Raw genomic sequence first — 55,869 nt, 5'->3', positions numbered from 1 at the left:
TGATCCCCTTCCGGCTGCTGAACGTGCCCGACCTGACCGCCGAGGGCGCCTTTCCGCTGGGCGGCTGCCTGGTCGCGGCGTTGATCACGGCGGGACTGCACCCGCTCCTCGGCACCCTGGCGGCGGCCGGCGCGGGCTTCCTGGCCGGCGCCGTCACCGCGCTGATCCACCTGAAATTCCGCGTCCATTCGCTGTTGGCCGGCATCCTGACCATCACCATGCTGTGGAGCGTCGACCTGCGTGTCATGGGCAAGCCCAACACCCCCCTGTTCGGGCTGCCGAACCTGTACGACTGGATAGACCCGGCCATCATGCAAAGCCTGGCGCTGCAGGGCGGACTGCTGCTGGCGGCGCTGGTCGTGCTGGTGCTGCTGCTGTGGTGGGGCCTGCACACCGACGTCGGCCTGGCCCTGCGCGGCGTCGGCGCCAACAGCCAGCTCGCGCCGGCGCTCGCGGTCGACTCCACGCGCTACATCGTGTTCGGCCTGGGGCTGGCCAACGCCATCACCGCCGCGGCGGGCGCGCTGCTGGCCCAGAGCCAGGGCTACGGCGACGTCAACATGGGCTTCGGCATGCTGATCAACGGCCTGGCCGCGCTCATCATCGGCGAGGCCATCATCGGCCGCCGCACGCTGCTGCGCCAGCTGTGCGCGCCGGTGGTCGGCTCGCTGCTGTACTACCAGCTCAGTTCGCTGGTGCTGTCCTTCGGACTGATGCCGTCCGACCTCAAGCTGGTCACCGGCCTCTTCGTCCTCGCCACCATAGGCTGGCCCATCCTCAGGGGCCGCGCCCGCGCCGGCTCCATCGCCGGATGAGCCCTCCGTCCACCCCACACAGGAGCCACCCATGACGGAAATGCTGCAACAGCCCTATACCGGCCCCAGCGCCTGGACCCGCCCCCAGATGGAGGCCGACAAGAGCTGGATCTACACGCTGTCGCCGGCCGAGGTCGACGAGATCCGCGGCGCGGTCGCCGCCGCCCGGGCCACGGGCAAGCCGCTGGAATCCATCTCGCGCGCGGACTTCCCGCTGGCCGGCCTGTCGGACCGGCTGGCGGCGCTGGGCGAGGAACTGGAGAACGGTCGCGGCTTCGAGATGTGGCGCGGCCTGCCGGTGGAAGACTGGAGCCTGGAGGAGCGCAGCATCGCCTACTGGGGGTTGGGACAATACCTGGGCGACGCGGTGGTGCAGAACGCGCGCGGCGAGCTGTTCGGCCACGTGCGCGACACCACGGCCGGCGCCGACCCGCAGACCAATGCCAACACGCGCTTCTACCACACCAACCGCGCGGCCCCGTTCCACGTGGACGGCGCCGACATCGTCGGCCTGATGTGCGTGCGCACCGCCAAGGCCGGCGGCGCCAGCCTGGTGGTCAGTTCCACCAGCATCTACAACGCGCTGCTGCGCGACCACCCCGACATGATTCCGCTGCTGTACGAGCCACTGTGGTTCGACCACCGGGGCGAGCGCAACCGGTCACCGGCCAGCCCTACTGGGTCACGTCCATCTGCGGCTGGACCAACGGCAAGCTGTCCATGATGTACCTGCGCAACTTCATCGAATCGGCGCAGCGCTACGAGGGCGCGCCGCCGCTGACCGAGCGCCACCGCAAGCTGCTGGAGCTGATCGATCACTACGCGGAATCACCCGAACTGTGCCTGTCCATGGAGTTCCTGCCCGGCGACATACAGTGGCTGAACAATCACATGACGCTGCACTCGCGCACCGAATTCCTGGACTGGGAAGAGGACGAACGCAAGCGCTGGCTGATGCGCCTGTGGCTGAACCGGCGCGAGCGCAACCGCTACACCGACACCTACGGCTACTACGGCATCGCGCCCGACGCGAAATGAGCGCCGGGGTGCCCGAGCCTCAGCGCTCGCGCCCCGCCGGCTCCAGCGCGGCGCCGCAGTGCTTGCAATAGTTCGCATCATGGTCGAGGCCCGGCGTCAGGCATGCCTGGCAGGTACGGGCCGCCGCCCGGCGCCGCGCGCTTTCGGCCAGCGTCATCTCCATGGTCACGATACCGGTCGGCACGGCCAGGATGCCCCAGCCCAGCAGCATCATGACCGAGGCGATGAACCGCCCCAGCGCCGTATGCGGCGTGATGTCGCCGAACCCCACCGTGGCGATGGTGGAGATCGCCCAGTAGACGCCCACGGGAATGCTGGTGAAGCCGTACCGCGGACCTTCCACCACGTACATGATCGTACCCATGACCAGCACGATCAGCAGCACCACCGACAGGAAGACCATGATCTTGCGGGACGAGGCGCGCAGCGCCCGGCCCATCATCAGGTACTCCTCGGTGAAGAGGCGCAGCTTGAACACCCGGAAGATGCGCAATAGGCGCAGCACGCGTATGCCGATCAGGAAAGCCAGGTTGGGGGCCAGCAGCGCCGCGTAGGTGGGCAGGAAGGCCAGCAGGTCCACCACGCCGTAGAAGCTGGTCGCATAGCGCAAGGGGCGCCGCACGCACAGCAGCCGCAGCACGTACTCGATCGTGAACAGGACGGTGAAGGCCCATTCGAGGGGGCCGAACAGCCCGCCCAGGCGCTGCGACAGGAAGGCCACGCTGTCGGCCATGATCACGGCCAGGCTGGCCAGGATGGCCACGAACAGCAACTGGTCGAATCGCTTGCCGGCGGCCGTGCCGGTTTCGAACATCACCGCATACAGCGACCGCCTCCATCCCTTGTCCGGCCTGCCGAAGGCTTCGGCGATGTCGTGCTCGCGCTTCGTCGATGGAGTGTCCTGGACCACGCCCGCTCCCGCGCCAGGCGCGGTCCGGCGGCCCGCACGCTCTGGCATGGGGAATCATAGGATAAGCGCCGGGCACCCGCCAAGGCGCCCGGGGCCGCCGGCTCAGGCCGCCATGCGCTCGCAGGCATCGGCGCAGCTACGGCAGTCGGCCGCGCACTGGTCCATGCCGTCCAGGCCGTCGCAGCTGTCGGCGCACTGCCGGCAGATCGAGGCGCAGTCGGCGCACACGTGGCGATGCTGCGGAACGCCGATCAACATGAAATGAGCGGCGATGCGGCATATCTCGGCGCACGCCATCATCAGGCGGAAATGGGGCGGCGCGACGTGCGCCCCGCCCCGCTCCAGGCAATGGTTCATGGCGGAACCCAGGCAGGACTGGTAGCAGCGCAGGCAGGCGTCCACGCACACCTGCATTTCCTTGGGTACGGCATTCATCGTTCACCTCCGGATAACGTCCATGGGCAGCCCTGCCCGGCAGCACGTTCCGTTCCCGGAGCCGATCTCAGCCCCTGCGCGACTCCAGCAGCTTCACCAGGCTGTGGAGCATGCGGTTGGCCGGCGTGGGCACCCGCAGCTGGCCGCCCTTGCGGACGATGTAGCCGTTCAGGTGATCGATCTCGCTCGGCTTGCCGCGCGCGAGGTCCTGCGCGGTGGACGACAGTTGCGTAGGCATCGTGCGGCTGATGCGCAGCACCGCCTCCCAGGTATCCCCCGGCACCGCCACGCCGGCGGCGGCCGCCACCGCCAGGCACTCGTCCACCACGTCGCGCATGGCGTCCAGCACCCCTTCGCCCTCCACCAGCCGGCCATAGGGCAATTGCGTCGCGGCCGACAAGGCGTTGTAGGCGCAGTTCAGGATGAGCTTGGCCCAGAGCTCGCCCATGGCATTGCCTGACACCGTGGCCGGGATGCCGGCGGCGCTCAGGACACCGGCCGCCTCGTCGCTGCGGGGCGACGGCCCCAACACGAGTTCGCCGCGCCCGTGATGGCGCACGTGCCCCGCGCCCGCCATCTCCACCGCCACGTAGACCACGGCCGGAACCACCGGCTGCGGCAGCAGGGCCTGCAGGCGCTCGGCGTTGTCGACCCCGTTCTGCAGGCTGAGCACGACGGCGTCGGCATCCAGGTGCGGGGCGACCTGCCGGCCCGCGTCCTCGGTGTCGGTGGACTTCACGCAGAACAGCAAGAGTTTCGCGCCGGCGACGTCCGCGGGATCTTCGCTGGCCCGCGCCGGCACGTGCCCTTGAAAGGACTTCGTCTCCAGCAAGAGGCCTTGCCGCCGGACCGCCTCCACGTGCGCGGCGCGGCCCACCAGCACCACGTCGTGGCCGGCGCGGGCCAGTATCGCGCCGTAGTAGCTGCCGACCGCGCCGGCTCCCATCACTGCTATCTTCATGTCCACCTCTGCAACTGGAGTCATTCGTTCCGGCAGGCCATGCCGCAGCACAAGTGTATGCCGGCGGCCACATTCGCCCGCCTGCGCCATTGCCCCGCCCGGGCACGGGCTGCTAGACTTTATGTTCGGCTTTTTGCCATCACTTTCACAACCCATCCAGGAGACGCAAAATGATCAATACGCGCATCGTCGTCTCCGGACCGGCTCCCCGGCACCTCTAGGTTGCCCCCGCGGGCGGTTTTCCTGCCTGCAATCACTCCCGGACGGTTTCCTGCCCTGCGCACGCCACAAGCGCGCGATGGCCCGTCCGTTTCCTGTTCCGACTTTGGAGACCCCGCTCCACCGCGAGCCGGGGCTGTCGCAAATGGCATCGAAGAAACTCGACTTCCGCGGACAGTCCTACAAGGACGTCCTTGGCTTCACTTTTCGCCACTGGGCCGAACAGCCCTGGCGCATCCTGACCATCATCGTCGCGGTCCTGCTGTCCACGCTGGCCAGTGTCGTGACGCCGCTGTACGCCGGCCGCCTGGTCGATGCCGTGGCCTCCGGCGCAGCCAGCGACACGGCGGCCTGGCAGGCCGCCATCACCGCATTCTGGATACTGGCCGCGCTGGGCGTGGGCGCCACGCTGCTGCGCCAGGTGGTATTCCTGAGCCTGACCTTCCTCACGCTCAAGATGATGAGCAAGATCGCGGGCAACGCCTTCCATCGCGTGCAGCGCTTCTCGACCGACTGGCATGCCAACAGCTTCGCCGGCTCCACCGTGCGCAAGATCACGCGCGGCATGTGGGCGCTCGACCTCCTGAACGACACGCTGCTGGTCGCCCTGCTGCCGTCCCTGGTCATGCTGGCGGGAGCGACCGTCCTGCTGGGCGCCACCTGGCCGCTGATGGGCGCGGTCATCGGCCTGGGATCGCTGCTGTACGTGGCATTGACGGTCATGTTGTCGCTCGGCTTCGTCGCGCCCGCCGCGCGCCTGGCCAACGCCTGGGACACACGCATGGGCGGCGCGCTGGCCGACTCCATCACCTGCAACGCGGTGGTCAAGGCCTTCGGCGCCGAGGACCGCGAGGAAACCCGCCTGGCGCGGGTGATCCGCAAGTGGCGCATGCGTACCCGGCGCACCTGGGTGCGCGGCACGATCAACGGCGGCGTCCAGGGCGCGATGCTCGTGCTGATGCAGGCCGCCATCCTGGGCACGGCGCTGCTGCTGTGGTCGCGCGGGCAGGCCAGCGTGGGCGACATCACCTTCGCGCTGACGACCTTCTTCATGTTGCAAGGCTACCTGCGCGACGTGGGCATGGACATCCGCAACCTCCAACGCTCCATCAACGACATGGAAGAGCTGGTCGCGCTGGAACGCCAGCCGCTGGGCATCGAGGACCGCCCGGGGGCGCCGGACATCGCCATCGGCCCCGGAGAGATCCGCTTCGAGCACGTGGACTTCCGCTACGGCACCCACGACACGCCGCTCTACCGCGACTTCTCGATACGGATCGCGCCGGGCCAGCGGGTTGGCCTGGTCGGCCACTCCGGTTCGGGCAAGACGACGTTCATCAAGCTGATCCAGCGCCTGTACGACGTCAGCGGCGGCCGCATCACCATCGACGGCCAGGATATCTCCGCCGTGCGCCAGGCCTCGCTGCGCCAGCAGATCGCCATCGTGCAGCAGGAACCCATCCTGTTCCACCGCTCGCTGGCCGAGAACATCGCCTATGCCCGGCCTGACGCCACGCGCGCTCAAATCGAGCGCGCCGCGCGACTGGCCAGCGCCCATGACTTCATCATGGCCCTGCCCCACGGCTACGAGACCCTGGTGGGCGAGCGCGGCGTCAAGCTGTCCGGCGGCGAGCGCCAGCGCGTCGCGCTGGCTCGCGCCTTCCTGGCCGATGCGCCCATCCTGATCCTGGACGAGGCCACCTCCAGCCTGGACAGCGAAAGCGAGGTGCTGATCCAGCAGGCCATGGAACGCCTGATGGAAGGCCGCACCACGCTGGTCGTGGCGCACCGGCTGTCCACCGTCCGCGCGCTCGACCGCCTGCTGGTGATGGACAAGGGCCGCGTCGTCGAGGAAGGCACGCACGAGGCGCTGATCCGCATCGAGGACGGCGTCTATCGCCGGCTGTTCGAGAAGCAGGCCCTGGAACTGACCAAGGGCCTCTTGCTGGACGGCAATGCGTTGCGCCGCGCCGACGACGAGGACTGGCTGGCCGATCCGGACTCGCTGGTCGAGGATCCGGCCGATGCGCCGATGCCTCCGGGCAGGTAGTCCTTCCGCCGGGGCTGCCCGCTAGCGGCGTGCCTCGGTGGCCATGCGCACGGCCAGCCCCGCCAGCACCGTGCCCATCAGCCACCGTTGCACCACCAGCCACAGCGGGCGGCGCGCCAGGAAGGTGGCGATCGAGCCAGCCATGATGGCCACCGTGGCGTTGATGCTGATGCTGATCGCGATCTGCGTGGCGCCGAAGGCGAAGGACTGCGCCAGCACGCTGCCCTGCTCGGGCCGGATGAACTGTGGCAGCAGCGACAGATACATCACCGCGATCTTCGGGTTCAGCAGATTGGTCAGGAAACCCATCGCGAACAGCTTGCCGGGGCCGTCGCGTGGCAGCTCGCGCACCTGGAACGGCGAACGCCCGCCCGGCCTGACCGCCTGCCATGCCAGGTAGAGCAGGTAGATCGCGCCGCCCGCGCGCAACGTATCGTAGGCATAGGGCACCGCCATGACCAGGGCGGTGATGCCCAGTGCCGCGCACAGCATGTAGAACACGAAGCCCAGGGCCACGCCGCCCAGCGAAACCAGCCCGGCGCGCGGCCCCTGCGAGAGCGAACCCCGGCGCGCCGCAAAACTCAACGCCGCCTGAAAAAATCTCGCTGGCCGGCGCCGGGCACCGCGGGCCAGAATGCGCAACGGGGATCCGTCCCGCGATCCCGGCACGAAGAAGCACGATGGAGAACAGCCTTTTGCTCGGCCTGGTCAGCTACGTCTGCGTGATGTCCATCACGCCGGGGCCCAACAACGTGATGCTGATGTCCTCGGGCCTCCTGTTCGGCTTTCGCCGCACCTGTCCGCACATGCTGGGTATCCCGCTGGGCATGATCGCGCAACTGTGGCTGGTGGCAGCCGGGCTGGGCGTGCTGTTCGCAATGGAGCCCGGGTTGCAGCTGGCGCTGAAGGCAGCAGGCAGCCTTTACCTGCTGTGGCTGGCCGCCAGATTGTGGCGCGCCGCCGAAATGGAGGAGGCCCGCGCGAGCCGGCCCATCACGCTGCTCCAGGCCGTGGTCTTCCAGTTCGTCAATCCCAAGGCCTGGCTGGCCGCGGCCACCGCCATAGCGGCATTCACGCCGCCGGGCGGCGGCTACCTGTCCCACCTGCTGGTGATCTGCCTCGTGTTCGTCGCGGTCGGCCTGCCCTGCATCGCGATCTGGGTCGGCTTCGGCGCCGCGCTCAAACCCTGGCTGCGCCGCCCCGGCGTGGCGCTGCGGATCAACCGCGCCATGGCCGCCCTGACCGGGCTCACCATCATCCTGTTCTGGATATAGCAGACATGACCACCTTGTCCCGCAGCCAATTGCAAGCCCACGCGCACGCCTGGATCTCGGCCTGGAACCGGGCCGACGTGGATGCCGTCCTGGCCACCTTCGCCGAGGATGCGGAGTTCACCAGCGCCCTCGCCCTGCCTTACGCCGGCACGAGCCGGGTGCGAGGCAAGGCCGCGCTGCGCCGCTACTGGGAAGCGGCCTTGGCCGACCGCCCCGGGTTGAGGTTCGAACTCGTGGCCGCCATCTGCGACGAGACGGCCCAGGTCCTGGTGGTGCACTACGTGGCGCTCCAGGGCGGCAGGCGGACGCGCGCCTGCGAAATCATGCAGTTCCAGGACGGCGTCCAGGTGCGCGGCGAGGCCCTGTACGGCGCTCCCGATTCCACCTGACTCATCTGCCCGCGCAGGCCAGGCTGTCGTCCGTCTCGCCTTCCCCCGACGGCTCTGCCCGCATGGCCGCCGCCTGGGCGTGCAGCCACCGACTCAGGTTCCCCAATCTGCGGTCTTCCCGCAGTGCCGGCGGATAGACCAGATGGAAGCCCATGCCCACGGGCATGCGGTGCCCGAACACCGATTCCAGCCGCCCCGCGCGCACGCCGGCATCGGCCAGTTCCGCCACCGCGATCGCCACGCCCGCGCCATCGGCCGCCGCCTGCAGGGTCAATCCGCCCGAGTCCACCAGCGTGACGCATGCGGGTTCGAAGCGGCCGGCCGGCAAGCTGTCCGTCCAGTCCCGCCAGCCAGGGCAATGCCGCGACACGAACAGATTGGATGCGCGCAGCGCCCGCAGCCTTTCGCGCGGCGTTCCCCCGACATGGCCGGGCCGGGCGTACAAATCCACCGATGCCTGGAACAACCGCTCGGCCACCAGCCCCGGCCACTGCCCCGCCCCCAGCCAGATACCGGCGTCGGCCTCCCCGGCGGCAAGGTCCACGCCTTCCTGGGTGGTCGATATCTGCAAGGAAAAGCCATGGCGCTCGAAGGGATAGCGCGCCAGGCGGGGCGACAGCCATTGCGTGGCGAACGAGGGCAGCATGTCCACTCGCAACGGTCCTTCCCGCCGCTCGCTGCGTACCGCGGCGACCGCTTGCGCGATGTGATCGAACCCCTGGCTCAGCCCTGGCCCCAGCCTGCGGCCGGCCTCGGTCGGCTCCAGCCGCGCACCGATCCGCTTCAACAGTTGCACCCCCAGCAGTTCCTCCAGCGCCCGAAGCTGGTGGCTGACGGCCGACGGCGTCACGCCCAGCTCCGCCGCGGCCTCCTTGATCGAGCGGTGGCGGACCGCGGCCTCGAAGGCTCGCAAGGCGTTGAGCGGAACGGGGATTCTCATGGGCGATGCTCCTTGGCGCGGCCGGCGCAAGCGGCCCCCATGCCGCGACGGAAGTTGTGCTAAGACAACAACCCCGCCTGATCCTCGGGCGCGAAGTCAGGTCCCGTGGCGCGGCGCGGGCGTTTCCGGCTATCTTAAACCGCGTGTCCGACCCCGACCGGCTGGCCTCCCGCACCGGCCGTCCCGCCCCGCCATGTCATCCGCTCCCCATCGCCATCCTCTCCTGCGCCACCGCGACGGGCACCATGCCCGCGTCACCTTCGAAGAATTGTTCTTCGACCTGATCTACGTCTTCGCCGTCACGCAGATCAGCCATCAACTCCTGCACCACCTGACGCTCACCGGCGTGATCGAGTCGCTGATCCTCTGGCTGGCCGTGTGGCTGGGCTGGCAGTACACCTGCTGGGTGACGAACTGGTTCGACCCGGAAACGCCGCGCATCCGCGGCCTGCTCTTCGCCACGATGCTGCTGGCGCTGTGCATGGCGGCCAGCCTGCCCGAGGCCTTCGGCGACCGGGCGCTGCTGTTCGCCGGGTCCTATGCCGCGATGCAGGTGGGCCGGACCGCGTTCATCGTCTGCCAGTTGCCCGCCGGCCATCCGCTGGCCGCCAACTACCGGCGCATGCTGGGGTGGCTGGTCATCGCCGCAGTCTTCTGGATCGCCGGGGCGATGGCCGAAGGGCATGAGCTGCGCGCGCTGCTGTGGCTGGTCGCGGTGCTGTGCGAATACGGCTCGCCCATGTTCGGCTTCGCCCTGCCGGGCATGGGCCGCTCCCATACCCGCGACTGGACCATCGAGGGCGGCCACCTGGCCGAACGCTGCCAGTTGTTCGTGATCGTGGCGCTGGGCGAGACGCTGCTCGCCACCGGCGTCATGCTGGCGAACACCGAAGCCTGGAACGCGGCCATCGTCTCCGGCGTCCTGGCCACCTTCCTCGGCACCCTGGCGATGTGGTGGCTGTATTTCGGCACCTCCAGCAAGGATGCCACCGAGGCCATCACGAGCTCGGACGACCCCGGCCGCATCGGCGCCTATTTCCACTACATCCACGCCATCCTCGTGGCCGGCATCATCGTCACCGCCGTCGGCAACGATCTCGTCATGGCCCATCCGCATGAAGCCCTCGGGACGGCACAGGTCGTCGTGCTGGTGGCCGGTCCGGCCATCTACCTGCTGGGCAGCGCCATCTACAAGAAAGTCGTCTACGGTTCCATCCCGGGGTCGCACCTGGCCGGCGCGGTGGCGCTGCTCGTGCTGGTGCCCGTGGGCTATGCCGCGACGTTGCTGGCCATGGGCTGGCTGACCACCGCGGTCCTGACGGCCGTGGGCCTGTGGGAGACGCGCAGGCTCAAGCAGAGGCGCGCCCGGCAACCCGCGCCGCAGGCCCACTGAGCAGGCCGAGCCACTCCACCCAAGGAATCACGTGTCCGAAGAGAGCTTGACCGCCAGGCTGGAGCAACCGGTGGACGACAGCCGGGACCACGTCCTCGGCCCTGCCGATGCCGCCATCACCCTGGTCGAATATGGCAGCTACGCCTGCCCGTACTGCCGGGCCGCCAACGAACGCATCGCCGAAATCCGGCACCAGTTGGGCGACCGGCTGCGCTACGTATTCCGCCACTATCCGCTGCCGGGCAGCGACATCGCGCGCCGCGCCGCGGAACTGGCCGAACACGCGCGCGACGCCCGCCAGTTCTGGGACGCCCACGTCACGCTGATGACGCATTCGCGCACGCTCTCCGAGGAAGACCTGTCCCTGGTCGCGGGCCAGCTCGGCATTCCGCCCGCCGGCGCGCGGCAAACGGCCGACGACGAGGCGGCCCGGGCCCGGGTCGATGCCGACGTCGCCGGCGCCCGGGCCAGCCGGGTCATGGTCACGCCCACCTTCTTCATCAACGGCCGCCGCTACGACGGCCCCTGGGACGAAAGCTCGTTCACCGACGCCATGCTGCGCACGCCGGGCCATCGCCTGCGCAGCGTGGCGCAGGACTTCGCCGGCTGGGCGCCCTCGGCCGGCGTGCTGCTCCTGCTGGCGGCCGCGCTGGCGGTCCTGCTGACGAATTCCGGCCTGGGCGAGTCCTTCGCCGCGCTGTGGGAAACTCCCCTGGCGATCTCGTTCGGGCAGGCCGGCTTCGGCATGTCGCTGCTGCACTGGATCAACGACGGCCTGCTGACGATCTTCTTCCTGGTCGTGGGGCTGGAGATCAAGCGCGAGTTCACCGTCGGCCACCTGGCCAACCTGCACTCGGCCGCGCTGCCGGTGGCGGCGGCCCTGGGCGGCATGCTCGTGCCGGCGCTGGTCTACAGCCTGATCGTTCCCGCCGGGCCGTGGTCGCACGGCTGGGGCGTGCCCATGGCCACCGACACGGCCTTCGCCATCGCCCTGATCGCGATGATGGGCAGCCGCGTCCCCACCGCGCTGCGGGTGTTCCTGACCGCAGCGGCCATCGTCGACGACATCGGCTCCATCGTCGTGGTCGCGCTGTTCTATTCCGGTTCGCTGAACCTGGGCTACCTGGCCGCCGCCGCGGCCCTGGTGGGCGTGCTGGCCCTGCTCAACAAGGCCCACATCTACCGCGTCGCGCCCTATGCGCTGACCGGCATCCTGCTGTGGGCCTGCGTCCATGCCAGCGGCCTGCACGCCACCATGGCCGGGGTGCTGCTGGCCATGTTCATCCCGACGCGGCCGCCTCCCAACCTGCCCACGCTGGTGGCGCAGGCCGATGCCATCCTGACGGCCGAGGCACGCCGCAGCGGAGAAGTTCTGCGGCAGGGACCGTCGCTGCCCGCGCTGGCCGCGTTCGATGCCATCCATGACCGCCTGGAATCGCCCGCCGACCGGCTGCTGCGCACGACCGGCGCGCGCTCCAGCTATGTCGTGCTGCCGCTGTTCGCCCTGGCCAATGCCGGCGTGGCGCTGGCGCCCGACGTGCTGTCCAGCCATGGCCAGCTGTCGCTGGCCATCATTGCCGGGCTGGTCCTCGGCAAGCCGCTGGGGCTGGTGTCGGCCTCGGTCATCGCCGTCCGGCTGGGCATCGCGCGCAAGCCCGCCGATTATTCCTGGCGCCAGTTGGTGGGCGCCGGGGCGCTGGCCGGCATAGGCTTCACCATGTCCCTGTTCATTTCCGGGCAGGCCTTCCCGGTGGAAACCGACTTCGCCGCGGCCAAGGTCGCGGTCTTCATCGGCTCCATCCTGTCCTCGCTGATCGGCGTGGCCGTTCTATGGGGCGCCGGCCGATCGTCGTCCGAAGGCTGACGCGCGGCTAACGCAGCGCGGGCAGGTGCCGCGGCCGCATATCGGCCGGCGGCGTGTAGGCGGCGCGCGTCGAACGCCGGGCGCCGTCCGCCGGCGCGGCCCGCAGGATGCCCTGCAGATCGTTGGCATGGTGCAGCGTCGCCGCCGCCACCGCCCGGCTGTTCAACGCCAGCGCGGCCGGGTCCAGGTTCGACAGGTCATCGCAGGCGGCGTGGTAGCAGGGATCGAACGTGATGCCGGCGGTGCCGCCCCACAGCGCCACATCCGCCTCGGTCTTGATCTCGTCCACGCCCGAGGAAACGCCGCCCGCGGGGATGCCCAGCGCGATGAACGGGCCGTAGTCCGAACGGCCGTCGAACGGCGTTCCCTTGAAGGGCGTGTTCTGCATCGCGTAGAAGCGCTCGAAGGTCCGCTCGATCACCTCGGAGCCGGCCGGTCCCGGCCCGTCGCTGCGGCCATCGGAGTTGTCGCCGTCATAGATGAAATACCCCGGGTTGGGCGATCCGATCATGTCGAAATTCAGGTACATGGCGATCTTCGCCAGCGCCTCGGGCGCCAGCTTGCCGACGTAGTCGGCCGAACCCAGCACGCCGTCCTCTTCGGCGCCCCACAGGGCGAAGCGCAACCGGTACCGGGTCGGCGTGCGCGCAGTTGTACCGCGGTCTCGAGCACGGCCGCCGATCCGCTGCCGTTGTCGTTGATGCCCGGGCCTGTCGATACCGAATCCAGGTGCGCGCCCACCATGACCACGTGGTTCTCGTCGCCGCCGCGGCCCTCGGCGATCAGGTTGAAGGTGGTCCCGGGCTCGCGCCGGGTCGAGGCCGCCACCCGCAGCACCAGGCCGGGCGTGGCGATCAGTTGCCGGCCCAGCGCCTGGGTCGTCTCAAGCACCGGGACCTCGATGCCCAGGCTCTGTCCCAACGCGCCGTGGACCATGCCTTCGGCATTGTTGTAGACCACGACGCCCGCGGCCCCCGCCGCCACGGCAAGGCCGATCTTCTGGTCGAAGCTGCAATCGCCCCGTTCGATCAGGGCGATACCGCCCGCCGGGAATCCGGCATAGTCCCGGGCGGCACAGCCACGGCTGCCCACGGCGTGCGCGCCGGCCGAGACGTCGCCCGATCCGGAATAGGTCATGACCCCGTGCTCGATATCCATCGCCGGTAGCGGCCCCACCTGGCGCAGCAGGCTCCCGCCGAGGTCCCCGTACCGGACGAAATCGAAGGGCTCGCGCGTGACCGCATAGCCGGCGCCGCGCAGCACTTGCTCGGCATAGGCCGCCGAGGCATCGTACCCGGGCGATCCCGAGGCGCGGTGTCCCGCGTTCGCCTCTGCGATGCGCGCGAACTCCCGCAGATGGGCCATGACGCCGTCGAGCGTCATGCAGGCCAGCAGCTTGTCTTCCGTGTCGTTGACCTGGCGCGCACAGGCGGTCTCGGGCGCGACGGCGCCGTCGCCGCCGCAGCTGGCAAGCGCCAGCACCGCGGTCGCCAGCGCCGCCAGCCGGGCCAGGCGCGGTTTCATGATCAGCAAAGCCAATGGAGCGTCCTTGAAGAAACGACGGCGATCGTAACAGAAGGTATCCGGACGACATAACGGCCGTGAATTACGATGTCTGCTTCCGGAAGAAGACGAGACGCCCGCTGATGGAACAAGTCGATTGCATCGTCATCGGGGCCGGCGTGGTGGGCCTTGCCATCGCCCGCGCGCTGGCCGCCCGGGGCCTGGAAACCATCGTCCTGGAGAAGGAGCTGGGGATAGGCACCGGCACCAGCTCACGCAACAGCGAGGTCATCCATGCCGGCATCTACTACCCCCCGGGCTCGCTCAAGGCCGGGTGGTGCGTGCGCGGCAAGCACCTGCTCTACGAATACTGTGCCCGGCGAAGCATCCCGCACCGGCGCTGCGGCAAGTTCATCGTGGCCACCTCGGCCGGCCAGGTCGAGGTGTTGGAGCAGTTGCGCGCGACCGGTCGCGCCAACGGCGTCGCCGAACTCGAGATGATGGCCGCCGGCGCGGCGCGCCGGGCCGAGCCCCAGCTGCACTGCGTGGCCGCGCTGGACAGCCGCAGCACGGGCATCGTCGATAGCCATGCCCTCATGCTGTCATTCCAGGCCGACTGCGAAGCGGCCGGCGGCATGCTGGCCTTCGGCTCGCCCGTGGCCGGCGGGCAGTGCGGCGCCGACGGCATCACGCTGCAGGTCGGCGGCCCGCAGCCCATGGAAGTGCGCGCTGGCATCGTGGTGAACGCCGCCGGCCTGCATGCCCAGGAAATCGCCGCGGCCCTGCATGGACCCCACGCTTCGCGCATCCCGTCCGCGCATCTGGCCAAGGGCAACTACTACAGCCTGGCCGGACGCTCCCCTTTTTCGCGCCTGATCTATCCCGTGCCCGAACCGGGCGGGCTGGGCGTGCACCTGACCCTGGACCTGGGTGGGCAGGCCCGTTTCGGCCCCGACGTCGAATGGGTGGACCGGGTGGACTACCGGGTCGATCCGCGCCGCGCCGATGCGTTCTATGCCTCGATCCGCCAATATTGGCCGGCCTTGCCCGACGGCGCGCTGCAACCAGGCTACGCCGGCATACGGCCCAAGCTGTCGGGCCCCGGCTCGCCCGCGGCGGACTTCATGGTCCAGGGACCGGCCGACCATGGCGTGCCCGGCCTGGTCAATCTGTACGGCATCGAATCGCCGGGATTGACCGCGTCGCTGGCCATCGCCGAGGCAGTCCTGGCGCGCCTCTGATCGCGGACCGCGGATTGACGCGATCGGATTTCCTGCCCATACTCCCGGCGTTTCGCAGGCCATCCGGCCTGTCCGCCCGGGCGTCGGGCACCAGCCTTCACTCAAGCATGCATCGGCCATCCCTCCGATTCTCCAGGCAGGACCGCCATCGCGGCATCGCGATGCTGGTGCTGCTCGCGCTGCTCTGGGGAATGCTGGCGCCGGCCATCGCCAAGACGCTGGCTCGTCCCGCCGATACCTGGGTCGAGCTTTGCAGCGTCTACGGCCCGAAACTGGTCAAGCTGTCGGACGACGGCTCCAGTCCGTCGCGGGACGATTCGGCCACGACGTCCGCCGACTGCCCCTATTGCCGGCTCCATGCCGCCGTCGCGCTGCCGACCCCCAGCGGGGGGCCCGTCCTGGCAGGCCTCGTCGTCGCGGCCGAGGCACCGGCGCTTCCCCCCGCTCCGCTCCTGGGCACGGCGCCGATCTCGCGCCCGCCTCCCTCTCGCGCTCCACCCTTCACGTCCGCTTCCTGAACCCGCCCGGCCTGCCCGCGTGGCAGTGCCGTTTCGTCCTGCCGCGTCCCGCGCGGCCGACCAGGAGTCGTTCGTGTTCCCTCCCGTTTCCCCGATGCGCCCGGATGCGCATCGCGCCGCCACGCGTCCATCCCTGCCCGGTTCCTTGTGCGCCGGCCTGCTCGCCACCTGGCAGACGTTTGCCGTCCCCGTCCACGCCCAGGCGGTTCCTGAACATGCCCTGCCCACGATCGAAGTCAGCGACGACGCCGACACGCCCAACGGCAAGCTCAACCTCGACACGCCGGCCGCGGCCGCCAGCAATCTCGGCCTGACCGCCCGCGAGACCCCCGCCTCGATCACCGTGGTCGATCGTGCCACGATCGAGGCGCGCGGCGCGCAGAACACCCAGGAGATCCTGCGCGCCATCCCCGGCGTGACCGCCCACGACGCCCCCGGCAACGTGGGCGTGAGCTACCGCGGCTTCGGCACCGGTTCCATCAGCCAGTTGTTCAACGGCATCAACGTCCAGTACTCGATCGCCGCCCGCCCGGTGGACAGCTGGATCTATGAACGCGTCGAAGCCATCGGCGGACCATCCAGCTTCCTGTTCGGCGCAGGCGCGGTGGGCGGATCGATCAACTATGTGACCAAGCTCGCCAGGCGCGAAGACATCACGCAAGGCCAGTTGCGGCTGGGCGGCAACGGGCTCAAGGAAGCCTCGGCCGGACTGAACCGGCGCATCGCCGGCGACGCCGACGGCCCCGGGCACTACCTGCGCCTGGACCTCAACCATCGCGGCGGCGACAGCTGGGTGGACGGCACGGGCACGCGCGCCACGCAGCTCGCGGCATCGGTGCTGTCCGACTTCGGCAACGGCTTCACCCACACCCTGGCCTACGAGTACCAGCACGAACACGTCGACCGCCCCTACTGGGGCACGCCCCTGCTGAACCCGATCGCCGGCACCGCGCGCATCGACGACGGCACCCGCTTCAAGAACTACAACAGCGCCGACGGGGTATACATCCAGCGCGTGCAGTGGCTGCGCTCCATCGCCGAGTGGCGGGCCAGCGACAAACTGCAATGGCGGAACACCTTCTACGTGTACGACGCCCTGCGCGACTATCGCAACGTCGAGAACTATCGCTTCAACGCCGACAACTCGCAGGTGATACGGTCGAGCGCGCTGCTGCAGCGCCACGACCAGCACCTGGTGGGCAACCGCGTCGACGGCATCTACCGCGGCGGGATCGCCGGCCTGAAAAGCGACTGGGCCTTCGGGATGGATGTCAGCGTGAATCGCCAGACGCGTTTCCCGAACAGCCTGTCCGGCACCATCGGCACGGTCGACCCATACGGCTTCGGCACCGAGCGTTTCTTCGACATACCCGGCATGTCGCCGGGCTTCCGGCCCGACCGCGACAACAAGGTCCGCACTCTGGCCATCTATGCCGAAAACCGAACCGCTCTGCGTCCCGGCCTGCACCTGGTCACGGCGCTGCGCCACGAACGCATCGAGCTCGACCTGACCAACCGGCGAGAGGTCAACGCCGCCAATCCGGCCGGGTTCCGCCGCAGCTATCACCCGACCACGGGCCGCGTCGGTCTGGTCTGGGACGTCACGCAGGACGCGGCGCTCTACGTCCAGTACGCCACGGCGGCGGATCCGCCCTCGGGCGTGCTGTCCACCGCATCGTTCGCGGACGTCCGCAACAACAGCGAACTGACCTCCGGCCGCCAGGCCGAGGTCGGCGGCAAGCTGGACTTCTGGGAAGGCAAGGGAACCGCCACGCTGGCCGCCTATCGCATCTCGCGCCGAAACATCGCCAGCCAGGACCCGAACGACAGCAGCCTGACCGTGCTCGTGGGCGAGCAGTCTTCCCGGGGGCTGGAACTGGCCGTGGGACTGCAGCCCGACCGGCGCTGGTCCATCCAGGGCAACGTCGCCTACGTCGACGCGCGCTACGATGACTACACCCAGGGCGGCGTGTCGCTGGCGGGCAAGCGTCCGACCAACACACCGGCCACGGTCGCCAACCTGTGGGTGTCCTACGCCGTCACGCCCGCGCTGAAGGCCACCGTCGGGCTGCGCCGTGTCGGCCGCGTGTACGCCGATGCGGCCAATACGGTGTCCTGGCCAGCCTATCTGCTGGTGGACCTTGGGATGAGCTACCGCATCGATCGCCGCACCGCGATCGTGGCGCGCATCCGCAACCTGACCGACAAGGTCTATGCCGCCAGCATGACGCCGACCATGGCCTACCTGGGCGCCCCGCGCACCGCAGACGTCAGCCTGCGGATCGCGTTCTAGGAGACGGCCATGCGTTCACGCCTCAAGCGCTGGCTCTATCTGCTGCACCGGTGGCTGGGCATCCTGGTGTGCGCGTTCTTCGTGATGTGGTTCGCCTCGGGCGTGGTCATGATGTATGTCGGCTACCCCAAGCTCACCGCGGCCGAGCGCCTGCGCCACCTACCCGCGCTGGATCCCGCGGCGCCCTTGCTCGGTCCCGCCCAGGCCCTCGCGGCGGCGGGCATCGCCTCGATGCCGAAAGACTTGCGGTTGTCGGCGGCCAGCGCTGGCCGGCCGGTCTACCTGGCCACGCTGTCGGATGGCTCCCGGGCCGGCACGCCCGTGGCCATCGACGCCGCGACCGGGACGATGCTGCGGCCAATCGATGCGGCGCATGCCGTGGCCAGCGCCGCCGCCTACGCCGGCGGTACCGTCCAGGCCCACTATGCCGGCCAGGTGGACGAGGATGCGCATACGCACTCGCGCGCCCTGGACCCGCACCGGCCGCTTCACCGTGTGCAACTGGACGACGACGCGGGCACGCTGTTGTACGTGTCCAGCCGCACCGGCGAAGTGGTGCGCGACGCGACGCGCACCGAGCGCGTCTGGAACTACGCGGGCGCGTGGATCCATTGGCTCTATCCTTTCCGCGGCAATCTTTTCGACCGCCACTGGGCCGCCATCGTCGACGGCCTGTCCATCGCGGGCATCGCCGTCGCGCTCACCGGCACCGCCGTCGGACTGCTGCGCTGGCGCTTCTCGCGCCCCTACCGCAGCGGTTCGCGTTCCCCTTACCGGGCCGGCATGATGCGCTGGCACCACCTGGCGGGACTGGCGTTCGCGCTGACCACGCTTACCTGGATCTTCAGCGGCTTGATGTCCATGAATCCATGGGGCCTGTTCAGCAGCGGCCGCGGCGGCCCCTCCGTGGCCGCGGTATACGGCGACACGGGTACGATGCCCGCCGGCACGGCCTCCGTGCAGGCGCTGCTGGCCGGCGGCGACATCCGCGAGTTGCGCTGGGTCCACCGCCTGGGGCGCGAAGTCGTCCTGGCCTATGGCCCGGCCGGCTGCCCCGCGCTGCTCGACCCCCGGACCGCGCAGGCCGTGCGCCTGGACGCCGCGGAACTGCGCCATGCGGCGGCGGGACTCATGGCAGCTCCCCTGGCCCGCATCCAGGTGCTCGACCGCTACGACCTCCACTACTACGACCGCGCCCCGCACACCATGACGGGCGGCGGTGACAAGCCGCTGCCGGTCTGGCGCATCGAGTTCGACGATCCCGAGGCGACCTGGGTGCACCTGGACCCGTACACGGGCTCCGTCCTGAACAGCACCGACCGCTCGCGCCGCGCCTCGCGCTGGCTGTTCGCCATGCTGCACAGCTGGGACTGGCTACCCCTGCTCGAGCGCCGCCCGCTATGGGACGCGATGATGATCCTGTTCAGCCTGGGCGGTCTCGCGTTGAGCGCCACGGGCCTCGTCATCGGCTGGCGCCGGCTGCGCGTGTCCTGGCATAGCTCGAAAGCTTGACAACAAGGCCCGACCGCCCGATCGTTCTTCTACAACCCGAACATCAGCGAGCGGTGGGCCGCGGCGCCCGCCATCGCGCCATCGCCCACCGCCGCCGCCACCGAGCCGGCGGGCCTGCCCGTGTCGCCGCACGCGAACACGCCGGGCACGCTGGTGGCCTTGGTGCCATCGGTCTTGATCGTGCTGCCCCACGGCCCCTCTTCCATCACGCAGCCCAGTTGCTCGGCCAGCTCCGACGACCGGACCCGGGCCGCGATGAACAGGCCGTTCAGCGCATGGACCACGCCGTCCTCCATGGCCACCGCCACGCCTTCGCCTTCCAGCCGCGCCACCCGTCCCCGCACGATGGCCACGCCGCGCCCGGCCAGCAGCGCCAGCTGCTGCGCATCGGGCTCGAAGGCCTCGTTCAGGAACAGCGTGGTCGCGCCCCAATCCGGCAGCATCATCGCCTGGTGCATCGACATCTCGGACAAGGCCAGCACGCCGACGCGGCCCTGCTGCAGTTCGTAGCCATGGCAGTACGGACAATGGAAAACATGGGTACCCCAACGCTGCGCGAGGCCCGGCAGGTCCGGCAGTTCGTCCTTCACGCCCGTCGCCAGCACGAGGCGCTGCGCCGTGCGTACCCGCTTCCCCACCGACACCTCGAACCCCGCGCCCGCCTGCGCCACCGCGTCCACGCGGGCATCCAGCCACTCCACGGTCTCGTACCTGAGCAACTGGTCCCTGGCGATGGCGGCGATGTCGGCGCCCGCCTCGCCGTCGCGCGTCAGGAAACCATGGGACAGCGGCGCATACCGGTTGCGGCGCTCGCCGGCATCGATCACGAGCACGCGGCGCCGGGCGCGGGCCAGTTGCAGGCCCGCCGAAAGCCCGGCGTAGCTTCCGCCGATGATGATCACGTCGTAGTCCATACCGCTCTCCTTGCTTCGTCCAATTCATGTACCTTTAAATGATACATAACAATTCGCCGCAAGGCCCCGATACCCCTTTGGCACTCGAGGCCATTCCCTACCGCTGCATGTTCAAGGCTGGAGGTGGTCCGCCAGGCCCCACGACGCCGTGCGGCAGATCTGCTCGAACTCCCTGGCCAGGTCCGCCAGCGTCACCGCTCCCAGGCGCCGGACGAGCAAGGCTTGCGCCTCGTCCAGTGCGTCGCCCAGCGCGGCGTTGACCACGCGCTCGACCGCGCAGTCGGGATGGGCATGGTCGGCGCCGATCGCAAAAATCCTGGGCCCGCCCACCGCGCGATGGATGTCCAGCAGCGTGACCTCGGCCAGGTCGCAATCCAGCCGCCAACCGCCATGGTGGCCCTTCTCGGACTGCACATAGCCCGCCTTGCGCAGGCCCGCCATGGTCCGGCGGACCACGGCGGCATTGGTGCCCAGCATCCGGGCGATCTGGGCGGACGTCACGGGCTGGTCGTCCCTGGCCATGTGCAGCAGCACGTGCAGCATTCGGGAAAGGCGGCTATCGGTTCTCACGCGGGGGCTTGTCGGGGCATGAATGGATCCACCCCGACGATAACGCATCTTCGCCGCCGCGCCCGCACGGCTAGGGCTTGGCCTGGCCCTCCGCGGCGATGCGGTCCAGCTCGGCGATCGCGTCGGCGGGCAGCGCCAGCGCGGCCGCCGCCAGGTTCTCGCGCAGATGCGCCAGCGACGACGTTCCCGGAATCAGCAACAGGTTGGGTGCGCGTGCCAGCAGCCAGGCCAGCGCCACCTGCATGGGGGTCGCCGCCAGCCGCGTCGCCACGCGGGTCAGGATCTCCGACTGCAGCGGCGAGAAGCCGCCCAGCGGAAAGAACGGCACGTAGGCGATGCCCTGGGCGCCCAGTTGCTCGATCAGCGCGTCATCGGCACGGTGCGCCAGGTTGTAGTGGTTCTGCACGCACACGATGGGGGCGATGCGCTGGGCCTGGACCACCTGCGCGGGCGTGGCGTTGCTCAGGCCGAGATGGCGGATGAGCCCCTGCCGCTGCAATTGCGCCAGCGCGGTGAACGGCGCCTCGATCGATCCCTCGGACGGCGCATGCACGTCACCCATGATGCGCAGGTTCACCACGTCCAGCACGTCCAGCCCCAGATTGCGCAGATTGTCGTGCACGGCCTGCGTCAGTTGTCCGGGACTCTGCGCCGGATTCCATGAGGCGTCCGGCCCGCGCACGGCTCCGACCTTGGTCACGATGGTCAGGCCCCGATAGGGATGCAGGGCCTCGCGGATCAACTGGTTGGTGACGTGGGGCCCGTAGAAATCGCTGGTATCGAGATGGTCGACGCCCGCCTCGACCGCGGCGCGCAGCACGGCAATCGCCGCGGCGCGATCCTTGGGCGGCCCGAACACGCCCGGCCCCGCCAGTTGCATCGCGCCGTAGCCCATGCGGCGCACGGTACGGTCTCCCAGGGCGAAAGTGCCCGCTGGCTGTAGATCGATCACGGTATTTCTCCGGAAAAACATGGATGGATCACACTATAGACATGGCCACTTCGATCAATAATCTGGTGTAATCGGCACAGGCTGTACGAAATTCTGCACAATGCAAGCACCGCTCCAAGACCTGTTCGCCTTTCTGGCCGTGGTTCGCGCCGGCGGTTTTCGCGAAGGCGCGCGCGCCAGCGGCACGTCGGCTTCCAGCCTGAGCGAGGCGGTACGCAGACTGGAGGGCCGGCTGGGCGTCCGGCTGCTCCATCGCACCACTCGCAGCGTGACACCGACCGAGGCCGGCGCGCGCCTGGTCGAACGGCTGGTGCCCGCGCTGGGCGAAGTGGAAACCGCACTCGACGTCGTCAACGGATTCCGCGATCGGCCCGCCGGCACCCTGCGGCTGAACGTTCCGCTCAGCGCCGCCCGGCTGGTGCTCGCGCCCCTGGTCACGCCCTTCCTGCAAGCCTATCCCGACATCAAGCTCGAAATCGTGGTCGAGGACGGCTTCGTCGATCTCCTGGCCGCCGGCTGCGACGCCGGCATCCGCTACGACGAACGGCTCGAACAGGACATGATCGCGATTCCCATCGGCCCGCGCTGGCAGCGCTTCGCCACCGCCGCCTCGCCTGCCTATCTTGCCGCGCACGGCCGCCCCGCGCATCCGCGTGACCTGCTCGGCCACGTCTGCCTGCGTGGCCAGTTCGCCAGCGGCGCCATGCCCGCCTGGGAATACGAGCGCAAGGGGGAAGTCCTGCGCGTGGACCCCGCCGGGCCGCTGCTGGTCAGCCTGGGCAGCGGCATCGAACTCGCGGTCCAGGCCGCCCGTGACGGACTGGGCATCATCCACCTGTTCGAGGACTGGCTGCAGCCCGACCTGGACAGCGGCGCGCTGGAACCCGTGCTCAAGTCCTGGTGGCGCCCATTCTCCGGCCCGTTCCTTTATTATTCCGGCCGCCGGCACCTGCCCTCGCCCCTGCGGGCCTTCATCGACTTCGTTCGCGCGCACGAAGGCGCCGCCAAGCCCTCCCGGAAACCCTTCTCACGTTGACCACCATGCCCACCGACGCGCCTCCGGCAGGACACGACGATACGCGCGAGGGCGCATGGCGGGTATTCCTGGTCTTCCTGCGGCTGGGACTGACGTCCTTCGGCGGGCCGATCGCGCACCTGGGCTACTTCCGTGCCGAGTTCGTGGAGCGCCGCCGCTGGCTGGACGATCGCAGCTACTCGGACCTCGTGGCCCTGTGCCAATTCCTGCCCGGGCCCGCCAGCAGCCAGGTCGGCATGGCGGTGGGATTGCGGCGCGCCGGCTGGCCCGGCCTGCTGGCCGCGTGGCTGGGCTTCACGTTGCCGTCGGCCCTGGTCCTGATCCTGTTCGCCTATGGCATGGCCGGATACCGCGACATGGCCGCCTCCGGCTGGGTACACGGCCTGAAGGTCGTGGCCGTGGCGGTGGTCGCGCAGGCGGTCTGGGGCATGGCCAGGTCGCTGTGTCCCGACCGGACACGCGCGGGACTGGCCATGCTGGCCGCGCTGGCGACACTGGCCGTCCCCTCGGCCTCGGGACAGGTCGCCGCGATCGTGGCCTGCGGACTGCTTGGCCGATGGCTGTTGGACCTGCCCGCCCCCGCTCCGGCACGCCCCCATCCCTACCCCATCTCCCGCCGGGCCGGCATCACGGCCCTGGCGCTGTTCGCCCTGCCGCTGGCGGCGCTGCCGGCCTGGGCCGCGGCCAGCGGCTCCTCGCTCGTTGCGTTCTTCGAGGGTATCTATCGCGCCGGCGCGCTGGTCTTCGGCGGCGGACACGTGGTGCTGCCACTCCTGCAGGCCACGGTCGTGCCCACGGGCCTCGTCGACAACGCGGACTTCCTGGCTGGCTATGGCGCGGCGCAGGCCGTGCCCGGGCCGCTGTTCACTTTCGCCGCCTACCTGGGCGCGGTGGCCCGCGGTCCGCTGCACGGCTGGGCCGGCGGCCTGGCCGCGCTGGCCATGATCTTCCTGCCCGCGCTGCTGGTATTGGCGGGCGCCTTGCCCTTCTGGGAACAATTGCGCCAGCGTCGCGGCATCCAGACCGCGCTGGCCGGCGTCAACGCCGGCGTGGTCGGCATCCTGCTGGCGGCGCTGTACGACCCGGTATGGACCAGCGCCATCCACGGCCGCGCCGACTTCGCGCTGGCGCTGGCCGCCTTCGGGTTGCTGGTCCTGGGCCGCGTGCCGCCCGTCATGGTCGTGGCGCTGGCGGCGCTGGGGGGCTGGCTGCTGGCGGGTTGAAGGCCGGGATCAGCCGGCCACGGCCCGCCCCTCTTCCATGGCCACTCGCACCGGCGGCGCCTCGCCCTGCTTGTCCTGCCCGAAATAGACCACCATGTGCGGGTAAGGCAACTCGATGCCGGCGGCGTTGAAGTGCTGCTTCACCAAGCGGTTGTAGGCGCGCTGCACCGCCCACTGCATGCCCGGCCGGGTCTTGATCAGCACGCGTATGGTCACGCCCTTCTCGTTGACGGCGGTGACGCCCGGGATGCTGATGTCCTCCAGGATCTCCGGCGCCAGCGCCTCGTCGGTCATCAGTTCCGCGAAGGCATTGCGCAGGTGTTGCATGGCATCGTCGACGCTTTCCCGGTGGGCGACCGTGTACTCGCCCAGATGGTAGGAAAAGTCCCGCATGTGGTTGGACACCACGTCCACCGACGAGAACGGCACCAGGTGGTAGCCGCCGTCCAGGGTCCGTATGCCCACCGAGCGGATGGTCATCTTCTCGACCGTGCCGAAAACGCCGGCCACCTGCACGACGTCGTTTTCGTTCATGCCGTTCTCGAGCTGGATGAAGACGCCGGTGATGATGTCCTGCACCAGCTTCTGCGCGCCGAAGCCCACGGCCAGGCCCACCACGCCCGCGCCCGCGATCAGGGGCGCCACGTCTATGCCTATCTGCGACAGCACCACCATGACCGTCATTGTCACGATCACGATCAGCGCCGCATTGCGGAACAGCGACAACAGGGTCTTCTCGCGCGCGGTGGGCATGCGTCCGCCCTCGCGCAGGTTCAGCCGGTGTTCGATGACGCTGGCCACCACCGTCCACGCCAACGCCGCCGCCAGCAGCACGATGGCCACGTTCACCGCCACGCCTATGGCCGCCGCGCCGGCGTCCGAGGCGATCCAGCGCGACAGGTTGAAAGCGCGCCACGCATCCAGCACCAGCAGCACCACGACGATGCGGACCGCCCATCCCACGAAACGGATGGTCGCGGGCACATAGGAGTTCAGTCGGCTCTCCAGCATGGGCAGGCGCGCGCGCAATTCGTCGGAGACGCGTATGGGCTTGGCCAGCAACGCGTTCAGCAACACGATGGCCAGGCTGCCCACGCCGGTCGCCAGCAGGGTCTGGAGCGTGGCGCCCACCATGAAAGGCAGCGCATTGGCCGGATCGATCTGGCTGACCACCAGCAGCACGGTGAAGTACCCGATGCCCAGCCAGTGCCAGACGCGCGCCAGCAGACGCGGCGAGGTGCCCAGGAAAGTCGTCCGGCGCGAACCGCTGTGCTCCAGCCGTTCGCGCACACGCAGGCGGTTGCGCCAGATCACGCCCACCGCGTACACGTAGACACCCAGCATGATCACCAGGGTGGCCAGCCGGCCCAGCGCGGGCGACAGCGCGGCCGCCAGAACCGGATCGACCAGCATCGTGCCGTAGCCCGCCGCCATGACCAGCACGATCAGCCACCGGTTCCAGTAGCGGGCCATCTCATTCGACATCGGCAGCAGGCGCAGGTGCGGATAGCGCGTCGAGAACACGGTGCGAACGAGCACCTTGGTGATCTCGACCGCCAGGAAGGCCTTCAGGAACACCGCCACCAGCGGGTCGACCGCCACACCGTCCGGTCCGCCGCGGACCCCGGCCGCGTATGCCGCGGCGGCGGCCAGCACCACCACCAGCGCATCGATGATGACCGCGCCGACGATCGCGCCCGCGCGCCGGTACAGGACCGGCATGCCGATGGGCGCATCGGCCGGCCACGACGCCGTGGCGTCCCAACCCAGCCTCGCCACCCAATCATCGATCCGCCGGTAGATCCACAGCGCCACCAGCCGCAACAGCACGAAGGCGACGATGGCCGTCGCGACCGAGATGGCCAGCGGTTGCAATGCCCGCGCCTCGTCGCTGTCCATGGAAGGACCGTCGCCTTCGGCCATCGCCCGCAGGTCCGCGGCGCCCTGCCCCAGGTCGGCCACCAGGCCGGACAGGAAACGCTGCGTGCCGTCTGCCAGCCGCTCACGCAGCGTGGGGGACGCCTGGTCGGGCGCAGCAGCCGAGGCAGCCGCCCCGGCTTGCTTCGCGCCGGTCCCCGGTTCATGCGCCCGCAACTGGTCGATCAGCGCCTGGCGGCTGTCGGGGTTCTCGAGCAGGTCCGCCAGCGCGGCTGGCGTGGGCGCCACGGCGGCTTGCGCAGCCATCGCGATACGGGCGGACCCCAGTGTCGCCAACAGCAGCAGGATCAGGAACGCGAAGTGGGCCAACCAGGGCTTGGACAGCCTGCGGCGACTCAACGAGACGTCGCGGAGGGATTGCAGGGGAAGTGTGCATGCTGTCGTCGCGAGTCGAACCACTAGGGGGTCTCCTGGAGGAAAAGGAAGGTGAAAGGCGGGGCCTGCGCCCGCTCATGACGCCACAGGGTAAAACACACGCGTGCCGCAGACAAATCGTGGCGTACGGTGCCGGCGACTACAATTGCCTGCACCAGGATCTCTACGGCGAACGGGGTGACGCGGTGGTGTTCGCCGTCAACCAGCGCCCCGCGCCGGGCCGGCGCGGCGGCGTGCGCAAGGTGGCGATGCGCCACGGCGTCAGCCGCGTCCACAGCGGCAGGCGGTACACCGTGGGCCTGATCTTCCACGACGCGCGCTAGCGCAGGACCATGCAGACATTCGATCTTTTCTCCGACGCCACCCCGGGCCAGCCCGAACCCATGGGACCGCGCGCCTTCCTGCTGCGCGGCTTCGCGCTGCCCCGCGTGGACGAGTTGCTGCCCGCCATCGCCCGCGTCACGGACGCCGCGCCGTTTCGCCACATGGTGACGCCCGGCGGCTTCACCATGTCGGTCGCGCTGACCAACTGCGGCACGCTGGGCTGGACGACCGACCGCCACGGCTACCGGTACTCGCGCACCGACCCCGCCACCGGCCTGCCCTGGCCCGCCATGCCGGAGGCCTTCGCCGCGCTTGCGCGGGAGGCGGCCGAGGCGGCCGGCTTTCCCCGCTTCGAACCCGATGCCTGCCTGATCAACCGCTACCTGCCCGGCGCGCGGATGTCGCTGCACCAGGACAAGAACGAACGCGACCTCGACGCCCCCATCGTGTCGGTATCCCTGGGCATGCCGGCGATCTTCCTGTTCGGCGGCCACCGTCGTTCGGACAAGCCGGCGCGGATCGGGCTCCACCACGGCGACATCGCCGTCTGGGGCGGCCCGGATCGCCTGCGCTACCACGGCGTGATGCCGCTGTCCGACGTCCCGCATCCGGTCCTGGGCAGCCAGCGCATCAACTTCACGTTCAGGAAGGCGGGATGATCCTGGCCTGGCTTCGCAAGAGAAGGATGCGTCCTGGTGGCGGGTTCCACGGCCAAGGGGCGGCGCGCGGCACGGATTCGAGCGCAAGAAACGGAGCGCTTGCGGCCGGACCATTCGCTATCCTGATGCCATGACCACGAACTCCCGGACATCCGCCATGGGTACCCGCCCACCGTCCGACTACGCCACCGATGACGCCCGCTGGCGGGCGGTGCAGGCGCGCGACGCCGATGCCGATGGCCATTTCGTCTACGCCGTGCGCACCACCGGCGTGTATTGCCGCCCCAGTTCGCCGACACGGCTGCCCCGGCGCGCCAACGTCGAATTCTTCGACTCGCCGCGCGAGGCCGAGGCGGCTGGCTATCGCGCCAGCCGGCGGCAGCAGGACGGGCCCGATGCCGCCCGGGAACGCACCGCGCTGATCGCCCGCGCCTGCCGCTTGATCGAAAGCGCCGAGACACCGCCCAGTCTTGCGGACCTGGCCATGCAGGCAGGCATGAGCCCCTTCCACTTCCATAGGGTATTCAAGGCCGAGACCGGCCTGACGCCCAAGGCCTATGCCTCGGCCCGGCGCGCCCGCCGGCTGCGCGAGGAATTGGGAACACCCGACGCCTCGGTCACCGATGCCATCTACGAGGCCGGATTCAACTCCAACAGCCGGTTCTACGAAGCCTCCGACCAGTTGCTGGGCATGCGTGCGCGCGACTACCGCGCGGGGGGCGCCGGCGCGGTCATCCGCTTCGCCGTGGGCCAGTGCTCGCTGGGCGCCATCCTGGTCGCGCAAAGCCAGCGCGGCATCTGCGCCATCCTGCTGGGCGACGATCCGGACGCGCTGGTGCGCGACCTGCAGGACCAGTTTCCCAGGGCCAGGCTGATCGGCGGCGACACCGGCTTCGAACGGCTGGTGGCCCAGGTGGTGGGCTTCGTCGAGGCCCCCTCGGTCGGGCTGAACTTGCCGCTGGACGTGCGCGGCACGGCCTTCCAGGAGCGCGTCTGGCAGGCCCTGCGCGAGATCCCGCCCGGCCGGACCGCCAGCTACGCCGAAATCGCGCAGCGCATAGGCGCGCCCCGGGCCGTGCGCGCCGTGGCCCAGGCCTGCGGCGCCAATCACATCGCCGTGGCCATCCCCTGCCATCGGGTCATCCGGCGCGACGGCGATCTGTCGGGCTATCGCTGGGGCGTCGAGCGCAAGCGCGCGCTGCTCGGGCGCGAGGCAGGCGGCTCTCGCGACCGCAAATGACGGCTCTAGCGCACCGGGAGGAAGGAAAACAGCATCAGGTTCTGCGCGTAGTTGATCCCCAGCCGGCGGGAGTTCTCGCCCAGCAGATTGGCGATCAGGTCCAGGCGCCCGATGATGGCGCCGAACTCGCGCTCGAAACTCAGGTTCACCTGCTTGTCCGTCCATTCGTTGGCCAGCAGCAGCGGCTCGCCGCGGGCATCGCGCCGGCTGCCCAGCAGCCAGGCGGCGGCCTCGACGTTGCGGGCCGCGTTGTAGACCCGGTCGCCGTCCAGCAGATCGAAGGCATAGAAACGCGTCTTGCCGTCGTGCGCCGCGACGATGGTATCGGCCATGCCGTAGATGAAGGCTGCGACGCGGTCGCCCTGGTAGGCGGGATCGAGCGACACGGCCAGGATCTCGACGTCGTGCAGGCCCTGGAGCCCGGCGGGCGGCGTACGGGCGTCGATGGACAGCCTGACCGTCTCGGCGGCGGCATCCATGGAGGGCTTGCCGGACTTGCGCCACTCGCGCGGATTGCGCTTGTAGAGCTTGGTCATCAGCGACATCAGGCTCGACAGGTTGTCGCGCATGGCGATGGTCAGGGTCCGATTGAAATCGGTCTGCATCATCTGGTCCGAGGACATGTCCTCGGTCCCCCGCGACTCGTAGCCTGGGCGCGGCAGCGCGGTGTACTGGGCGCAGCCGGCCAGGATGGAGCAAACCAGGGCCGCCGCGCCCGCCGTCCTCAACCTGATCATGCGGGATCCGTTCTTCGCGTTGCCGCGAGGATAACCCAATGCACGGCGATTTCCGCGCCGCCGTGAAACAGGTTTTCACAACAATGGTGAACGGATCTTGCAAGGCGGCCGGCTAGCGGGAACAGGCCCTAGGTAGCCGCCACCAGCAGTTCCTCCGCATTGGCCGGCGGCCGCAGGCCGTCCGCGCGGTCCGCGAAATACCGCCGCGCGAGCTCGTCGGCCGAGACATGCCGCGCTTGCTTGAATCCCTGCTCGCGCGCCAGCTGAAGGATCTGCGATGGCAGGAAGAAGCTCACGAACGGCGTCCCGCTGGCGCGCGCGCCCTTCTCGGCCATCTCCATGCCGGGACGCACCTCGGGATCCGCCATCTCCAGCGGCAGCAGGAACGACATCGCGAACGTGGATCCTGGCGCCAGCGTCGCCATCTGGCGCAGCGTGGCGGCGTTCGCCTCCTTGGTCAGGTACATGCTGACGCCGGTGGACACCACGACCGCCGGCTTGCGGCCATCGAACCCCGCTGCCAGCAGGCGGTCCCACCAGGACTCCCCGGCCTCGAAGTCGACCGGCACGAAACGCAGCCAATCGGGCATCCCCAAGCCCAGTTCGAGCAGCCGCCGCCGCTTCCACTCCTGCGGCCCCGGCCGATCGATTTCGAACACCCTCAGCCGCGACGCCACATCGGGCCGACGCTGCGCGAAGCTGTCCAGCCCGGCGCCCAGGATGACGTACTGCTCCAGGCCACGGCCGGCCTGCTCCACGACCAGGTCCTCGATGAAACGGGCCCGGCCCACGATGGACGCGCGAAACGGCCGGGTGAACCCCTGGTCCATGTCCCCGCGGCGCTGCCAGCCCGGCTCCGGCGCCAGCAGGCGCAGGCCGATCTCGTCCTCCAGCACGTGCGGCGGCGCATCGACCTCGACATGCAAGGCGCGCCACAAGGCCACCCGCGCCGCCGTGCTGTCGGGTGCCACATCCTGTTCATCAACCATGACCGTCGCTCACTTTCCAGCCTGGGCCGGCGCCTGCAACCGCCAGATGCGGCCATCGGGATCGCGGACCGTCATGTCCCGCGTGCCCCAGTGCGTGTCCTCGAACGGCGTGACCACCTCGACGATGGGCTCGGGCTGGAACGCGTCCGCATCGGGCAGCTTCAGCACGATCTGCGACTCGGGTTTCTCGCTTTCAGGGACCTCGGCGATGAACAGGTAAGGGCCGTCGCCATTGCGCAACTGGCCAGAGTTGTGGTCGGTCTCGAACTCCAGCGTGAAACCCAGTGCCTGGAAGAACCTGGCCGCCTTGCCCCAGTTGTGGGTAGTCAGGAACACGGCTTCGATCCGCTCGGACTTCATGTCACTTCTCCTTCTTGGTAGATCGGCGCCCGGGCCGCTGTGCGTCGAGATAGGCGCGCAGCGCCTCGGCCACCAGGGCCGAGAGCGAGGACTCCGATTCGATGGCGTGATGCTTGACCTGCCGGATCAGGCCGACCGGCAGATAGACGTTGAACTGCTTGACCTCTTCCTCGGCCATGGCGACCCTGATTGCTAGATTGCTAGCATTCTAGGAAAGCCGCCCGGGTGCGTCAACCCCGGCAATGGCTGGCAGACGATCCGGCATCGCGCAGCCTGGCGGTGATCGCCGCCCCCAGGGCCGCCGCCAAGCCGCCGACCAGGAAGACCTGGGCATGGCCGAAATGGTCGGCGATCCAACCAGCCAACGGGCCGGTCACGCCATAGGCAAGATCCTGGAAGGCGGCGAAACCGCCTATCGCGGTCCCGCGCAGGTGCGCCGGCACGCGCCGGACCGCCTCGAGCCCCATCGCCGGGAACACCATCGAGCATCCCATGCCCGTCAGCAGCGCGCCTGCCATGGCCACCTCCGGTCCGGGGGCCAGCCACAGCAGCGCCTGCCCCACGGCCTCCACCAGCAGCGACACCAGCGCCACCGGCACGCCGCCGACGCGATCGGGCAAGGAGCCGAACAGCACCCGCACCGCGACGAAACTCAGGCCGAAGCACGTCAGCCCATAACCTGCGCCGTCCCAGCCCCTGGCCAGGAAATACAGCGGGAAGAACGCGCCCAGCGCGGCGAAGCCTATGCCTTGCAGGCCGACCACGACCCCGGGCCCCCAGATGCGCCCCAGCACCTGCGCGAACGGTGGACGCCGGCCCGCCTGCGCCGGCACGGCGGGCGCGAGCGGCCACAGCATCAGCGCGCCCAGCAGCGGCAGCGCGACGCAGATCGCCATCAGGCCGGCGAACCCCAGGTCCTGCAACAGCCACAGGCCCAGTGGACCGCCCGCCGCGAACGCGCCGTACATGCCCATGCCGAACACGGCCATGACCAGGCCGGAGCGCGCCGGCCCCATCATTGCCATGCTCCACGCCAGCATGCCGACCAGGGCCAGGCTCTCGCCCAACCCCAGCATCAGCCGGCCCGCCAGCAGGACCGCATAGGACACGATGCCATGTCCCAGCACCGGCAGCGACGAGGCCAGGCACAGCAGCGAGGCCAGCCCGTACAGGGCCAGGCCACGGAACATGCCGGACTTGCCGCCTCGTTCGTCGGCCAGCCGGCCGGCCCAGCCGCGGCTCAGGATGGTGGAAAGAAACGCGATGCCCACGGCCAGGCCGGAGGCGACATTGCCCATGCCCAGCGTGCGCGAGACATGCACGGCCACGGCCGGCATCGCCATGGCCACCGCGAGATAGCTCAGGAACAGCGCCACGGTCATCCAGACCAGGCGGCGCAAGGGGGAATACTGCAGGACGTTCGACATCGACCGCCGCTCCTTGGGAGTCAGGGCGGCACGGTGCGGAGGGATGGAGGAGAACGATGGACCACGCGGCGCCAACGCACACCGCCAGCCGGCCACGGGTGCCGCTGGTGATGCGTTGGTTGACGTAAACGCTTACGGCCGCGTCCGGGAGAACACTGCGGGGAGAATTCTAGCACCCGAGGAAACGCGCGCTCATTATTGACTTTAATTCAAATGTATTTGGCTTATACCGCGCTTCATCCGCAAAGGTAAAGCCGGCAGAATGCCAGCCATACCCTCGCTATCCAGGAGACCTTCCATGAGCATTCCTTCTTTCGGCGCCGGCACCTTCCGCCTGACCGGCCAGACCGTCATCGACTCGGTCCGCAACGCCCTGGACGTGGGTTACCGCGCCATCGACACCGCGCAGATCTACGGCAACGAAGCCGAGGTCGGCCAGGCCGTGGCCCAGAGCGGCATCCAGCGCGGCGATCTCTTCCTGACCACCAAGATCTGGACGGACAACTACGCCAAGGACAAGCTGGTGCCCAGCCTGCGCGCCAGCCTGGACAAGCTGCGCACGGACTACGTCGACCTGACCCTGATCCACTGGCCGGCGCCGGGCAACGGCATCGCGTTGAGCGAGACGCTGGCGGCGCTGGCCGAGGCCAAGGCACTGGGCCTGACCCGCCAGATCGGCATCTCCAACTTCAACATCGCGCTGACCAGGCAAGCCATCGAGCTGCTCGGCAAGGGCGAGATCGCCACCAACCAGATCGAGCTCAGCCCCTACCTGCAGAACCGCAAGCTGGCCGCGTTCCTGAAGGAGCAAGGCATCACCGTGACCTCGTACATGACGCTGGCCTACGGCAAGGTGCTGAAGGATCCGGTGCTGGCCGCGATCGCCGCCAGGCACCAGGCCACCGTGGCGCAGGTCGCGCTGGCCTGGGCGCTGCAACTCGGCTATGCGGTGATCCCCTCTTCCACCAAGCGCGAGAACCTAGCCAGCAATCTGCTTGCCCGCGACCTGAAGCTCGATGCCGGCGACATGGCGCAGATCGCCGCGTTGGAGCGCAATGGCCGCGAGGTCGATCCGCAGGGCCTCGCGCCCGAGTGGGACTGACCGCAAGGCCCGCATGCGGGGGGCTTGCCGGCGCGATTGCGCGAACGTTCACATATACAATTGAGGCCATTTTCTTTCCCAGCCTCATGCAGAACGTCGCCACCCCGTCATCTCGACAACCGGGCACCCGGGACGTCCGCGTCCTGGCCCGCGGACTCACGATACTCTCCGCCTTCGAGCCGGAGAACGGCTGGTTGACCAATTCCGAACTGGCCGCGCTTACCGGCCTGCCCAAGCCCACCGTCTCGCGGCTGACCTCCAACCTGCTGGACGCAGGCTACCTGGAGTATTCGGCGCAGCGGGCCGCCTACCGCCTGGGAATGCCGGTGCTCGCGCTGGGCTTCGCCGCGGCCACTCACAGCGATTTCGTCGTGCTGGCAAGGCCGCTGATGCAGCAGTTCGCCGACGAGCACCGCGTCTCGGTGGTCCTGGCCTCGGCCAATGCCAGCAGCATGGTGTGCAACGAGGTCACCCATGGCCGGGAAATGCTGTTCACCTTGAGAGTGCGCGCGGGCTCGCGCCTGCGCATCGACCGTTCGGCGCTGGGCAGGGCGCTGGTAGGCGCCATGGGCGACGCCGAGCGTCTGGCCTTTCTCGAGAAGTTGAGGCTTGCCGATCCCCCGGCCTGGGAATCCCTGAGCCGGGAAGTGCCTCATGCCGTCGCCCAGATGGCCAGCCAGGGATATTGCGTGGCGGCGGGGACGCTGGAGGCGGGAACCAACGGCGTGGCGCTGGTGATCGACACCCCCGAGGGACCGCACACCTATGCGCTGGGCTGCGCCGCGCCCTCGAACGCGCTGGCCCTGCCGCGGCTGAAGCAGGAAGTCGCCCCAGGACTGCTGGCGCTCAAGGCCAGGCTCGAGGCCGAGCTCAGCGCCGGCCAGTCGGAGTAGGCATGGTCAGGACCCGCCAGCCGGCCCTCGAATCGCCGCAGACCGCCGACACCCAGGTCGATTCGCTCCGTCGGGGGCTGGAGATCCTCCGGCTGTTCGACGTCCGCCACCGCCGGCTGTCGCTGGACGATATCTCGAGCAGGCTCGGGCTGACGCGAACGACCACGGACAAGCTCGTCCAGACCCTGCTGAACCATCATTTCCTGCAATCGCTGGGCAACGACGTCTACCAGCCGCATATCGCCTGCCTGTCGCTGGGACGCGCGGTCAAGCGCCGCCTGCCCACCGCCCAGGCGGCGCGACCGCTCATGCTCGAGTTGTCCCAGCGGTACGGGGTCCACGTGACCCTGACCACGCGCGACCGGCTGCACATGCTGGTGGTCGAGCACTGCGTCCCCTCGGGCAAGGTCCGCCTGGGGCTGACGACCGGATCCCGTTTCTCCATGATCTCGTCCGCGTCCGGACGCGCTTACCTCTGGGGCCAGCCCGAGGAGCAACGCCGCATGCTGCTGGCCCAGATCGAGGACGAGGCCGGCCCGGCCGCGCAGCGGCAGATCGCCGACACTCGCACGGCCTTCCAGGAATTGGACAGGAACGGCTGGTGCTACCTGGCCTCGCCGGTCGCCAACCAGACCGCTTCCATCGCCACGCCGGTGCACGCCGGTACCGCCGTGGAGTTCGCCCTGGCGGCCATGGCGGTGGGCGCCAGCCTGACGGAAAAAGACCTGCGCCAGCAAGTGGCGCCCGAACTCTTCGCCGTCGCCCAGCGCATCGCGCTCACCAAGGACGCTGGCCGCTAGGGCCCCGTCCGGCGCCCCTCGTCCAGCGAACCCAGCGCGTCGCGTACCGCCTGGAGGTGTTCCTCGGAGACGTGGGCAATGGCCTGGAACGCGGCCACGACGTCCAGGTGGGTCGCCAGCGTATGCCGCTCCGCGTCGCGCAGCAGGCGCTTGTTCATGCGCATGGCCTGCGGCGGATGCCGGGCGATGCGGCGAGCCAGGCCGTCGGCCCGCGCGCGCAATTCGTCGTCGGGCACGACGTCGGACACCAGGCCGATGCGCAAGGCTTCATCGGCATCGATGGGATCGGCCGTGAATGCCAGCTCCATGGCCTTGGACCGGCCGACCAGGCGCGGCAGCATCCACGCCCCGCCATCCCCCGCGACGATGCCCAGCCGCGCGAAGCTGACCGAGAAGCGCGCGCTTCGCGCCGCGATGCGCACGTCGCAGAAGCAGGCCAGATCGCAGCCCGCGCCATAGGCCGGCCCGTTGACCGCGGCGATGACCGGGATCTCGGTCTCGCTCAGGGCCAGCGGCACCTGATGCACCGTGTCCCGGTAGCGCGCCTGTATCTGGGCCACGGAGCCGGCCGAGAACATTTCGCGCCGCGCCATCTGCCTGAGGTCCCCGCCCGCGCAGAATGCCCTGCCCTGCCCCGTGATGACGAGCACGCGCGCGGCCGGATCGGCCTGGGCACGACGAATCTGTCCGGCCAGCTCCAGGAACTGGTCCGTGCTGGAAAAACGGTTCAGCGTCTCGGGATGATTGAGCGTCAGCGTGACGATACCGTCCCGTTCCTCGCGCTGGACGAAGCTCTCGCCCGCGGCCATGGCTAGGCTCCGATCCAGCGCGGCGGGCGTTTCTCGGCGAAAGCGCGCGGGCCTTCGATGGCATCCGCGCTGGCATAGACCCGTTCGTGGAATTTGCAGGCCGCCTCGAAGCCCCGGTCGCACCCCAGGTCCATCGCCGCTCCCACGCTTTTCTTGGCGGCCCAGACGGTCAGCGGCGCGTTGTCGGCGATGGTGCGGGCCACCGCCTGTGCCCGCTCGCGCACCGCGGCGGGCGTCGCCTCTACATAGTTGACGAACCCCAATTGGTGGAAACGTTCGATGGGATGCATGTCGCCCGTCATCATCATCTCCAGCAGGAAGGGCTGAGGCAGCATCCACAGCATGGGCACGCCCCACGGCGAACCCCGCCCCACCTTGGCCTCGGAGATGCCTCCCCGCGTTCCCTGCAAGCCGACCCGGATGTCGCTGTTGGCCGCCAGCACCATGCCGCCCGCGGTGAAGTGGCCGGTCATGGCGGCGATGATGGGCTTGGACACCCGCCGCATGCGCTGGTGGAAGGGATCGCGCAGCAGCTCCAGCATGTCCTTGCCCGATTCCGCGCGCACCCTCGCCGCTTCTTTCAGGTCCATGCCGGCCGAGAACGTCCCGCAGTCGGCCGAGGTCAGCACGACCGCGCGGACGGACTCGTCGCGGTCGACCTCGTCCCAGAGATCCAGCAGCCGCTCGCACACCTCGATCGACAGCGCATTGCGCTGGCCGGGCCGATTGATGCGGATCGTGGCGATGCCTGAGGCCAGCGTGTACTGCACGGGGGCTTCGGTGGATGTCGTCATGTCAGGCCTCCTGGACACGAAAAGACGGCTCGAAAGAGTGCTGCCATACCCGCCGCTCACTCGGGCTGGATGTCGGCGGCCTTGGTTAGCCTGGCGTAGTGCCGGCTTTCCTTGGCGATGTACTTGCCGAACTCGGCCGGCGCCATCGGCGGCAGCAGTTCATAGCCCACGCCGTCCACCTGCTTGCGCAGTTCGGGTTGTTCGAGCACGGCGCGGATCTCGCGATTGAGCCGGTCGATGATCTCGGGCGAAGTCCCCGTGGGCGCGAACAGGCCGTTCCAGTTCCCGATCTCGAAACCCGGCAGCACCTCCTTCATGGCAGGCACGCCCGGCAGCTTGGCCGAGCGGTCCGGCGTGATGGCCAGCGCCTTGAGCTTGCCCGAGGTCATGTAGGAAAGACCGGTCGAGAAATCGATGAACATCATCTGCGTCTGCCCGCCCAGCAGCTCGGCGATGGCCTGGCCGTAGGCCTTGTACGGGATGGCCTCGATCTGCGTCTTCGTCATCACGCGAAAGGTGCTGCCGGTGATGCGCGTGGTGCTGTTGGCGTAGGGGAAGGACAGCTTGCCGGGATGCGCCTTGGCATATTCGATCAACTCGGCGACCGAGTTGACCGGTACCGACGGATTGACCACCAGCGCATGCGGCACGCCGCCCACGATGGCCACCGGCGCGAAATCCTTCAGGCCGTCATAGGACACCTTCTTGAAGAAATACTGGTTCGCCACCTGGGTCGTGTTGGTGCCGAACAGCAAGGTATAGCCGTCCGGTTGCGCGCGCGCGACGTACTCGCTGCCTATCATGCCGGTGGCGCCCGGCCGGTTCTGGACCACCATGGACTGCCCCAGGCGCTTGCCCAGGGCCTCGGCCACGACACGCGCCACGGCGTCGGTCGGGCTGCCCGCGGCGAACGGCACCACGATGGTGACCGGCTTGTCGGGATAGGCGGCGCGGGCCGCCGGCAGCCCTTGCGCGGCAAGGACCAGGACGCACAGGCCGATCGAAGGCAAGGTTTTCATCATTTGTCTCCCGCAAGGGTGGAATCGTTGGGCCGGGTCTTGACCATGCGCAGCGGCGAGTAGGTCAGCACGGTCTCGCCCCGTTGGTTGACCACGCGGTTGGCGGTGCGCACCAGGCCGCGATCGGCCTTGCTGGTCGCCCTGGCCTCGATCACTTCGCATTCGACATGGATGGTGTCGCCGGCATTGGTGGGCTTGTGCACCTTGATGTCCGCCTCCATGAAGGCCATGCCCGTGCGCTGCATCGTGCTCTGCATCAGCAGGCCTTCGGCCATGCAGAAGACCAGCGAACCGGGCGCCGGGCGCGACCCGATGATGGACTGCGAGGCGATGTAGTCCAGATTGGTGAACATTTCCTCCACCATGCCCACGGTTCCGATGAACAGGGTGATGTCCGCCTCGGTGATGGTCCTTCCCAGGGTCCGGAAGCGATAACCGACCTCGACGTCGTCCCAATAGAAACCCATGCCCAGGACCTCCAGCCCGTTGGCGTCGGTCGTGATGGCTTTGCGCATGTCCTTCTCCTCCTCGTTCCCTGAATGTTTTCCTGGTCAAAGCACGCCGGCCTGCCGCAATGCCGCTAGCTGCTCGGGCGTCACGCCCACCGACCGCAGTACCTCGTCGGTATGCTGGCCCAGCATGGGCGGCGCGCTTCCCGGCTCCAGCGGCGTGGCCGAGAAGCGCATGGGATTGCGCACCGTCGGCACCCTGCCATAGCGCGGATGCCGCACCTCGGCGCGCATGCCGCGCGCGACGACGTGCTCGTCGGCGAACACCTGGTCCATGCCGTTGATGGGCCCGCCCGGGACCTGCGCGCGTTCGAGCAGCGACGTCCAGTCGGACAGGGTGCGCGAACGCGTGAGCGGCACCAGCCACGCATCCAGCTCCGCACGATTGCGCACCCGGTCCGCGATGGTCGCGAAGCGGGAATCGGTCCCGACCTCGGCCTGCCCCACCGCCTCGCACAGGCGGCGGAACTGCGTGTCGTTGCCGACGGCGAGCACCAGATGGCCGTCCGCCGCCGGATAGACCGCATACGGCGCGATGTTGGGATGGCCGCTGCCCATGCGCTGCGGCACGCGGCCGCTGACCAGGTAGTTCATCGACTGGTTCACCAGCGAGCCGACCATGCAGTCCAGCAGGCTGATGTCGATGTGCTGGCCGCCGTGGCCCCGGTCCCTGTGCTGCACCGCGGCCAGGATGGCGGTGGTGGCGTACATGCCGGCCAGCAGGTCGGCCACCGCCACGCCTGCCCGCTGCGGCCCGCCGCCGGGCAGGTCATCGCGCTCACCCGTCACGCTCATGAGGCCGCCCATGCCCTGGATCAGGTAGTCGTAGCCCGCGCGGTCCTTGTATGGCCCGGTTTGGCCGAATCCGGTCACCGAGCAATAGACCAGCCCCGGATTGATCTCGCGCAGCGAGTCGTAGTCCAGCCCGTATTTCTTCAGCGCGCCGACCTTGTAGTTCTCCACGAGCACGTCGGCGCCTCGCGCCAGCTCCCGGACGATCCGCTGGCCGCGCGGGTCGGAGAAATCGATGGCGACGGACTTCTTGCCGCGGTTGCAACTCATGAAATAAGCGGCATCGCCCTCTTCCCCCGTATGCTCGTCGGTCAGGAACGGCGGCCCCATCTGCCGCGTATCGTCGCCGGCGCCGGGTTTTTCTATCTTGATGACTTCCGCCCCCAGGTCCGCCAGGTTCTGCGTGGCCCAGGGGCCTGCCAGGATGCGGGAAAGGTCCACGACTCGAAGATGGCTCAACGGCTTGTTCATGGTGGTCTCGATGCTGCCGGCGCCCGCCGGCTCGGAATGGAAGGTCATGGCGCGGCGTCGTAATCGACCTCGACGATGAGATCGCCCTCGCGGACGCTCTCTCCCGGCGCATGGCGCAGGGCCCGAACGGTGCCGGCCCCGTGGGCGGCGATGGCGTGTTCCATCTTCATCGCCTCGATGATGGCCAGCGTGTCGCCCGGCAAGACCCGATCGCCCGGCCGCAGCGGCAGGGCCGCGATGACGCCGGACATCGGCGCGATGGCCAGGCGGTCCGGCCTGGCGCCGTCCTGTTCGCGGGTACTGCGGGGGCGCACGGTGTAGTGGTCGCCGTCCACCAGCACATGCCAGCCGGATTCGGCCGGGCAGGCCTCCCAGCCGTGCGGGCCTACCCGCCCCCCCAACCCCGACGCGTCGCGCAAGACGCGCGACGCCTTGCCGGCCGCCTCCACGTCCACGCCCGGGCCGTCGGCCGCCACGAAGCCGGCCGCGACCGGCTCCTGGTCCAGCTCGAAATGCATCCTCCCCAGCGGCGTTCCGGCATCCAGGCAATGCCGGTCCATCGTTCCCTGCCCGGCGCCTGGAAGCCAGGGCGAGCCTGGCCTGGCCGCCGCGGGAAAGTGCAGCGCGGCGCCCACCGCCACCGCGGCCTCGCGGCTGCGCGGCGACTGCAGGTCCTTGCGCTCGTCCAGGTAGCGCGTGTGAACGTGTCCGGACCTGACCGCCGGATCGTCCAGGACCCGCGCCAGGTAACCCACGTTGGTGGTGATGCCCAGCAGCACGGTGTCGCCCAGCCCCGCCCTGAGCGCATGCAGCGCGGCCTGGCGGTCGCCGGCGTGGGCGATGATCTTGGCCACCATGGGGTCGTAGAAAGGCGGCACTTCTCCCGAGCCATCCAGTGCCGTGTCCACCCGCAGGCCCGCGGGCCATCGCGCGCGCGCCACCGTGCCCGGCGACGGGCGGAAGTCGTGCGCGGGATCCTCGGCGTAGACACGCGCCTCGATGGCATGGCCCCGGCATGCGATGGCGGATTGCGCCAGCGGCAAGGGCTCGCCCGCCGCCACCCGCAGTTGCCACTCCACCAGGTCCAGGCCGGTGACGGCCTCCGTGACGGGATGCTCGACCTGCAGGCGCGTGTTCACCTCCAGGAAGTAGCACTGGAGATCGCGGCCGACGATGAACTCGAAGGTCCCGGCATTGCGATAGTTCAAGCTGCGCGCGCCCTGCAGCGCCGCCTCCAGCAGGCGCAGGCGCGCCTCGGCGGGCAGGCCCGGCGCGGGCGCCTCTTCCACGACTTTCTGGTGGCGGCGCTGGAGCGAACACTCGCGCTCGAAAAGATGCACCACGTCGCCCCGGCCGTCGCCGAATATCTGCACCTCGATGTGGCGCGGCTCGTCGATGTAGCGCTCGACGATCATGCGGCCATCGCCGAAGCTGCTGCGCGCCACCCGGATCGCGGACTCGATCGCCTGCGCCAAGCCGTCATGGCGCGCGATGACCCGCATGCCCTTGCCGCCGCCCCCCGCCGACGGCTTGAGCAATACCGGCAGGTCGATGGCGCGCACCAGCGCCTCGATCTGCCCGGGGTCGTCGCTGGCCTCGTCGGTCCCCGGCACCACGGGAACGCCGGCCGCGCGCATCAGCGCCTTGGCCCGCGCCTTGTCTCCCAGCATGGCAATGGTCTCGGGCGCGGGGCCGATGAACACCAGTCCCGCGCGCTCGACGGCGGCCGCGAACTCGCTGTTCTCGGACAGGAAACCGTAGCCGGGATGCACAGCCTGGCATTGCGTGCGCACGGCCGCCTCGACCAGCCTGGCGACGTGCAGATAGCTGTCCCCGGCCGGACCCGGCCCCAGGCAGACCGTTTCCACCGCGCCGTCCAGGTGGGCCGCGGCGGCATCGGCTTCGGAATGGACGGCCACGTACTCGATGCCCAGGCGCCGGCACGTGCGCGCGATGCGCCGGGCGATCTCGCCCCGGTTCGCGATCAGGATTCTTTTCCACATGGCCTACATCCTGAACACGCCGAAGCGTGTCGATTCCCGGGGACTGCCCGCCGCCAGCGCGAGGCCCAGCGTCAACCACGCGCGGGTGTCGGCCGGTTCGATCACGCTGTCCACCCACAGACGGGAAGCCGCGTACAGGGCCGTGCTCTCGGCGTCGTAGGCGGCCCGTACAGGCGCCTTGAAAGCCTCGGCCTCCTCGGCGGAAAACGCCTTGCCCTGGCGCGCCAGTTGCTCGGCCCGCACCAGGGCCAGCACGGTGGCGGCCTGCTCGCCCCCCATCACCGACGTCCTCGCGTTCGGCCACATCGCCATCAGGCGCGGGCCGAAGGCACGCCCGCACATCGCATAGGCGCCGGCGCCGTAGCTTCCGCCTATGACCACGCTGAACTTGGGCACGCGGGCGGTCGCGACGGCGTTGACCATCTTGGCGCCGTCCTTGGCGATGCCTCCCTGCTCATACTGCACGCCAACCATGAAGCCGCTGATGTTGTGCAGGAACACCAGCGGGATGTTGTCCTGACAGCACAGTTCGATGAAGTTGGCGGCCTTCTGCGCGCTCTGGCCGAACAGCACGCCGTCATTGGCCAGGATGCCGACCGGATACCCGCCTATCGCGCCCGTGCCGCACACCAGGCTGGCGCCGTAGCGTTCCCGGTAGGCGACGAATTCGCTGCCGTCCAGCAACCGCGCCAGCACGTCGCGGACAGGGATGGCCTGCTTGGGGTTGGCGGGAATCAGCCCGGGCAGCTCGGCCGGATCATGGCGCGGCGGGACCGGGACACGCGGTGGCGCCGGCAAGGAGGCGGCCTGGCCGCGCGCCATGATGTCCCGCACCAGCGTCAGCGCGTGCAGTTCGTCATGGGCGAAATGATCGGCGACGCCGGACAGGCGCGTATGGATGTCGGCACCACCCAGCGCCTGCGCATCGACCAGTTCGCCGGTGGCCGCCTGCACCAGTTGCGGCCCGCCCAGGTAGATGGTGCCGGCCTGATCGACGATGACGGTCTCGTCGCACATCGCCGGTATGTAGGCGCCGCCCGCCGTGCACGCGCCCAGCACGGCCGCGACCTGCTTCAGGCCCAGGGCGGACATCTCGGCGATGTTGCGGAAGATCTTTCCGAAATGGTGCTCGTCGGGAAAGATGTCCCCCTGCAGCGGCAGGTAGGCGCCGCCGGAATCGACCAGATAGACGCACGGCAGGCCGTTCTCGCGGGCGATGGCCTGCGCCCGCAACTGCTTCTTGATGGTGAGCGGATAGTAGGTGCCGCCCTTGACCGTGGCATCGTTGGCCATGATCACGCAGGCGCGGCCGGCCACCATCCCGACCCCGGTGATCATGCCCGCGCCCGGCGACTGGCCGTCGTACAGGCCCTCGGCCGCCAGTTGCCCGATTTCCAGGAACGGCGTCCCGGGATCCAGCAGGGTATTGATCCGTTCGCGCGGCAGCAACTTGCCGCGCGCAAGATGCGTCTGGCGCGCGCGTTCGCCGCCGCCCTCGATCGCGCGCCGGCGCGCGGCATCCAGCGGCGCGCGAAGTTCGGCGTAGGCCGCGGCGTTGGCGGCGAACTCCTTGCCGTCTGTGCGTGTACGGGAAGACAGGATGGCCATGGCGAACGATCGTCAGGAAAGGTTCTCGGCGCCGCGCACCGGCAGGCGCATCAAGGCATAACCCAGCGACTTGCCGGTCTGGTCCAGCCGCAGGGTGCGCGTGGCGCCACCCCCGAGCGCATGGCGCATGACCACCACCACCGCGCCGATGTTGTCCATGGGATGGCACTCCACCTCGCCCTGCACCCAGTCGCCATAGAGCCGCTTCACATCGGCCGGCGTCACGCTGGCGCGCAGCCACGCATATTCCCTCGGGCCGCGGGCGACCAGGCCCACGGAGCAGACATCTCCCTTGTCCCCGGAGCGCACGTAGGCGATATCTTTCACTTGCAACGTCATCGGCATGCTCCTCAAGCCACCAGGATCTCGGTCTTCTGTTCGACGGCGTCGCGCGGGATGAGCGTCGGCCACAGCGCGATGACGGGACGCGGCTTCATCGGCGTGCCGAACGAAGTGCCCCCCGGCCCCATGATCCACAGATTCGTCCCGGCGCGCCGCACCTTGTCGGCTTCCTCCTGGGTCTGCGTGCGCACCGCGCAGCGCAGGCCCACCTCGGGCAGTTCGTTGGCCCATTCCCGGCCGGGAAACGCCGCCGCGGGCCCGTGCAGGGTGTTCAGGCCGACGAGATCGAAATGCACCTGGTCGGCCGCCAGGCCCATCCGCTCGAAACGCTCGAGCAGGGTCTCGCGGGCCTTCATCGCGCGGTCGTAGGCGTTGGGCCACGGGAAAAAGGCCATCGTCTCTCCTATCCAGCCGTCCTGGTAGCCCACCACCATCTTCCACAACTCGGGCGCGGGCTCTCCCCGCATGCCGCTGACGCGCACGCGGTCCTGGCCTTGGTCATCCAGCCTGAGGGATGTGAAGTCGGCCACCGCGTCGGGCATCAGATAGCGCCGCGGATCGCCGATTTCGTAGACCAAGTGTTCCTTGACCGTCCACTGATCGACCCGGCCCCCGCTGCCCGCCAGCTTGGTCACGGTGGCATCCCCGGTTTCGTCCACTTCCAGTATGGGGAATCCGACCCGCCCCATGTGCGGCATTTCCAGGAACCGGGACGACATGCCGCCCGAGCAGCCCGCCGCGCACTCGACGATGTGCCCCAGCGTCACCGCCGCGGCATACCGATGCACGTGCGCCGCGTCGCGACGCCAGCCGAATTCGTGCGCCAACGGGCCGACATACAGCGCATTGTCCGACACCCGTCCGGCGATGACGACGTCGGCCCCGCCGGCCAGTCCCTCGCTTATCCCCGAACTGTCGGTATAGACGTTGGCGCAGACCACGCGATCGCGTATGGCCGCGAAATCCTCATCGCCGGTATCCAGATTGCGCAGCGGCACGCCTTGCGCGATCAATGCATCGAGCTTGCCCAGCATGTCGTCGCCCTCGACCAGTGCGACGCGGGCGCCGGCCATGCCCGCCTGGCGCGCGCCCTCGGCAATCCTGCCGGCCGCGGCACGCGGATTGACGCCGCCGCCGTTGGAAATCAGGCGCGTGCCGGCCGCCCGGGCCTTGGGCAACAACGCGATCATGGCCTGCACCGCATCCGGCACGTAGCCGGCGTCGGGCCGCTTCAGCTTCTGCCGCTGCAACAGCGCCATGGTCAGTTCGGCCAGATAGTCGAAGCACAGGTAGTCCAGGTTCGCCCGTTCCAGCAATTCTTCGGCGGGGTCCAGGGCATCGCCCCAGAAACCCGACCCGGCACCCATCCGCACGATGCGGCCCATATCTGCCTCCGCCTTCTAATTTCATTTTGTTTTATCTAATTTCATTATATTTTTTATCCAGCGAAGGCGTCAAGCACGAGCTGCGGAGCTTCCGGGATCGCATCGCCTGGAGAACGCGCGGCCGGTGCCGCCCGCTGTCCTACCGCCCGGCCCTGCCCCGGCCGTGGAACGCCCGGACCATCTCCAGGAACACCGTGGACGCGCTGGAGACGTAGCCGTCCCGGCGCCGGATGTACAAGGTCTCCACCCGCGCGAGTTCGCGTGGAATGCGGTGCAGGGAGACGCGCCCGGCCTTCGCCGCCGGCGCGGCCACTCCGCGCGGCAGCAAGGTCACGCCCACCCCGGCCGCAACGCAGCTCACGATAGCGTCGAGCGAACCGAACTCCAGCGGACGGGCGACGACGATGCCCATTGCGGCCAGCAGCGACTCGAGTCGCTGCCGATAGGAACACCCCAGCTGGAAAACGATGGTCTTCAGGTCGGGCACGCTTGCCAAGGACTTGATCGTGCGCAGGGCCGGACCGCCGACCAGCGCCAGTTCCTCGGTGAAGACGGCTTCCTGGTACAGGTCGGGATGCGTGACCGGACCGGCAACGAACGCGCCTTCCAGCCGGTATTCGACGACGTCCTGCACCAGCCGCGCGGTCGTGCCCGTGCGAAGCGACAGCCGGACCGCGGGATGGGCCTGCGCATAGGAACTGAGCACCGGCGCCAGGCGCAGCGCCGTGGTCGTCTCCAGTCCGCCCAGCGACAGGTTGCCGGCGGGCGTGCCGTCGTCCCCGGCGGCCGCCCGTATCTCGGCCGTCAACCGCGACATCCTGCCGACCAGGGGCAGGATGCGGTCTCCGGCGGGCGTGATCACCACGCCGCGGGCATGGCGTTCGAACAAGGGTACGCCCAGTTCTTCCTCCAGCGCCCGGATCCTGGCCGTGACGTTGGACTGGACGGTATGCAGCTCGGCCGCGGCCTTGTTCATGCTGCCATGCCGAGCCACGGCCTCGAAGGTTTTCAGATCAGCCAGGTCCATGCTTGCTTCCATTCTGAAGGGCGGCATGCAGCGTCATGCTAGCGCGCCGGGGCCGCCGAGACATATCTTTATTCCAGATAGCCATGATCTTATAAATTCGCTTCTTCAGATAAATGATAGCGCGTAGCCTTTTCCGGTCTGCATTACGGGAAAGGACATGGACGAGGAAGCCACCACCCTGACGATGAAGGTCGCTGGCGGCAATCGCGCGGCATGGGCCGTGCTTGCCGGCTTCTGCGCCAGCCTGGTCGGCATCGGCCTGGCCCGCTTCGCCTACACCCCTCTCCTGCCTGCCATCATCGGCGCCCGTTGGTTCGCGCCGTCCCTGGCCGCCTACCTGGGCGCGGCCAACCTGGCCGGCTATCTGGCGGGCGCGCTGGCTGGCCGGCCGCTGGCCGCCAAATGGTCGCCCGCCCCGGTCCTGCGCGGCATGATGTTGCTCGCGACGATCGCCTGCCTGGCCTGCGCGGTGCCGGTCTCTTTCGTCTGGTTCTTCGCCTGGCGCTTTCTGTCCGGACTTGCCGGCGGCGCGCTCATGGTGCTTGCCGCGCCCGCGGTGCTGCCCCTGGTGCCGCCTTCGCGCCGGGGACTCGCCGGCGGCGTCATCTTCATGGGGGTCGGCGTCGGCATCGTGCTGTCCGGAACACTGGTCCCCCTCTGGCTGCGACAAGGCATACGCGAGACCTGGCTGGGCCTGGCCGCCCTGTCCCTGTTGCTGTCCGCCCTGGCGTGGAAAGGCTGGCCCGCGCAGACGAGACCGGCCGCGGCCGAGCCCTCGCATCGCCGCCCCGCCGCACCGTCCCGCCCGCTACGTGCGTTGTACGTCGAGTATGCGCTCAACGCCGCGGGATGGGTGCCGCACATGATCTTCCTGGTCGATTTCGTGGCGCGAGGTCTCGGTCTCGGCCTGCAGGCGGGAGCGCACTACTGGGTGCTGTTCGGCATCGGCGCGAGTGCGGGCCCGGTCCTGGCCGGCATGCTGGCCGACCGGATCGGCTTCGGCCCGGCGCTTCGGGCCTCGTTTGCGCTGGAAGCAGTGGCCGTGCTCATCCCGGCACTGGGCCTGGGGGCAGCCTGGCTGGCGGCTTCCAGCGTGATCGTGGGCGCTTTCGTGACCGGCACCGTGCCGCTGGTGCTGGGCCGTGTGCACGAGTTGCTGGTCCACCACCCTACTCTGCAGGGCCCGGCCTGGCAGACCGCCACGGTGGGCTTCGCCCTGTTCCAGGCACTGGCCGCCTACGGACTGTCCTTCCTGTTCGCCCACGACGGCGGCGACTATGCCCGGCTTTTCGTCATCGGGGCCTGCGCGATGGGGTTGGCATTGATCATCGACTTGTTCGTCATCCGCTCGCCCGCAGGCCCCTGATCGAATGCCAGTACGGCTTCCGACACCCGCCGGCGCAGCCGCTCGACCGCTGCGTCGACCTTGCGAACCGACAGCAGATACTTCCACGAATGTTCCCGCAGCCATCGACCGGGCATCAGCGGCGGCGCGGTGACAGCCAGGCTCAGCGCCCAGCCGGGCGCCCAGCGCACCGCGATGCGCGGCCGCATCGCGAGCGACACGGCGGGCACGCCCACGTTGGAGGCCAGGTGCGCCAGGCCCGAGTCATTCCCGACGAAAATGCGCGCCGTTGCAAGCCAGCGAGCCAGATCGTCCAGGGATTCGTGCGAGACCAGGCGAAAGCCCTGCGCCTCGACCCATTCCCATTGCGCGTGCTCGCGGGGAGCCACCACGAAACTCGGATCGTAGCCCCGGGCCCGCAGCCGGCGGGCCAGTTTCAGGAAACGTCCGGGCAGCCATTGCTTCTGGATGTCGCTGGCCGTGGGATGGATGATCACCCGATTGCCGACGGCGGTCACGCCCACGTCGACCGGCACGACCAGGCCGTTGTCGCGCGTCAGGCCATCGAGCCCGAAGCAATGGCGGCACAGGTCCAGCTGTATGTCCACCATGGGCTTGACCTGTCGATACGTGGGCCACCTGTCCATGACCCACACTCGCGGATGCCAATCGCGCGCATCGTCCAGCACGTCGGATTCGTAGGCGTGCAGCATGACGTCGAAATGCTCGAGCCGGTTCCGCGCCTGCGCCGCATGCAGCTCGGGCTCGATGCGAAAACCGGGAAACCACTTGCGCATGGCGTGCAGGTGGCGGCTGAAGACCGTGACATCGATCCCATGGCGGACGAGATTGTTGGCGACCACCATCGAGATGAGCGTGTCGCCGATGCGCGGCGACATCACGAAGGCGACAGACCAGCCTTGCTGAATGGGATGACGGGGATGGTTGATGGCAGCCCCCTTGTGCAGTGGTACGGGTCGATGCAATCGACTCTACTCTGCCGCCCCGTACGACTTGTTTTTTATCGTAACCAAATCGTCACGGGATATTCGCAAGAGAGCGATCAATCCGCCATGCCGCCCAGTCCCAGGCGCGACCAGAGCGAGCGTTTGCGGGTGCGGTGGTTGCCGGCATAGTCGCGTTGGGTGGCTTTCATCATGTCGCCGAATGGCGACGGCGACCGATAGTCGTCGAGCGCGTAGCCCGCGGACAGCGCTTCGCGATAGCAGGCATCGAAAAGCTCGGCCAGGTCGGCCCTGGGGTGCGGCAGCACCCGGCCGTCGAACCAGTGCCGGCGGCCTTCCCGCTCCAGCCTGGGGAATGCGTATTTGTGGCTGAACTGCGTCCCCATGTCCGAATAGTGCAGGATGCGAATCGCATGAAGCGGCTTTCCCTCGCCATCGATATTGTTGTAGTCCGAGTGCATCGACTCGATCAACTCGGGATGTCCGGAGAAATAGCGCATCATGCGCTGGTGCGAATCGGGCTCGGCGCGCAGGCGCTCGATGGATGGCAGGTGGGGCCGCGCGGCGGCGCAATCCCACACCGTCACGCAAAAACGCCACGATGTCTTGCGCCCCTTGCCGGTAAGCACCTTGCCGGCGTCCAGCGGCATCCGCCAGAGTTCGGCCAGGTCGCACAGCACCACCATGTCGGTGTCCAGGTAGATGGCCCGGCCCTCGTAGCCGCAGAACGCCGGCACGCCCCAGCGGAAACCCGAGAACGGCGTGGCCCACGCCTGCGTGCGCCAGCCCCGCCCCTGCCCGGGATCGGCATGCCAGAAACTGGCCGGATCCCTCGACAGCCGCATCCACTCGATGTCGATGGGCAGCGAGCAGTGCTTGCGCGCGCTGTATTCCAGCACCATCATCTGCTCGAGATCGCAGTCGTTCGGATCGCATCCGACGAAAAGCCTGATCCTGTCTTCCATATGGTCCTCGGCATCAACTCCCGGCCAGCGCGCGCCAGTCCCGTTGCTGGAACGGGTCACCCGACAGCGCGCCATCCGGAGACAGGTTGACGATACGCACGCCCGATTCGCGCAGCAGCGACGCCGCCCTGTTGAACGACGGCAGGATGTGGCCGGACAGGTACTGGTCGAGCGTGGTGGGAAGGCGGTCGGCGAGCGATTCGTAGAAGCGGCCCGCGGCGGCCGCGTTGCGCAGGTCCACGCCATGCAGCACGATTTCGGCGTACCCCAGCCAGGCCATGATCTGGAGAGCGGTGTAGGCCACGGTGCCGACGTCGAACACGCCCTTGCGGATGTCGCGGCTGAATCCCAGCGCGCGGTCGAGATCGAAAATAGCCAGTTCGTGCTCCGGATGTTCGCGCCGTACCTGCGCCATGGTCCGCGCCGGCAACAGCGCGCGCCGCTGGGGATTCTCGACCAGGAACAGCCGGCAGCGCAACGCCTCGGGAGGCATCCGTTGCAGGACATGCCACAGGCACAAAGGCGTGGTGAACAGCAGCAGCTCCTGCTCCACGACCCGGCGGACCAGTTCGGGACGGGCCCGCACGAAGCCCGTGTCGTTGAAGCAGTAGTAATCGAAGCGTACGGCATGACGGTCGAGCAGCGCGATGGCGCCGTTCACCCCCATCACGCCGGACAAGGACAGGCGGCCGTAGTCGATGTCATTGATCGACGGGCCGCTGGCGATGATGTGCCCCGTTCCGGACGCGCTTGCCCGGGCCACGCTCGCATTGGCCAATGGCAGTGGCCGGCGCCGGTACGAATAGCCGACCACATGGCCGTCGGCGTCGCGTTCCACCGCCACGTGCGGCCACAGGCGCTCGTTGTGGCGCTGGCCGGGACCGTGGGTGTAGCGGTACAGCAGCTTCAGCGCGGTATTGGCGAATCGGCGGGCGACGGGCATGCGGCCAATTGTTTGCCCATCGCGCACGAATGTCGAGCCGGCGTCTGTTTCTTATGAAACGTTGTGATACGCCCGGCCGAGCCGCGGCCCGGTACAACATGGGTTCCGCAGAACTCGACCCGGCCGGCCATGATAGAAACTGCCCGCATCTACATAGGTTTCGACAGCAAGGAAGTCGCCGCCTATCACGTGCTGTGTCAGAGCATCCTGGAAAAGAGCTCCATCCCCGTTTCCGTCACCCCGGTCGCCCTGGATCACCTGGAAGGCGTCTTCGCCCGGGAACGCAATCCGCTCCAGTCGACCGAGTTCTCGTTCTCTCGCTTCCTGGTGCCTTACCTGAGCGGTTTCCAGGGCTGGTCCCTGTTCATCGATTGCGACACGCTGGTGCGCACGGACATCGCGGAACTCTGGGCCTTGCGGGACGAGCGCTTTGCCGCGATGTGCGTCAAGCACGACTACCGTCCCAGAAGCGAAACCAAGTTCCTGGGACAGGTCCAGTCCAGGTACGAGAAGAAGAACTGGTCCAGCGTCCTGCTCTTCAACAATGCGAAATGCCGCAGGCTCGATCCCTACTATGTGAACACGGCGACCGGGCTGGACCTGCACCAGTTCAAGTGGCTCGAATCGGAAGACCTCATCGGCGACCTCCCCGCCGCATGGAACTGGCTGGTCGCCGAATACGACTACCGTTCCGACGCCAAACTGGTGCATTTCACCACCGGCGGCCCTTACTTCGACGAACACAGGAACGACGACTACGCGGACGAGTGGTTCTCCACCCGCGAGCGTCTCCTGCACGTCAGGCAGCGCGGCCGGTGACGCACGCCGCGCGCTCCGCGTTCCACAAGGGAATTCCCGTGGCGCGCGACACCTGCGGATCGGCGGTGAATACCGGCCGCCCCGCATCGAGCAGGCGTTGCAGGATGATCCGGTCCATGCGCACGTGCAGCCGCGCCAGGCCCGCATCGTTGTAGGCGTGTCCGGCCGAACCCGGATCGATGCCGGCGATGATGACGGCAGGAGCGCCGTGATGCAGCGCATACAGCACGGCGTTGATGCCGTTCGAGCACTTCGACTCGGCGTCGATCTCCAGGGAATGCAGGCCCGCGACCCTGTCGAGCAGCGCCATGCGCTCATAGCGGTCGACGATGTAGAGGTGGTCGTAGCGGTAATCGAACGACGCCAGCCCGCGCTCCAGCCGCTCGCGTTCGTTCTTGCGCCATAGCAGCACGTAGAGCGCGCGCGTCCGCCGCCCGCTCAGGACCCGCCGGACCTCCCGCGCATTGTGCGTCGTGCCCTCGATCTGGTTGAACATCATCATCGTGATGTCGGGCACCTCGATGCCCCAGCGCGCGGCCACGGACTGGGATCCGTTCACGGTGATGACGGTATAGCGCCCATCCAGGCCCTCCGGCCGGTTGGCCTGCGGCGCGGAGCCGACCACGACCACCGGACCCGTGATGTCGAAAGGCAAAGGCGGCGGCGCGGGCCGGGTCAGGCGGTACTTCATCCATCGATACAGGCGCTTCTTCGCATCGATCAATTGTTGCCGCATCGTGCTTTCCGCCATCGTCAGGCCTCGGCCAGCGCGATGCCCGTCGCCCGTTCCAGCTCGCGCAGCAATTCGTCCTGGAAAGCCGCGTCGAGCGCGGCGGGATGCGGATCGAGCCGCTGCTGGTGGTGCCAGTATCCGCCGCTCGCGCCGGCGCGCGGGTCCGTGCCGGCAGCCAGCCACTCCTGGGTCAGGTGGCCCAGGCGCAGGTCGCCGGGCGCATTGGGGCCTCCCATCTTGGTCGGCACCCACCCCGGATCGACCGCGCTGCTGACGATGCCCGGCCACAGCCGGGCCACCGCCATCGCCAGCGCCGTCACGAACAGCTTGCTGTCCGAGTAGGACGCCGACTCGCCATGCCCGCGCCAATCCAGGCCGTCCAGTTGGGGACGGCCGTCGAAATGCATGCCGCTGCTCAGGTACACCAGGCGATCCGGCCGGGCAATGAGCGCCGTCAACACATAGGGCGCGACCACATTGACCGGCAGTATGTGCCGCCCGGTATAGACCCCGGCGTTGTGGATGACCGCATCCATCCGCCCCAGGCGGTTGACCTGGCCGGCGACGTCCTCGGCCTGCCCCGGGTCCGACAGATCGCCGGCCACCACCCGGGCGCCCCGGCTCACCAGGTCCTGCACCGCATCGAGCCGCTGCCGGCCGCGCACGTGAAGCACGACCTCGTGGCCGTCCGCGAGCAGCGTGCCGGCCGCGGCCTTGCCCAGCCCGTCGGCCGAGCCCGTGATGAAGATTCGAGACATTGCCAGCTCCTATGGGAATCAGGACACCATTGCCGCCAGCGCATCGGCGGCCCGTTGCAGCCCGCCCAGGATGGTGTCCGCGACACGCGGCGAAAAATCCCGGGGTAGCGCCGCGTGGGCCTCGGCGATGGCCGCGGGGGTACGCGACAGGATTTCTTCGATGATCGGCCCGGCCGTCGGCGCATAGCCAACCTTCCGTGCCGTACTGTCGAAATGCCGGCGCTGGATGCCGTGCATCTCATAGTGCCGGTTCTTGCCCAGCAACGCCATCGCCAGCTTGATTTCGCGGCTGGACCATTGATTGGCCCCCTCGCCCAGCACCGGGTAGGCCGACATCACGTCGTACAGCCTGGTCAGCCGGAAGCGACCGCGCGGCAGGAGATGAATGCTGAAATTCTTGGCGTGGCCGTCGGGCGCGCGCAACAGCCAGAACAGCACTTGCGCGGCCATCAATGTCTTCATGTCGGCATCGGGGCTCACCGACTGCCGCAGCGTGGCGAACAGGGTCTTGAGCCCCGGCCCGCCCTCGTTTTCGTACTTGCGCAGCGGCGGGCATCCGGCCACCTGGCAGAAATCCTCCTGCGGCAGCCGCATGATCCACCGGCCGTCCGGCGCGACGCGCCGGTCGAAACGCTCGACGACCAGCACGCGCTGCCTGCCGAAGGTCGCGATGTCGGCATGGGCGGCATCCAGCCCATAGGCCTTGAGCAGCCGCAGGCACAGCCATTCGTTGTCGACCGAGGTGGTGAAATCCGCCCGCCGGCCGCCCATCAGTCCCAGCGGCAGCTTGAAGATGTGGGTGGTGGGAGTGGCGCCGCGCGGCGCGTGCCATCGGCCGTCCCACCACAGGAAAGCGGTCTTCTCCTGCGCGCCCGCCAGTGAAATGCGGAAGTCGGCATCCGGATCCCCCTGGGCGCCGAAGGCGCGCGGCGACACCGTCTCGATCAGATGCCGCTCGATGTCCTCGTCGGACAAGGGCACGCCTTCAATGCGGTCGTGGCCGTCCGGCGTCTCGTGCTCGTCCAGTATCTGCACCGCTCCCACGCAGTCGCTGCCGACTGCCTTCAGGAGATCGAAGGGATCCGTCGAACCGGTCCGGAAGCGCTCGGCCACGCGCCTGCGGATCACGTCGCTGTCGGGCAGGAGGTTGTCGAAATAGTTGGCGACCCTCTCGCCCTTCAGGGGCAGGCCGTGCAGGTTGAACGGCAGCGACAGCGAAAGCGGCCGGCCGATGTCGGCCCCCGTCCAATCCGGGTCGTAATGCAGTTCCATTTCTCCCCTCGCGGGGATCGTCCAGCGGCCGACGCGGATGCCGTTGGCCCAGATGAACAGGCTGCGGCCATGCGATCGACGACCCATGTCACCAGTCCGCGTGTACAGTGGACGGTGGCGCCTGGCCGCCGCGCGGCCCCAGGGTCAATTCCAGCCCGAGCGCGGCACACCAGGCCAACAGTTGCTCCAGGCTCAGCTCATGGGCGTGCAGTTCCAGGTGGGACACCCGCGACTGGCTCAGGCCGATGCGGCCGGCCAGGGCAGACTGGGTCATCCCCTGGGATTTGCGCGCGGCCTGCAGCACCGTGCCCAGTTGCGTGGCGGTCGCCAGGACTTGAGGTGACATGGACATGGCAAATACCTGAAATCCGAATAAATTCATAATATTTGCGGTACAGGTATATGTCAATTATCCGGATTTCAAATATTTCCCGATTGTCCTTCCCATGACCGAGCACGCCGCCATCATCGCCACGCCCCAGCCACGCACCCGGGAAACCCTGGCCGCCGACCTGTCACGGCTGGGTGTCGCCCCCGGCATGACCCTGCTCGTACATTGCGCCATGAGCCGGCTCGGCTGGGTCTCGGGGGGAGCCGAGACCGTCGTGCGTGCCCTGCTCGATGCCGTGGGCCCGGCCGGCACGCTGGTGATGCCCGCGCAGTCATCGCAGTTGAGCGATCCCGCCAACTGGCGGGCGCCCGCCGTCCCGCCCGCCTGGATAGCCACGATCCGGGCCACGCTGCCGCCGTTCGACCCGCGTACCACCCCGACGCGCGGCATGGGCGCGGTGGCGGAACTGTTCCGGACCTGGCCCGGTGCCCGCCGCAGCCCCCACCCCCTGTGCTCCTTCGCCGCGCTGGGCCCGCTGGCCGGATCGATCACCGCCACCCACGCCCTGGAAGATCCTTTCGGCCACGGCGGGCCGCTGGGGCGCCTGTACCGGGAACGCGCCGGCATCCTGCTGCTGGGCGCCGGCTTCGGTGCATGCACGGCCTTCCACATGGCCGAGACCCTGGCCTCGCCCCCGCCGCCCAGGATCGCCGAAGGCGCCCCGCTATGGGTGGACGGCCAGCGGCGCTGGGTGGCCTTCGACCTGCCCGCCGGCGATGCGGACCGTTTCCCGGCCCTGGGCGAGACGCTCGTCCGGCTGGGCCTGGCCAGGACTGGGCAGGTCGGCTCCGCGTCCTGTCACCTGCTGGACCTGCGGGCGGCGGTAGATGCGGCGGCCAGGCTCATGACGGAAACACCCCGCTGAACCCGGGCCGGGATTTTTTTCCGCCACCGATCCGTTTCCCCTGTCCGATTCGTCTTGGGAGTACCGGACACAGCCATGCCGGTTCCAACCCGAAGGAATCTCCGCCATGACCACCGCCCCGCAGCAACCCGTCACCCTTCCTGCGCCTCCGGGCCTAGTCGAACTGGCCCTGGGTCTCGGGCGAGACCTTGGCGCCCACCAGGTAGACCACCGCCAGCAAGGCCGAGGTGATGGCCAGGACGTGGGGAATGTCCTGCGGCGAGCCGCTCAGCAGCGAGACCACCGTGGGCATCATGCCGCCGACGGCGAAGCCGATGTTCCAGGACAACCCCGTGCCGCTGGCGCGCATCTTGGCCGGGAAGCGTTCGTTCAGGAAGATCATGACCGGCGCGATGATGGCCCCGCCAAGCAGGGCGATGGCCGAGGCGATCATCGTGATCTGTAGCAGGGACGCGGGCTTGGCGATGAGCAGGAACAGGTACGGCAGCAGTACCAGGCAGAAGACGCCCAGCGCATAGAACGTCTTCTTGCGGCCGATGACGTCGCTCAGGGCGCCGAAGGCCAGCGCGCCGACGATCGTTCCCACCGAGCTGATCATCAGGATCAGCGCCGAGCTCTCGTGCGGCACGTTCGCCACCAGCTTCAGCAGCGTCGGCAGATAGCCCGCGGTGATGTAGTAGGTCGCGCCGCCGCCGAAGGTGATCAGCAGGTTGACCAGCAGCACGTTGCGATACTCGCCCGCGAACAGCGTCTTGAGCGGCGAAGCCTGCCTGGCCGCCCCGTCCTTCTGCCTGGCCCGCTCGGCCTGGATCTTCTTGAAGGAAGGCGTCTCGTCCAGCAGCCTGTACATCACCAGGCCGAAGACGGTGCTGATCAGGCCCGAGAAGAACATGACGCGCCAGCCGATCTGGTCGAAACGGTCGCCGGGGAAGACGTAGGACAGCGCGAAGTACACGATGGAGGCCATCAGGGCGCCCATGCCTGCGCCGCCGCTGCCGACCAGTCCCGACATCAGGCCACGGTGGCGCGGCGCGATCGACTCCGTGCCTATCGTATGCGTCGAGGCCACGATACCGCCCACGAACAAACCCTGCACGATGCGCAATACCAGGAAGACGATGGGAGCGATCACCCCGGCCTGGTGGATGGTCGGCAGCAGG

The 55,869-nt window shown here is 68.8% G+C and carries 52 protein-coding genes and 3 pseudogenes (2 of these 55 running past the window's edge); 22 read left to right on the top strand and 33 right to left on the bottom strand.

What is annotated here, in order from left to right:
- On the top strand, positions 1-815 hold the 3' portion of the coding sequence (locus ABD104_RS01680) for an ABC transporter permease (RefSeq protein ID WP_087840066.1). 85 nt of this gene lie to the left of the window's left edge; only the last 815 of its 900 coding nucleotides appear in the window; the start codon falls outside the window, past its left edge; it ends in the stop codon at positions 813-815.
- A gap of 31 nt (positions 816-846) precedes the next feature.
- Positions 847-1,853 (top strand): annotated as a pseudogene (locus tag ABD104_RS01675) (TauD/TfdA family dioxygenase).
- Positions 1,854-1,872: 19 nt separating this feature from the next.
- Here the strand turns inward: ABD104_RS01675 and ABD104_RS01665 are convergent.
- From ABD104_RS01665 to ABD104_RS01655, 3 genes are all read right to left on the bottom strand, one after another.
- Positions 1,873-2,811 (bottom strand): ion transporter, encoded by a 939-nt coding sequence (locus ABD104_RS01665; RefSeq protein WP_087840064.1) that lies wholly within the window; start codon positions 2,809-2,811, stop codon positions 1,873-1,875.
- A gap of 54 nt (positions 2,812-2,865) precedes the next feature.
- Complete coding sequence (locus ABD104_RS01660) at positions 2,866-3,198, bottom strand: four-helix bundle copper-binding protein (protein ID WP_087840063.1); 333 nt, start codon at positions 3,196-3,198, stop codon at positions 2,866-2,868.
- 67 nt (positions 3,199-3,265) lie between these two features.
- On the bottom strand, positions 3,266-4,159 hold the full coding sequence (locus ABD104_RS01655) for a ketopantoate reductase family protein (protein WP_087840062.1): 894 nt from the start codon (positions 4,157-4,159) through the stop codon (positions 3,266-3,268).
- Positions 4,160-4,523: 364 nt separating this feature from the next.
- Here ABD104_RS01655 and ABD104_RS01650 point away from each other — a divergent pair, with 364 nt between their 5' ends.
- Complete coding sequence (locus ABD104_RS01650) at positions 4,524-6,428, top strand: ABC transporter ATP-binding protein (protein ID WP_087840061.1); 1,905 nt, start codon at positions 4,524-4,526, stop codon at positions 6,426-6,428.
- 21 nt (positions 6,429-6,449) lie between these two features.
- On the opposite strand, the gene ABD104_RS01645 is transcribed toward ABD104_RS01650, so the two are convergent.
- The gene (locus tag ABD104_RS01645) at positions 6,450-7,013 is read right to left on the bottom strand and encodes a LysE family translocator (RefSeq protein WP_243724339.1); all 564 of its coding nucleotides are present in this window, start codon (positions 7,011-7,013) and stop codon (positions 6,450-6,452) included.
- Positions 7,014-7,108: 95 nt separating this feature from the next.
- Between ABD104_RS01645 and ABD104_RS01640 the strand changes: the two genes are divergently transcribed.
- Together ABD104_RS01640 and ABD104_RS01635 are read left to right on the top strand one after the other, a co-directional pair.
- Positions 7,109-7,702: a LysE family translocator gene (locus ABD104_RS01640; protein ID WP_087840059.1), complete on the top strand. Its 594-nt coding sequence runs from the start codon at positions 7,109-7,111 to the stop codon at positions 7,700-7,702.
- 5 nt (positions 7,703-7,707) lie between these two features.
- Positions 7,708-8,091 (top strand): nuclear transport factor 2 family protein, encoded by a 384-nt coding sequence (locus tag ABD104_RS01635; RefSeq protein ID WP_343927047.1) that lies wholly within the window; start codon positions 7,708-7,710, stop codon positions 8,089-8,091.
- Between the two features lies 1 nt (position 8,092).
- Here ABD104_RS01635 and ABD104_RS01630 read toward each other — a convergent pair whose 3' ends face one another.
- A complete protein-coding gene (locus ABD104_RS01630) occupies positions 8,093-9,031 on the bottom strand; it encodes a LysR substrate-binding domain-containing protein (protein WP_087840057.1) in 939 nt (312 codons plus the stop codon).
- A gap of 193 nt (positions 9,032-9,224) precedes the next feature.
- Between ABD104_RS01630 and ABD104_RS01625 the strand changes: the two genes are divergently transcribed.
- Complete coding sequence (locus ABD104_RS01625; RefSeq protein ID WP_087840056.1) at positions 9,225-10,424, top strand: low temperature requirement protein A; 1,200 nt, start codon at positions 9,225-9,227, stop codon at positions 10,422-10,424.
- A 31-nt stretch (positions 10,425-10,455) separates the two neighbouring features.
- Positions 10,456-12,288 (top strand): Na+/H+ antiporter NhaA, encoded by a 1,833-nt coding sequence (nhaA, locus tag ABD104_RS01620; protein ID WP_176400789.1) that lies wholly within the window; start codon positions 10,456-10,458, stop codon positions 12,286-12,288.
- Between the two features lie 7 nt (positions 12,289-12,295).
- Here nhaA and ABD104_RS01615 read toward each other — a convergent pair.
- Positions 12,296-13,425, bottom strand: a pseudogene (locus ABD104_RS01615) (M28 family peptidase).
- A gap of 509 nt (positions 13,426-13,934) precedes the next feature.
- On the opposite strand from ABD104_RS01615, the gene ABD104_RS01610 reads away from it, so the two are divergent.
- The 4 genes from ABD104_RS01610 (at position 13,935) to ABD104_RS01595 (ending at position 19,355) form a co-directional block, all read left to right on the top strand.
- Positions 13,935-15,032, top strand: coding sequence for an NAD(P)/FAD-dependent oxidoreductase (locus ABD104_RS01610; protein WP_087840053.1), 1,098 nt, complete (start codon positions 13,935-13,937; stop codon positions 15,030-15,032).
- Between the two features lie 107 nt (positions 15,033-15,139).
- A complete protein-coding gene (locus ABD104_RS01605; protein ID WP_087840052.1) occupies positions 15,140-15,550 on the top strand; it encodes a DUF2946 family protein in 411 nt (136 codons plus the stop codon).
- Positions 15,551-15,644: 94 nt separating this feature from the next.
- On the top strand, positions 15,645-17,843 hold the full coding sequence (locus ABD104_RS01600; protein WP_338619181.1) for a TonB-dependent receptor: 2,199 nt from the start codon (positions 15,645-15,647) through the stop codon (positions 17,841-17,843).
- Positions 17,844-17,852: 9 nt separating this feature from the next.
- Positions 17,853-19,355 carry a PepSY domain-containing protein gene (locus ABD104_RS01595; protein WP_338619100.1) on the top strand — a complete coding sequence of 501 codons (1,503 nt, stop codon included), beginning with the start codon at positions 17,853-17,855 and terminating at the stop codon, positions 19,353-19,355.
- 29 nt (positions 19,356-19,384) lie between these two features.
- On the opposite strand, the gene ABD104_RS01590 is transcribed toward ABD104_RS01595, so the two are convergent.
- The 3 genes from ABD104_RS01590 to ABD104_RS01580 form a co-directional block, all read right to left on the bottom strand.
- Positions 19,385-20,269 (bottom strand): NAD(P)/FAD-dependent oxidoreductase, encoded by an 885-nt coding sequence (locus ABD104_RS01590; RefSeq protein WP_087840049.1) that lies wholly within the window; start codon positions 20,267-20,269, stop codon positions 19,385-19,387.
- A 111-nt stretch (positions 20,270-20,380) separates the two neighbouring features.
- A complete protein-coding gene (locus ABD104_RS01585) occupies positions 20,381-20,887 on the bottom strand; it encodes an Rrf2 family transcriptional regulator (RefSeq protein ID WP_165962982.1) in 507 nt (168 codons plus the stop codon).
- A 22-nt stretch (positions 20,888-20,909) separates the two neighbouring features.
- A complete protein-coding gene (locus ABD104_RS01580; protein WP_087840047.1) occupies positions 20,910-21,791 on the bottom strand; it encodes an aldo/keto reductase family oxidoreductase in 882 nt (293 codons plus the stop codon).
- 100 nt (positions 21,792-21,891) lie between these two features.
- Between ABD104_RS01580 and ABD104_RS01575 the strand changes: the two genes are divergently transcribed.
- Together ABD104_RS01575 and chrA are read left to right on the top strand one after the other, a co-directional pair.
- Positions 21,892-22,827 (top strand): LysR family transcriptional regulator, encoded by a 936-nt coding sequence (locus ABD104_RS01575; RefSeq protein ID WP_087840046.1) that lies wholly within the window; start codon positions 21,892-21,894, stop codon positions 22,825-22,827.
- Positions 22,828-22,832: 5 nt separating this feature from the next.
- Positions 22,833-24,050 carry a chromate efflux transporter gene (gene chrA, locus ABD104_RS01570; protein ID WP_087840269.1) on the top strand — a complete coding sequence of 406 codons (1,218 nt, stop codon included), beginning with the start codon at positions 22,833-22,835 and terminating at the stop codon, positions 24,048-24,050.
- Positions 24,051-24,059: 9 nt separating this feature from the next.
- Here chrA and ABD104_RS01565 read toward each other — a convergent pair whose 3' ends face one another.
- Positions 24,060-26,327 carry a mechanosensitive ion channel domain-containing protein gene (locus tag ABD104_RS01565; RefSeq protein ID WP_338619104.1) on the bottom strand — a complete coding sequence of 756 codons (2,268 nt, stop codon included), beginning with the start codon at positions 26,325-26,327 and terminating at the stop codon, positions 24,060-24,062.
- Between the two features lie 152 nt (positions 26,328-26,479).
- On the opposite strand from ABD104_RS01565, the pseudogene ABD104_RS01560 reads away from it, so the two are divergent.
- The 3 genes and pseudogenes from ABD104_RS01560 to ada form a co-directional block, all read left to right on the top strand.
- Positions 26,480-26,686: pseudogene (locus tag ABD104_RS01560) on the top strand (2OG-Fe(II) oxygenase); the annotation flags it as partial.
- Positions 26,687-26,695: 9 nt separating this feature from the next.
- On the top strand, positions 26,696-27,346 hold the full coding sequence (gene alkB / locus ABD104_RS01555; RefSeq protein ID WP_132978820.1) for a DNA oxidative demethylase AlkB: 651 nt from the start codon (positions 26,696-26,698) through the stop codon (positions 27,344-27,346).
- 157 nt (positions 27,347-27,503) lie between these two features.
- Positions 27,504-28,586, top strand: coding sequence for a bifunctional DNA-binding transcriptional regulator/O6-methylguanine-DNA methyltransferase Ada (gene ada / locus ABD104_RS01550; RefSeq protein ID WP_087840044.1), 1,083 nt, complete (start codon positions 27,504-27,506; stop codon positions 28,584-28,586).
- A gap of 5 nt (positions 28,587-28,591) precedes the next feature.
- Here ada and ABD104_RS01545 read toward each other — a convergent pair whose 3' ends face one another.
- The 5 genes from ABD104_RS01545 to ABD104_RS01525 all read right to left on the bottom strand — a co-directional run bounded on the left by ABD104_RS01545 (position 28,592) and on the right by ABD104_RS01525 (position 32,099).
- Positions 28,592-29,323, bottom strand: a complete 732-nt coding sequence (locus ABD104_RS01545) for a hypothetical protein (protein ID WP_343927046.1) — start codon at positions 29,321-29,323, stop codon at positions 28,592-28,594.
- A 128-nt stretch (positions 29,324-29,451) separates the two neighbouring features.
- On the bottom strand, positions 29,452-30,312 hold the full coding sequence (locus ABD104_RS01540) for a class I SAM-dependent methyltransferase (protein WP_087840043.1): 861 nt from the start codon (positions 30,310-30,312) through the stop codon (positions 29,452-29,454).
- Positions 30,313-30,321: 9 nt separating this feature from the next.
- A complete protein-coding gene (locus ABD104_RS01535; protein WP_087840042.1) occupies positions 30,322-30,672 on the bottom strand; it encodes a VOC family protein in 351 nt (116 codons plus the stop codon).
- Position 30,673: 1 nt separating this feature from the next.
- Positions 30,674-30,850, bottom strand: a complete 177-nt coding sequence (locus ABD104_RS01530) for a ribbon-helix-helix protein, CopG family (RefSeq protein ID WP_087840041.1) — start codon at positions 30,848-30,850, stop codon at positions 30,674-30,676.
- Positions 30,851-30,902: 52 nt separating this feature from the next.
- Positions 30,903-32,099: an arabinose transporter gene (locus ABD104_RS01525; protein ID WP_343927045.1), complete on the bottom strand. Its 1,197-nt coding sequence runs from the start codon at positions 32,097-32,099 to the stop codon at positions 30,903-30,905.
- Between the two features lie 298 nt (positions 32,100-32,397).
- On the opposite strand from ABD104_RS01525, the gene dkgB reads away from it, so the two are divergent.
- The 3 genes from dkgB to ABD104_RS01510 all read left to right on the top strand — a co-directional run bounded on the left by dkgB (position 32,398) and on the right by ABD104_RS01510 (position 34,894).
- A complete protein-coding gene (dkgB, locus tag ABD104_RS01520; RefSeq protein ID WP_087840040.1) occupies positions 32,398-33,201 on the top strand; it encodes a 2,5-didehydrogluconate reductase DkgB in 804 nt (267 codons plus the stop codon).
- 194 nt (positions 33,202-33,395) lie between these two features.
- Complete coding sequence (locus ABD104_RS01515) at positions 33,396-34,094, top strand: IclR family transcriptional regulator (protein WP_420495503.1); 699 nt, start codon at positions 33,396-33,398, stop codon at positions 34,092-34,094.
- 2 nt (positions 34,095-34,096) lie between these two features.
- Entirely contained in the window at positions 34,097-34,894 is a 798-nt protein-coding gene (locus ABD104_RS01510; RefSeq protein WP_087840038.1) for an IclR family transcriptional regulator, read from the top strand.
- Here the strand turns inward: ABD104_RS01510 and ABD104_RS01505 are convergent.
- The 10 genes from ABD104_RS01505 to ABD104_RS01460 form a co-directional block, all read right to left on the bottom strand.
- Positions 34,891-35,703, bottom strand: a complete 813-nt coding sequence (locus ABD104_RS01505) for an enoyl-CoA hydratase-related protein (protein WP_087840037.1) — start codon at positions 35,701-35,703, stop codon at positions 34,891-34,893. The two genes, ABD104_RS01510 and ABD104_RS01505, sit on opposite strands and share 4 nt — an antisense overlap.
- 2 nt (positions 35,704-35,705) lie before the next feature.
- Positions 35,706-36,497, bottom strand: coding sequence for an enoyl-CoA hydratase/isomerase family protein (locus tag ABD104_RS01500; protein ID WP_132978818.1), 792 nt, complete (start codon positions 36,495-36,497; stop codon positions 35,706-35,708).
- Between the two features lie 56 nt (positions 36,498-36,553).
- Complete coding sequence (locus tag ABD104_RS01495; protein WP_132978817.1) at positions 36,554-37,516, bottom strand: Bug family tripartite tricarboxylate transporter substrate binding protein; 963 nt, start codon at positions 37,514-37,516, stop codon at positions 36,554-36,556.
- A complete protein-coding gene (locus tag ABD104_RS01490) occupies positions 37,516-38,031 on the bottom strand; it encodes an FAS1-like dehydratase domain-containing protein (RefSeq protein ID WP_087840034.1) in 516 nt (171 codons plus the stop codon). Before ABD104_RS01490 ends, ABD104_RS01495 begins: the two co-directional genes overlap by 1 nt.
- Positions 38,032-38,067: 36 nt before the next feature.
- Positions 38,068-39,336: a CaiB/BaiF CoA transferase family protein gene (locus ABD104_RS01485; RefSeq protein ID WP_343927044.1), complete on the bottom strand. Its 1,269-nt coding sequence runs from the start codon at positions 39,334-39,336 to the stop codon at positions 38,068-38,070.
- Positions 39,333-41,291 carry an acetyl/propionyl/methylcrotonyl-CoA carboxylase subunit alpha gene (locus ABD104_RS01480; RefSeq protein ID WP_343927043.1) on the bottom strand — a complete coding sequence of 653 codons (1,959 nt, stop codon included), beginning with the start codon at positions 41,289-41,291 and terminating at the stop codon, positions 39,333-39,335. Before ABD104_RS01480 ends, ABD104_RS01485 begins: the two co-directional genes overlap by 4 nt.
- Positions 41,292-41,294: 3 nt before the next feature.
- Positions 41,295-42,899, bottom strand: a complete 1,605-nt coding sequence (locus ABD104_RS01475; RefSeq protein WP_343927042.1) for a carboxyl transferase domain-containing protein — start codon at positions 42,897-42,899, stop codon at positions 41,295-41,297.
- A gap of 12 nt (positions 42,900-42,911) precedes the next feature.
- Positions 42,912-43,238, bottom strand: a complete 327-nt coding sequence (locus ABD104_RS01470) for an AtuA-related protein (RefSeq protein WP_087840031.1) — start codon at positions 43,236-43,238, stop codon at positions 42,912-42,914.
- 11 nt (positions 43,239-43,249) lie between these two features.
- Positions 43,250-44,626, bottom strand: a complete 1,377-nt coding sequence (locus ABD104_RS01465) for an acyclic terpene utilization AtuA family protein (protein WP_343927041.1) — start codon at positions 44,624-44,626, stop codon at positions 43,250-43,252.
- 139 nt (positions 44,627-44,765) lie between these two features.
- Complete coding sequence (locus ABD104_RS01460) at positions 44,766-45,653, bottom strand: LysR family transcriptional regulator (protein ID WP_087840029.1); 888 nt, start codon at positions 45,651-45,653, stop codon at positions 44,766-44,768.
- A 184-nt stretch (positions 45,654-45,837) separates the two neighbouring features.
- Between ABD104_RS01460 and ABD104_RS01455 the strand changes: the two genes are divergently transcribed.
- Complete coding sequence (locus ABD104_RS01455) at positions 45,838-47,019, top strand: YbfB/YjiJ family MFS transporter (protein WP_279819411.1); 1,182 nt, start codon at positions 45,838-45,840, stop codon at positions 47,017-47,019.
- Here ABD104_RS01455 and ABD104_RS01450 read toward each other — a convergent pair.
- The 3 genes from ABD104_RS01450 to ABD104_RS01440 form a co-directional block, all read right to left on the bottom strand.
- Positions 46,929-47,984, bottom strand: coding sequence for a glycosyltransferase family 9 protein (locus tag ABD104_RS01450; protein ID WP_132978811.1), 1,056 nt, complete (start codon positions 47,982-47,984; stop codon positions 46,929-46,931). The two genes, ABD104_RS01455 and ABD104_RS01450, sit on opposite strands and share 91 nt — an antisense overlap.
- 77 nt (positions 47,985-48,061) lie before the next feature.
- Positions 48,062-48,928 carry a glycosyltransferase family protein gene (locus ABD104_RS01445; protein ID WP_087840027.1) on the bottom strand — a complete coding sequence of 289 codons (867 nt, stop codon included), beginning with the start codon at positions 48,926-48,928 and terminating at the stop codon, positions 48,062-48,064.
- Between the two features lie 13 nt (positions 48,929-48,941).
- Positions 48,942-49,871 (bottom strand): hypothetical protein, encoded by a 930-nt coding sequence (locus ABD104_RS01440; RefSeq protein ID WP_087840026.1) that lies wholly within the window; start codon positions 49,869-49,871, stop codon positions 48,942-48,944.
- A gap of 129 nt (positions 49,872-50,000) precedes the next feature.
- On the opposite strand from ABD104_RS01440, the gene ABD104_RS01435 reads away from it, so the two are divergent.
- Positions 50,001-50,690 (top strand): glycosyltransferase family protein, encoded by a 690-nt coding sequence (locus ABD104_RS01435; protein ID WP_087840025.1) that lies wholly within the window; start codon positions 50,001-50,003, stop codon positions 50,688-50,690.
- Here ABD104_RS01435 and ABD104_RS01430 read toward each other — a convergent pair.
- The 4 genes from ABD104_RS01430 to ABD104_RS01415 are packed head-to-tail and all read right to left on the bottom strand — an operon-like array spanning position 50,671 to position 53,805.
- On the bottom strand, positions 50,671-51,426 hold the full coding sequence (locus ABD104_RS01430; RefSeq protein ID WP_087840264.1) for a membrane-anchored protein: 756 nt from the start codon (positions 51,424-51,426) through the stop codon (positions 50,671-50,673). The genes ABD104_RS01435 and ABD104_RS01430 overlap by 20 nt on opposite strands.
- A 17-nt stretch (positions 51,427-51,443) precedes the next feature.
- Positions 51,444-52,181 carry an SDR family NAD(P)-dependent oxidoreductase gene (locus ABD104_RS01425; RefSeq protein ID WP_343927040.1) on the bottom strand — a complete coding sequence of 246 codons (738 nt, stop codon included), beginning with the start codon at positions 52,179-52,181 and terminating at the stop codon, positions 51,444-51,446.
- Between the two features lie 18 nt (positions 52,182-52,199).
- Positions 52,200-53,540: a type II toxin-antitoxin system HipA family toxin gene (locus ABD104_RS01420; RefSeq protein ID WP_279819367.1), complete on the bottom strand. Its 1,341-nt coding sequence runs from the start codon at positions 53,538-53,540 to the stop codon at positions 52,200-52,202.
- Position 53,541: 1 nt separating this feature from the next.
- Positions 53,542-53,805: a helix-turn-helix domain-containing protein gene (locus ABD104_RS01415; RefSeq protein ID WP_279819365.1), complete on the bottom strand. Its 264-nt coding sequence runs from the start codon at positions 53,803-53,805 to the stop codon at positions 53,542-53,544.
- Positions 53,806-53,899: 94 nt separating this feature from the next.
- On the opposite strand from ABD104_RS01415, the gene ABD104_RS01410 reads away from it, so the two are divergent.
- Positions 53,900-54,709: an AAC(3) family N-acetyltransferase gene (locus tag ABD104_RS01410; protein ID WP_343927039.1), complete on the top strand. Its 810-nt coding sequence runs from the start codon at positions 53,900-53,902 to the stop codon at positions 54,707-54,709.
- A 154-nt stretch (positions 54,710-54,863) separates the two neighbouring features.
- On the opposite strand, the gene ABD104_RS01405 is transcribed toward ABD104_RS01410, so the two are convergent.
- Positions 54,864-55,869, bottom strand: partial view of an MFS transporter gene (locus ABD104_RS01405; RefSeq protein WP_087840020.1) — the 3' portion only. The gene runs 350 nt beyond the window's last position; the window shows 1,006 of its 1,356 coding nt (coding positions 351-1,356); its start codon lies beyond the right edge, outside the window — the gene reads right to left on this strand; it ends in the stop codon at positions 54,864-54,866.

The sequence above is a fragment of the Pigmentiphaga daeguensis genome, assembly GCF_039523035.1.
In the GTDB taxonomy this organism is placed as follows: Bacteria; Pseudomonadota; Gammaproteobacteria; order Burkholderiales; family Burkholderiaceae_B; genus Pigmentiphaga; species Pigmentiphaga daeguensis.
Note: the sequence above shows the minus strand (reverse complement) of the source record. Positions and strands in the feature narration are given on the sequence as shown.

Excerpts from the sequence above, each read along its gene's own strand:
- ABD104_RS01665 (WP_087840064.1), bottom strand. The coding sequence starts at position 2,811 with ATGCCAGAGCGTGCGGGCCGCCGGACCGCGCCTGGCGCGGGAGCGGGC.
- ABD104_RS01660 (WP_087840063.1), bottom strand. The coding sequence starts at position 3,198 with ATGAATGCCGTACCCAAGGAAATGCAGGTGTGCGTGGACGCCTGCCTG.
- ABD104_RS01655 (WP_087840062.1), bottom strand. The coding sequence starts at position 4,159 with ATGAAGATAGCAGTGATGGGAGCCGGCGCGGTCGGCAGCTACTACGGC.
- ABD104_RS01650 (WP_087840061.1), top strand. The coding sequence starts at position 4,524 with ATGGCATCGAAGAAACTCGACTTCCGCGGACAGTCCTACAAGGACGTC.
- ABD104_RS01640 (WP_087840059.1), top strand. The coding sequence starts at position 7,109 with ATGGAGAACAGCCTTTTGCTCGGCCTGGTCAGCTACGTCTGCGTGATG.
- ABD104_RS01635 (WP_343927047.1), top strand. The coding sequence starts at position 7,708 with ATGACCACCTTGTCCCGCAGCCAATTGCAAGCCCACGCGCACGCCTGG.
- ABD104_RS01630 (WP_087840057.1), bottom strand. The coding sequence starts at position 9,031 with ATGAGAATCCCCGTTCCGCTCAACGCCTTGCGAGCCTTCGAGGCCGCG.
- ABD104_RS01625 (WP_087840056.1), top strand. The coding sequence starts at position 9,225 with ATGTCATCCGCTCCCCATCGCCATCCTCTCCTGCGCCACCGCGACGGG.
- ABD104_RS01610 (WP_087840053.1), top strand. The coding sequence starts at position 13,935 with ATGGAACAAGTCGATTGCATCGTCATCGGGGCCGGCGTGGTGGGCCTT.
- ABD104_RS01605 (WP_087840052.1), top strand. The coding sequence starts at position 15,140 with ATGCATCGGCCATCCCTCCGATTCTCCAGGCAGGACCGCCATCGCGGC.
- ABD104_RS01600 (WP_338619181.1), top strand. The coding sequence starts at position 15,645 with ATGCGCCCGGATGCGCATCGCGCCGCCACGCGTCCATCCCTGCCCGGT.
- ABD104_RS01595 (WP_338619100.1), top strand. The coding sequence starts at position 17,853 with ATGCGTTCACGCCTCAAGCGCTGGCTCTATCTGCTGCACCGGTGGCTG.
- ABD104_RS01590 (WP_087840049.1), bottom strand. The coding sequence starts at position 20,269 with ATGGACTACGACGTGATCATCATCGGCGGAAGCTACGCCGGGCTTTCG.
- ABD104_RS01585 (WP_165962982.1), bottom strand. The coding sequence starts at position 20,887 with ATGCGTTATCGTCGGGGTGGATCCATTCATGCCCCGACAAGCCCCCGC.
- ABD104_RS01575 (WP_087840046.1), top strand. The coding sequence starts at position 21,892 with ATGCAAGCACCGCTCCAAGACCTGTTCGCCTTTCTGGCCGTGGTTCGC.
- chrA (WP_087840269.1), top strand. The coding sequence starts at position 22,833 with ATGCCCACCGACGCGCCTCCGGCAGGACACGACGATACGCGCGAGGGC.
- alkB (WP_132978820.1), top strand. The coding sequence starts at position 26,696 with ATGCAGACATTCGATCTTTTCTCCGACGCCACCCCGGGCCAGCCCGAA.
- ada (WP_087840044.1), top strand. The coding sequence starts at position 27,504 with ATGGGTACCCGCCCACCGTCCGACTACGCCACCGATGACGCCCGCTGG.
- ABD104_RS01545 (WP_343927046.1), bottom strand. The coding sequence starts at position 29,323 with ATGATCAGGTTGAGGACGGCGGGCGCGGCGGCCCTGGTTTGCTCCATC.
- ABD104_RS01540 (WP_087840043.1), bottom strand. The coding sequence starts at position 30,312 with ATGGTTGATGAACAGGATGTGGCACCCGACAGCACGGCGGCGCGGGTG.
- ABD104_RS01535 (WP_087840042.1), bottom strand. The coding sequence starts at position 30,672 with ATGAAGTCCGAGCGGATCGAAGCCGTGTTCCTGACTACCCACAACTGG.
- ABD104_RS01530 (WP_087840041.1), bottom strand. The coding sequence starts at position 30,850 with ATGGCCGAGGAAGAGGTCAAGCAGTTCAACGTCTATCTGCCGGTCGGC.
- ABD104_RS01525 (WP_343927045.1), bottom strand. The coding sequence starts at position 32,099 with ATGTCGAACGTCCTGCAGTATTCCCCCTTGCGCCGCCTGGTCTGGATG.
- dkgB (WP_087840040.1), top strand. The coding sequence starts at position 32,398 with ATGAGCATTCCTTCTTTCGGCGCCGGCACCTTCCGCCTGACCGGCCAG.
- ABD104_RS01510 (WP_087840038.1), top strand. The coding sequence starts at position 34,097 with ATGGTCAGGACCCGCCAGCCGGCCCTCGAATCGCCGCAGACCGCCGAC.
- ABD104_RS01505 (WP_087840037.1), bottom strand. The coding sequence starts at position 35,703 with ATGGCCGCGGGCGAGAGCTTCGTCCAGCGCGAGGAACGGGACGGTATC.
- ABD104_RS01500 (WP_132978818.1), bottom strand. The coding sequence starts at position 36,497 with ATGACGACATCCACCGAAGCCCCCGTGCAGTACACGCTGGCCTCAGGC.
- ABD104_RS01495 (WP_132978817.1), bottom strand. The coding sequence starts at position 37,516 with ATGAAAACCTTGCCTTCGATCGGCCTGTGCGTCCTGGTCCTTGCCGCG.
- ABD104_RS01490 (WP_087840034.1), bottom strand. The coding sequence starts at position 38,031 with ATGCGCAAAGCCATCACGACCGACGCCAACGGGCTGGAGGTCCTGGGC.
- ABD104_RS01485 (WP_343927044.1), bottom strand. The coding sequence starts at position 39,336 with ATGACCTTCCATTCCGAGCCGGCGGGCGCCGGCAGCATCGAGACCACC.
- ABD104_RS01480 (WP_343927043.1), bottom strand. The coding sequence starts at position 41,291 with ATGTGGAAAAGAATCCTGATCGCGAACCGGGGCGAGATCGCCCGGCGC.
- ABD104_RS01475 (WP_343927042.1), bottom strand. The coding sequence starts at position 42,899 with ATGGCCATCCTGTCTTCCCGTACACGCACAGACGGCAAGGAGTTCGCC.
- ABD104_RS01470 (WP_087840031.1), bottom strand. The coding sequence starts at position 43,238 with ATGACGTTGCAAGTGAAAGATATCGCCTACGTGCGCTCCGGGGACAAG.
- ABD104_RS01465 (WP_343927041.1), bottom strand. The coding sequence starts at position 44,626 with ATGGGCCGCATCGTGCGGATGGGTGCCGGGTCGGGTTTCTGGGGCGAT.
- ABD104_RS01460 (WP_087840029.1), bottom strand. The coding sequence starts at position 45,653 with ATGGACCTGGCTGATCTGAAAACCTTCGAGGCCGTGGCTCGGCATGGC.
- ABD104_RS01455 (WP_279819411.1), top strand. The coding sequence starts at position 45,838 with ATGAAGGTCGCTGGCGGCAATCGCGCGGCATGGGCCGTGCTTGCCGGC.
- ABD104_RS01445 (WP_087840027.1), bottom strand. The coding sequence starts at position 48,928 with ATGGAAGACAGGATCAGGCTTTTCGTCGGATGCGATCCGAACGACTGC.
- ABD104_RS01440 (WP_087840026.1), bottom strand. The coding sequence starts at position 49,871 with ATGCCCGTCGCCCGCCGATTCGCCAATACCGCGCTGAAGCTGCTGTAC.
- ABD104_RS01435 (WP_087840025.1), top strand. The coding sequence starts at position 50,001 with ATGATAGAAACTGCCCGCATCTACATAGGTTTCGACAGCAAGGAAGTC.
- ABD104_RS01430 (WP_087840264.1), bottom strand. The coding sequence starts at position 51,426 with ATGCGGCAACAATTGATCGATGCGAAGAAGCGCCTGTATCGATGGATG.
- ABD104_RS01425 (WP_343927040.1), bottom strand. The coding sequence starts at position 52,181 with ATGTCTCGAATCTTCATCACGGGCTCGGCCGACGGGCTGGGCAAGGCC.
- ABD104_RS01420 (WP_279819367.1), bottom strand. The coding sequence starts at position 53,540 with ATGGGTCGTCGATCGCATGGCCGCAGCCTGTTCATCTGGGCCAACGGC.
- ABD104_RS01415 (WP_279819365.1), bottom strand. The coding sequence starts at position 53,805 with ATGTCCATGTCACCTCAAGTCCTGGCGACCGCCACGCAACTGGGCACG.
- ABD104_RS01410 (WP_343927039.1), top strand. The coding sequence starts at position 53,900 with ATGACCGAGCACGCCGCCATCATCGCCACGCCCCAGCCACGCACCCGG.